Consider the following 57154-nt stretch of genomic DNA (forward strand, 5'->3'; position numbering starts at 1 on the left):
CCTGCATTCCTCAAAGCATCGTTAGATTAATAATGACAGACCGAATGAAGATACGTGCGACGGGGGCGAGGCGAATGACTGAGCGGTATCGATATGCGGGTTCAACGGTATCACATTGACCACATAGATTTTTAACTTGCATTTCTACCCGCCCTTTTCGTAGAGTCGCCGATACGTGCTTAGCGCACCCTCGGCGCGTCCGGCAGGCTTTGCGAAATGGGATCCAGGAGACTTCGGCGCAGCATCATCTTGCGGAATGCTTCTAATGAGCCTCCCATCCTTCAAAAACAGAATCTCATCGCACAGCCTATCGACCGAATCCAAGATGTGGGATGACATGATGATGCACGTACCAGAATCGGCCAGCTTCCTGAGAATCTCGGAATGCAAGTCCACCCTGCTGGGGTCGAGCGCGTTCATGGGCTCATCTAATAGAAGGTACCGCGCACCCGTCGCATACGCAATCGCCAGGGTAAGCTGCTGCTTCATGCCCTGGCTCAGAGTGCGGATCCTCATCTTCGCGAACTCGCCTATCTGCGTTTGTTCCACTATCTCTTCGATATCGCGAGCATGCGGCCACATATCGCAAACCATCTTGAGGTGATCTTCCGCACGCAATCCGGGATACAGCAGCGTCCCCTCACCAGGTGCATAGAAGATCATAGAACGGACCTCTCTCGCACCCGTACCCTGCACCTCATCCAGAACGATGCTCCCGTCCACGCGAGGACCCGGCAAACCTGCCATCGCACGCAGCAACGTCGTCTTTCCATGCCCGTTCGGAGCGACGAGACCGTAGACCGTACCCGGGGCAAACTCAGCGTCCACCGAATCTACGAGCACCTTCTTTCCATAAGAGATCGTCAGCGTTTGAAGGCCAATCATCGAGATCATCCCCTTTCGATCTTTGGAACACTCAGGCGCACCATCAACGGAGATACGGCGCCCAAAACCACCAGCAGAGCGCCCGATGCGCCGACGACCTCTCCAAAAGGCATCGCGTTCGTCCCTCGCCCAAGGAACCCAATCGTCCCCACCTGGGAAGCGGGATCAAACGAGGCGAATGGAGCCAGCAGCGCGACGCCCATGCCCGCGCTTTCAACATGAGCGCTCAACGAACCCAACACCAGGAGAACCGCGCAAACCACTCCGGCGACAACGGGGTTGCGGCTAATCGCTGCTGTCAACGCAGCGACGACGGAAATCACGCCGTATGCCATGACCAGCAACGGAATACTGCACAACACCGCCTCCCCCACCATGGACGTTGTCGAAGCTCCCGCCCGAATGAGAGCGACGGGATACTCCGAACCACCCGCACCGTTCTTAATCAAGGACACAACCGCAGCGGGAACCATCGACACCAAAAGCAGCGCCAAGCCAAGCAGGAGAGACAGCGCAACAGCCGTCAGAAAACGCACATGCGCTGTTGCGGGGACTTGGAAAACCAGAAGGGAACGGCACCGCAGGTGGGTGCACGCAAGCGATGTGACAACCACGGGCAACAGCCAAAACAAGGAAGGAAGCGCTGCCTGGAGATAGGAAAGGAGGATTAATGGGGGCATCTTCGTACTTAACTCGTAAACCTTGGGGTCCGGCAAGCTCGCGATCGACTCGAGCAGAAGGGCGCGCGCCTCCACACGAGAAGGAGTCTCCGGCTCGATTCCGATCGATTGCAGGAGGGTCGCATCTGCCGCGCCCAGCTCGCCTCGAGCGCGCTCGTACGTCGCAAGGCTTCGAAACCCCTCCGCAGGCGTGGGCGCGTACACGAAACCCGAAAGAGCATCTCGCATGCCTTCCAGGGCCGCTTTGCCCTCGACGTCCATATTCGCAGCGTCCTGCTCTAGATACCGATCTATTGAACGGAGCTCCCCATCCCTATACCGAACAGCGGAAACGTCACCAGCGTCAGGAAACACCTCGACCAGAGCCGGGGCCAGCATCGCCGTCGACATTGCAATCGCGCATACGGCGAGGGCAGGAGAATGCAGGAGCAGCTTCCCCATCGTTCTTACGTATGCAACGGCGGAGGCACAAGCGCTCGAACGGGCTGTCGTTCTCGATGCGGTGAAGGAACCTCTCTCAAGACAAATCGGGGACATCGGGCGCGCGCAGCCGCTCTTTCCAGCAACGCAAAGCAGGCTAATTGCCAGCACCTCGATCCCGATTGCGCATACGAGGGTAATCGCGCCACGCTCGAAGCAAAGTCCAGGCAGATTCACTATCTGCGTTGTCGGGTACGGGCTATAGGCGCCGACGGTCAGCTCGGTGTTCGCATACGAAAGGGGATTCAACAGGGCGAACTCACGTAAAGCGATGGATCTTCCGTAATACCCGGGAACCATCGTCACCCCCATCAGGGCACATACGAACACGATTCCAAGCGTAGGGTTATTGGCAATCTTCACGGCAAGGTGAACGACGAGCGAGATGAACGCCGCCACTAAGAATTGCAAGATGGCCGTCTGTGCGAACACCAGCCAAGCCGGTTTGATAACCGGAGTCGCATATTGAACGTAGCCTATCGGATAGAACAGCGAGCCCGGGCCATTCTTCACAAGTGCGGCGATTATCCCTGGAAGATTGACGGCGAAGACGGCAAGCATCGCAAAAACACTCGCCCATACGCTCGATGCAACAAGCCTGCCCAGCTCACCCATCGGTGCCTGGATGATGAGTTTTTCACGTTTGTTAAGACGCGCGGCAAGGAACGAAACGGCAACGGCCGTTGCGGCCCATAGCAAGTACTCCTTCGATCCGTCATAAAAGGAGTACGCTCCATCCGATACCTGCAGAAACGGAAGCAGAGGAGAGAGCGGCGCCAAGACAAGACGCCCCGCGGCAAGAGGGTACAGAAGCGCGGGCATGCTTGATGAAGAGGTATAGACGCCCTCCTCCCCCGCATTCACAAGCGCATCCGCATAGGATGCTGACAATTCCTGCTCAACACGGGTTATTCCCGACTCGAGGTATTCAACCCGTCCGTCGATGCCAGCCGCGCTCCTGAAGACGGGCAAAGCACAAAGAACCATCAACGCAACAACGGCAACACAGAGCGACCTGGAGGAGAGGAGCGACCTAAAGATTGCCTTCGAGATTTTGAGCATATTCATCGCCAACCTTGACCTCATCCAGTCGGAACAGAGGGGCCGAACAAAATGCTCGGCCCTCCTCGCATCTAGTAGGTGCTATAGACAAATTGCCATTTATCAGTTGTGCCAAGAACACCACAGGAACACATTGCAGCGAGGCGGGATTCCCTATGATGCGCGGATCGGCGATAGCCATTTCGGTAGGAGATCGTCTTGTAAGAGATGTTGAACATCGAGATGCTGTGCCCGCTTACGCCGCGAGGACAGCTGTAGCTCCAGTAGGTATCGACGACGTCGTCCGTATACCCGAGGGGCTCAACGAGGGCACACTGGCTGCTCTCCTGGGAAGGAGGCATCGGGGTATCCGCAAAAGCGGGGGCTCCCGGCAGCAACAGACAAAGAGCGAGGCCGAGGAAAACCAAGAGCTTACACGACTTAACAGTACTGAACATAATCCTCTCCAATCTAGAGGGGTTTCGGTTGCAGCATGCTGTGATTACTTGCCGGCAAAGTCAATTTAACATAAACTGTTAAAAAGTAACCTGAGTTTTTTAAATTCTTCGGAGGTTATTATGAGTTCCGACAATCGCACTCCCCGGTTTCATTCCTTCCGCATCGCATGTGCGATAGCCTCTGCGGCCCTTTGCGTCACCGCCATCGCACAAGTGGCGTTCTCCTTAAAGCCAGCAATCGAAGTGCTCGACAACCCTGTAATTGCAGACTCCCCCGCGTATCCAGCCCTTGCGATCTCGACATTGGCCCCTGCCGTCATCGGTATCGCTACGACCATCCTCAGCGCCGTTCTCGTGTGGACGATCAAGAGCGGAGACCCCTTCAAGAAAGGGTCTGCGACATGCTTGAAGGTGCTCGGCATTCTCTTCGTTGTTCAAGCTGCCACCAGCCTCTACGCCGGCTCACTCGAAACCTCCGTTTCGATGTTTGGCGGCGAGGGGGCCGTCGGCGCCCAAGAGATCGCTTCATCATTCGACTGGACCTCTCTGGTTCTCGGCATCGTCCTGTTCATGCTTTCCCAGCTCTTCTTATACGCCCGAGAGCTGTACCTCGACTCCGACGAGATTGCGTAAGGAAACGCCATGCCCATAATTGTTCGCCTCGACAAGATCATGGCCGAGCGAAAGATTTCCTCGAACGAACTTGCCGAAAGGATTGGAACCACGCCCGTGAACCTGTCCCGTATAAAAAAAGGGCATATTCGCGGCATTCGCTTCAACACACTCGAGCAGCTATGCCTCGCCCTTCGTTGCCAACCCGGAGACCTTCTCGAAGTCATGAGCGAAGAGGATGCCCGAAAGGAGTTCGGACTCGATTGGTCCGCCGAGGATTAGAGGGCGGTCGTACTCGCCCTGCACACGGGGATGCGAATCGGCGAGGCCTGCGGCCTTCGGTGGTGCGATGTGGATTTCGAGACGGGCCTGATCTCGATCAGGCACTCGGTGGCGTACGCGAAGGGGATGGGTTCGTTCATCAAGGACACCAAGACCCATGACGCCAGGGGCATCCCCATCGACCCGGTCGGCCTGCTCCCCTTCCTGAAGGAGATCCACGAGATCGACTGCAGAAAGCTGCGCTCGCGCGGCCTTACCGGGGCGGTCGAGATCGGGGACTGCTACATCCTGTCGGAACCGGGCGCAACCTTCGCGACGACCAGCTATATCCGCAGGGCGTTCAAGACGTTCTCTGAGACCAACGGCCTCATGGGCACCAACGACGAGCTGATCACGTTCCACGGCCTGCGCCACACGTTCGCCACGCAGTGGATCCGCCAGGGCGGCGATATCAAGGCGCTCCAATCGATCCTCGGGCACAAGGACGCCATGGCGACGCTCAACGTCTACGCCGACATCGAGCCAATCTCCAAAATCCATAACATGCTGCGCGTCTCGCCGTGCCTCTGGCGCGGGTACCTCGGGCCGAGGGTCGATCCGGGACCCATGTTCCAGCAGAGAATCCAGGAGTCCATCGAGACGCTCCAGGCGTTCGGCTACGGCGTCACCGAGCCGGACGACCGAAATATCGTCATACGCGACGTGAAGACGATCAGTCGGCTCTACCCCACCGAGTACGCCGCGGTGCTGGGCCCATCCCAACTGAGGTCACGGTGGTCCGATAGGGGCGCCGCCCGCGGCATGCGCCGCGGAGCGGTATCCCCTACCGAATAGTGGGGGATGCCCCCCGTTTTCAGTTTGGAATCAGCGGTCGGAGGCGTTCGGCTGACTGCGGGAACGGCCTATCCGCTCGATGTGTTCGGCTGAGTTCGGAAATCAACCCAACACGAGCTGGACGCGCGCCAGACGGCTCTTCCCCATGCGGCCTGCCCCCTCACGCTCATGTTGCAGACGTGTAACGCCGCAGCAAAGGTGCCCTTTTTTGCGCAGGACAGGTACAATGATGAACACTGTACCGTAGCGGAGCGCGCCGCGCGCGCCGCAACCACGCGAAAGGGTTTCCCATGGCCGAGATCTCGTCCTCCCGTATCGTCATCACCGTCCTTGGCAAGAACCGCCCCGGCATCGTCGCCGGCGTCACCCGTGTCCTAGGCGAGGCCAACGTCGACATCCGCGACATCACGCAGTCCATTATCGAGGACATCTTCACCATGACCATGCTGGCCGATACCGCCGAGTCCAAGCTCGACTTCGCCGAGCTGCAGAAGGCGCTGGCCGAGGCCGGCGAGCTTTCGGGCGTCAACGTGTCCATCCAGCGCGAGGACGTCTTTAACTTTATGTACCGCCTGTAGCGAACAAGCCGCCGGGGATTGCCTGACACGCGCATGCCCATGCAAGCCACCCCGATGCGGCCCGGAGAGGAGCGCGCATGGCCTACGACGCCAAGAAAATCTATTACCGCTTCGATGACCACTTGAGCCGACTGGTTCTGGATTACGAAGCAAGCCGCCAGATTTCGTCTGAAAGCGAAAGCCTCTACCACGGCCTGCCGACCGCCCCGTACGACGAGGACCTGTTTGTCGAGCACAATGTCAAGCGCGGCCTGCGCAATGCCGACGGCTCGGGCGTGGTCGCGGGCCTCACTCGTATCTCGGATGTGCACGGCTACAACAAGGTCGACGGAAAGGTCGTGCCCGATCAGGGCAAGCTCACGCTTCGCGGCTACAGCATCGAGGATCTGGTCAACAATGCCCAGGCCGAGAATCGCTACGGCTACGAGGAAGTCGCCTATCTGCTTATCACGGGTTCGCTGCCCAACAAGGAAGAGCTCGACGGCTTTTGCGAGCGCCTGGGCGCCTTTAGGCACCTGAGCGACGAGTACGTCCGCGAGTTCCCCATGACCACGGTGTCGTCGAGCATCATGAACGTGCTTCAGCGCGCCGTGCTGTTGCTCTACGCCTTCGACGCCGAGCCCGACGCCATTACACCCGAGCACGAAATCGACGTCGCCATCTCCATGCTCGCCCGTCTCCCCCGCATCGCCGCCTTCGCGCATATGGCGTCGGTCGCCAAGCGCCGCGGCTCCGAGGTTCATGTACCGCACCCCACACCCGGCCTCTCCACCGCCGAGACCATCCTGCAGGTGTTGCGCGGCGGCATGGCATTCACCCACGACGAAGCCATGCTGCTCGACGTGATGCTCATGCTGCATGCCGAGCACGGCGGCGGCAACAACTCCACGTTTGCCTGCCGCGTGCTGTCCTCCTCGGCCACCGACCCGTATTCCGCCTACGCCGCGGCCATCGGCTCGCTCAAGGGCCCGCGCCACGGCGGCGCCAACGCCAAGGTCGTGTCCATGCACGAGGACATCCGTGCGCATGTCTCCAATTGGGAGGACGAGGACGAGGTCGCAGCCTACCTGGGCAAGATCCTCGACAAGCAGGCCTTCGACGGCACGGGTCTCATCTACGGCATGGGCCACGCCGTCTACACGCTGAGCGACCCGCGCGCCGAGGTCTGCCGCCACTACGCACGCACGCTTGCCGCCAAGAAGGACCTGGGCGATGAGTTCGCGCTCATCGAGCGCATCGAGCGCCTGGCACCGCAGGTGATGCGCGATCACGGCATGACCAAGCCCATCTGCGCCAACATTGACCTGTACACGGGCTTTATCTACAAGATGCTCGGCGTGCCCGAGACGCTCTTTACGCCGCTGTTCGCCGTCGCCCGCATGGCCGGCTGGTCGGCGCACCGCATGGAAGAGCTCTTCTGCGCGCACCGTATTATTCGCCCGGCCTATCGTCCAGTGATCGAGCCGCTGGAGTACAAGCCGCTCGCCGGCCGCTAGGACGCGGACCGTTATAGAACTCGAGCGTGGCCAGGGCATCGCCGCCCTCGGCCACGCTTTTTATGCCAGCAGAAAGGGCTGCATCATATGATTGTGTTTTCGGATATGGATGGAACGCTGTTGACGAGCGATAAGCAGATGAGCGATGCCACCTGGGCGATGCTCGACGAACTCGCTCGACGCGGAATTGAATTTGTGCCCTGCACGGGGCGCCCGCTGTCGGGCATCTTTGAGCCCATCCTCGCCCATCCCGCCGTACACTACGCGGTCTGCGCCAACGGTGCCAGCGTCTGGCAGCTCGACGACGGTACGTCCACCGATACTTCACGTGCTACGCGCATTTTGAGCCGACCGCTCGACCGCGCCATCGCCCACCGCGTCCATAGCATTGCCGCCGGCCATGACGTCACCTTCGATATCTTCGCGGACGGGCAGTGCTTCCTCACCCGCTCGCTCTACACGCGCCTAGACGAATTCTGCGGCGGCGACCCCCACATCGCGGCTTCGCTCAAGCGCACACGAACACCGATCGACATGGATATCGACAGCAAGATCGACGAGGTCGAGACGCTCGAACGCATCGCCATGTACTGGCACGACCCGGCCGATCGCGACACCATCGCGGCGGAGCTCGACACGCTCGAAGGCATTGAGGTCACGCGTTCGTACGCCATGAATATCGAGGTCATGGGCGAGGGCGCCACCAAGGGAACAGCCCTCACGTGGCTATGCGAGCACCTGGGCGAGTCTCTCGCCGACGCCTGGGCGTTCGGCGACAACATCAACGACATCCCCATGCTGCAGGCAGCGGGCCATGGCATGGCCATGATCAACGCCGAGCCCGAAGATCGCGAGGCCGCCGACGCCATCACCGAATACGACAACGACCACGACGGCATCGCCCGCACCATAATGGCTGCCCTCGCCTAGCAGCATCAACCCGGCAGGGTAGCTAATTTGGGACGGGCTATTTTAGCTACCTAACAAGCGGGTAGCTAAAATAGCCCCGTCCCAAATTAGCTACCCCCGGAAAACCGCAAGGACTGTCCCCCGTTGCCGGCAGAAAAGGAACGTCCCCATCTGCCGGATTAAGCGAGACTCTCCAGCACGCGACGGAGCTCCTGCTGAACGGCGTGGTCGCGGTTGCAGCCTACGACGCGATCGGCAACCGCCTTGAGCGCGGGGCGCGCGTTTTCCATCGCGCAGCCCGTGCCGACAAAGCGAATGATCTCGTAGTCGTTCATCGAGTCGCCAAACGCCATGACCTCGTCGCGTCCAATGCCGTAATGTTCCGCGAGCTGCGCGATGCCCGAGGCCTTCGACACACCGGGCTGCATGGCATCAATCCACGCGTTGCCCGAAGGCGCAAAGGTAAAGAGCTGACCAAGTTCGCGCTGTAGCACGTACGCACTGTCCATAACGGCACCGTCATCGCAAAAGATACTCGCCTTGATGATATTTACACTGGGATCGGGCAGCTCCCAAATGCGCTCGGCATTGGGAAGGTCCTTATCGACCTCACGCACGAACTTGCACTCGTCATCGAGCAGGAAGGACTTGGTTCGGTCAAAGAGCGCAAGATGCAGATTGGGAAACGTCGCGACGGCCTGGGCGAGCTTTCGAATCGCCAGGTGCGAATACACCTCGCGGTCTACCATCTTGCCGTCGGCGTAGACCTGGGCGCCGTTAGCGGCGACAAAGTCCATCTTGTCGCGAACGGGCGCAAAGAACTCGCACAGGCGATCGTAGCGACGACCTGACGATGCGGCGAAATGCACGCCATGCTCGTGTAGCGCCAGAATCAGTTCGTAGGTCTCAGGAGGCACCTGGCCGTTTTCGTCAAGCAGTGTGCCGTCCATATCGGATGCAATCAGTTTAAACATAGAAAAGCTCCCTTCGGGCTTGTTGGAATCGAACGTGTATCCAATTCCAACGTACCCAAAGGGAGCTCAAATAAGACTCTGCGGGCGTAAACGTTACAAGGACCTAGCAAATAGCTCACACATGCCAGAGGTCTCACGGTCGCGGCGTCAGGCGACACGCCACCCCGACGACTAGTCGTTTAAGAACGTCCCCGATGACTAGTCGGCGTAGGTGAAGGTCGTGACGTCGAACATGCCCTCGGGGCGGATGCGGAGCGTCGGGATCACCGGCAGGGGCAGGAAAATGATGCCCATGATGGGGTCGAGCGGCGGCTCGATGCCCATGGCACGCGCCTTGACCATAAAGTCGTCGTGCTGCGCGGCGACATCCTCGGCCGTGCCCTCGCTCATCAGGCCACCGAGCGCCAGCGGAATGCGCGCCACGACCTCGCCGTTGCGCACCAGCACGTGACCGCCCTGGCCCACGGCATCAACGGCGGCCATCATATCGGCGGCGTTGTCGCCCACGACGCACACGTTGTGCGAGTCGTGTCCGATCGTCGAGGCGATGGCACCACCCGTGATGGTAAAGCCGCGCACCCAGCCGCGGCCGATATGCTTGCCAACGAGTCCCAGGCCAGCGGGGCCGTCACCGTCGGCGCCCTCGGCCTGCAGCGACACGCCGCGGCCGTGGCGCTCGATCAGCATAATACGGCGCAGGCCCTCGGCGCTCTCGGGACGAACCATGCCCGTGATGGCCTTGCCCGGCACCACGTCAATCACGGCCTCGCCCGGCTTAAAGGCATAGTCGAATACGTCGAGCGAAAGCTTCGGCAGCTTAACGGAGGCGCGCAGCTCATCGGCAAGGGCCGCAACCTCGGCCATCTCGGGTGCGATCTCGCCCACAAAGGTGCCGTCCTGCGCCACCAGGGCACCGGCGGCATATACACGATGCGGAGCCGTGGCAAACGTCAGGTCATTGAGCACCAGCAGGTCGGCACGCTTGCCCGGGGCAATCGCACCGCGGAGCTCGTGCGGGTCGCGGCAGCCGTGATCCAGGCCAAACGCCTCAGCCGTGGAGAGGGACGCCATAGAGATGGCGACCACCGGGTCGATGCCGGCCTCGACAGCCACGCGGCAGGCGTTGTCGATCATACCGGTCGAAAGCGCATCGGAGGGAGCGCGGTCGTCGGTCGCAAAGCAGCAGCGGCGGGCACGGGCGGGGTTTTCCAGCAACATCGGAGACAGGTTGGCCAGGTCATGGCTGCACGTACCTTCGCGCAGCATCACGTACATGCCGCGGGACAGCTTGTCGAGTGCCTCCTCGCGAATCGTCGACTCATGGTCAGCGATAATACCTGCTGCGGCATAGGCGTTGAGGTCCTTGCCGGCAACGAGCGGCGCGTGACCGTCAACCTGCTTGGACGGCGTCTGGTTGGCAGCGTCGATGCGAGCGCAGGTCTCGGGATCGGCCATAAAGACACCCGGCAGGTTCATCATCTCGCCGAGGCCAAATACGTCGCCCGGATGCTCGGCAAAAAACGCCTGCATATCAGCAGCGGTGATGACGGCACCGGCCTGCTCGTCGGGCAGCGCGGGCACGCACGAAGGCATCATGTACTTGATGGAAATAGGAGCGCGACGACCGTCCTCGATCATAAAGCGCAGGCCGTCCAAGCCAGAAACATTAGCGATCTCGTGGCTGTCGGCAATGGCGGTGGTGGTACCGCGCGTCGCCGCCATGCGCGCATACTCGGCAGGGCGGATGTTCGAGGACTCAATGTGCAGATGTCCGTCGATAAAGCCGGGGGCGATATAGCGACCCTGGCAGTCGATAACCTCGGCAGCCTCGTAGGTACCGGCGGCATCGTCGCGACCGTCGTAGAGCACGCCGACGATTACGCCGTCCTTGACGGCAACGCTACCGGGCGCCACGCGCTGACCGTACACGTCGACAATCTGCGCATTGGTAAACAGCGTGTCGACAGGCACGCGACCCTCGGCGGCCTCGATCACAGACCTCATGACCTCAACGGACATACATACTCCTTTAACCGTAGAAAAAAGCTGCGGAGCGGACAAGCCTTCACCGCAGCATGCTCATAGCCATTGTATGCCCAAACGATGGGCCAACAATACGCCCCTCCGCTTAACGGTACACGCCACTTGGTGCAATGGGGACTGCCGCTGAGCACCAATGACTACTCGACGACTACTAACTGCCGTCCCGACAACAAAAACGCCGATGTTTTGGCAACGACAGCGAGCGGGCCGCATTTGAGACAAGGTGACGTGAAACGAAAGGGCGCTGACCTTCTGGTCGCGCCCTTGAAGTTGAACGTCAGATTGTCCAAATGCGGCCCGCGCAGCGTCGGCCGGTCCGCCGTTCGTTAGAACGGCGGAACTAAATCAACTTAAAGCCCTTGCGCTTGCCTACGGAGAGGGTGTCGCCCAGCTTGAGGGCGCTGGGATCGATGTTATAGCTCTTGGGAGCCACCGCCTTGCCGTTGATCTTGACGCCGCCACCGTCAATGTCGCGACGGGCCTGGCCGGCGCTCGCCGAAAGGCCCAGGTCCTTAAGCAGGCCTGCGAGGTAGATCTGGCCCTCGTCGTTGACGGTCAGCTCAACGTGCTTCTCGGGGAAGTCGGCAAGCTGGCCCTCCTTGAACACGCGGTCGAACTCGGCCTGAGCCTCGTCGCCGGCACCGACGCCGTGGTAGGTGTCGCACAGGTCGCGGCCCAGGGCGCGCTTGAGCTCATAGGGATCGGCAGAGCCGTCGGCCAGAGCAGCGTCGATCTTGTCGACCTCGGCCGGGGTGAGGGAGCTCGCCAGACGATAGTACTTGCCGATCATCTCGTCAGGGATGGACATGGTCTTGCCGAACATATCCTTGGGAGCATCGGTCAGGCCGATGTAGTTACCGTAGGACTTGGACATCTTACGGACGCCATCGGTGCCCTCGAGCAGCGGCATGGTGAGGGCGATCTGGGGCTCCATGCCCATCTTCTCCATGAGCTCACGGCCGGCGAGCAGGTTGAAGAGCTGATCGGTGCCGCCCATCTCTACATCGGCCTTGATCTGCACGGAGTCGAAAGCCTGCATCACGGGATACAGGAACTCATGCAGGGCGATCGGCGTCTGAGACTGGTAGCGCTTGGTAAAGTCGTCGCGCTCGAGGATGCGGGCGACGGTGAACTTGGAGCACACCTGCAGCAGACCGGCCAGATCCATCGAAAGGATCCAGTCACCGTTGTGCACGATGGTGGTCTTCTCGGGATCCAGGATCTTCATGGCCTGGCTCACGTAGGTCTCGGCATTGGCCTCGATCTGCTCCTGCGAAAGCTGCGGACGGGTGGAATTCTTGCCCGAAGGGTCGCCAATCAACGCGGTACCGTTGCCGATGATGAGGGTGACGTTGTGGCCCAGGTCCTGGAACTGACGCATCTTGCGCAGCGGCACGGCGTGGCCCAGGTGCAGGTCGGGGCTGGTGGGGTCGACGCCGAGCTTGATGTTGAGGGGCTCGCCCTTCTCAAGCTTCTTGCGAAGGTCGGCCTCGGGAACGATCTGCGCGGCGCCCGAGGTGATGATACGCATTTGCTCGTCAACAGACAGCATTGGGTATCCTCCTTTTGCTATAGCACCCTCGCCGAAAACGGCGGTGCTGGAAGTCCATAAACTCTCTTATGATAACAAACTGACGCGACGCGGCACCTACGACAGGAAAATCCTCGTCCTGCCGCATGCGTCAATGGCAACTGGCAGACGTGTACCGTCACGCTCGACCAGATAGCGTACCTGCCGACGACGCAAGCAGTCGCGGCAACGAACCTGTCCCGTCGCATCGGTGGCGCAGACGCCCTCGGCGGTCAGCAGGCAGTGCTCGCACACCATAAGCTCGGGACGGTCGGCGTCGACCGGACCCAAGACGCCGGGTTCAGCGGCCAGTTCGGCAATACGCTCCGCATCATTGCCGAGCAACTCCGCCGGCAAGCACACCCGCCCCGCACCGAGTCCGCGCAGCCAGGTAAGCGTGGCCCGATTCGCGCAGAACACCGGCGCCGCCACGTCAAACGTCACGCCCAGCTCGCGAGCGATCACCACCTGTCCCAGGTTGCGGCAGACGACGCGCCCGGCACGCTGTATCAGTGAGCGGGTCCAGTCAGCGTCACCCGTGCGGCACACCTCGTCAAGCACCACAACGGCGTCGGACAAATCAAGTTCTCCGCGCGGGTCGGCATCCATCAGCTGCCAAGCAAAAACCATGCGAGTGGGAACCGCGCACTCCACCAACTCCGTGGACGCACCGCCATCCATCGCAACGACCTCAAAGGGCAGCACCTCAACGGCACGCGCAACGGGCGCAATCGCATCCGCCTCGGCCCGCATGCGCTCCAACACTGCCGCCGTCTGATCCAACACGCCGGCGCTGCGAATCAGGTACACCTCGCAGCCCACGTCCACTTTACGCTTACAATGCACGACGACGCGCTTCCCCGCTGCGGCATCCACCGGGCAGGGCACCTGCGGCCAGCGCTTGGGCACATCGGGACGCGCGTCGACACCCGGATAGAACCGAATCTCGAGCGTGTCACCCGCCGCCACGGCGGCGTCGAGCTCAACGGTCACCTCTTCGTGGCCCACAGCGACCAAACGCCCCACGCGCACGCCCTGGTTAATTGCGCGCTCAAAGCTCATCAGCTCGGCACCCGAACGCCCTCGCAGGTACGTATCGGTAAACCCACGGTTAAACGACCTCCCCAGCTCGCGTTCAAGCTCTTCCACGGCATCGGGGTCCCACGCGCCGTCGCGCAGCATATCGAGTGCCCGGCGCCACACCCGCACCACGTTGAATACGTAATCGGGGTTCTTCATGCGCCCCTCGATCTTGAGCGACGCCACGCCGGCATCTACAAGCTCGGGCAGATGCGCAATACCCAGATAGTCGCGCGGGCACAACAGGCGATCCCCTTCGACGGCGACAACGCTCTGCCCCGCCTCGTCCACCAGGTCGTACGCCAGACGGCACGGCTGTGTGCAGTCGCCGCGCATCGCCGAGCGCCCACGCCGCAGGGCCGAGAACTCGCACGCCCCCGAATAGCCGATGCAAATCGCACCGTGGCAGAATACCTCGATGGGCACGCCCGTGGCACATAGCGCCGCAATCTCGTCGACCGTCAGCTCGCGTGCCGTCGTCACGCGCTCGACCCCCAGCTCATCGGCGGCAAGTCGCACGGCGCCTTCGCTATGAACGCCCGCCTGCGTGGACAGGTGAATCTCGACCCCGGGAATCGCCGCGCGCAGCGCGCAGGCCAGCCCGGCATCGGCGACAATCAGAGCATCGGCGCCCAGCTCCAGTGCATGAGCTCCCAACGCCACCGCGTCGGACAACTCATCGTCAAACACGAACACGTTGAGCGTCACGTACACACGCACGCCATGGGCATGCGCCACGGCGCAGCCGCGCGCAAACTCGTCGTCGGTAAAACCGTGCGCACTCACACGGGCGTTAAAGCCGCCCAACCCCGCATAGATGGCATCGGCGCCCGCGGCGATGGCCGCAAACATCTGGTCGAGCCCGCCCGCCGGCGCCAGCAGCTCGGGCAGCGCCGCACCGGCAGCATCCAATCCAGTCTTGTGTTGTCCGCTCGGCCCCATCGCCCGAATCGCCATCGGCAAACTCCTTACCAAGGTATGCATTCACTCTGGAAAATGCCGTCTTCCAGCATACACGAGGCCTCGCGCGCCCCGTTTGGTTTATCGTGTAATAACTTATGTCCATCCTGCCCCGACGGCACATCCGCCGTCCGGCACGACATACCTGGAGGTCAATATATGGGTCCTCGCCAACGACAGGGACGCAGCCGTTCAAAGACGCATGCCCTGCCCATAATCCTGCTCTCGTTTTTGGGCTTTTTGCTGATTGCGGGCGTGGCATTTGGCATCGGCATGGTCGGCAACGTCAACCGCTGGCTGTCCGATCTGCCCGACTACACCGACGCCAACGCGTATCTGGTGAGCGAGCCCACCGAGATCGTCGACTGCAACGGCAACAAGATCGCGAGCTTCTACACGCAAAACCGCAAGTCCATCACCAAGGACAAGGTCTCCCCCTACGTGCTACAGGGCACCGTTGACGTCGAGGACGAGCGCTTCTACGAGCACGGCGGTATCGACCTGTGGGGTATCGCGCGTGCTGCGGTGGCAACCCTCGGCGGCGGGCACGAAGGCGCCTCGACTATCACCCAGCAGCTGGTGCGCAACACCATCCTGCAGGAGGAGCAGTTCGACTCGACCATCGAGCGTAAGGTGCGCGAGGCCTACATCGCCGTAAAGATGGAGGACATGTACTCCAAAGACGAGATCCTCATGATGTACCTCAACACCATCTATTACGGTCACGGCGCCTACGGTATTGAGGCCGCCGCCGAGACCTACCTGTCCAAGAGCGCCGCAGACCTCACCCTGAGCGAGGCCGCGCTGTTGATCGGCCTTCCCAACTCGCCCTCGCAGTACGACCCCACGGTCAACCCCGACCTGGCGCTGTCCCGTCGCAACAAGGTCCTCGACAACATGCTGCGCCTGGGCCACATTACGCAGGAGGAGCACGATGCCGCACAGGCCGAGCCCATCACCCTCAACGTGACCGAAATCTCGGGCAGCGGCGTTGACGTATACTCGCAGCCCTACTTTGTCGCCTATGTTAAGCAGCTGCTGGAGCAGGAGTTCTCGACCGACGTGCTCTTTAAGGGCGGCCTGACCGTCAAGACCACCATCGACCCCACGATGCAGCAGGTGGCAGAGAATGCCGTTCGCGAGCAGCTCGACACGCTCTCGCTCGACGGCCTGGACATGGGCATGGTCGTCGTCGACCCCAAGACCGGCTACATCAAGTGCATGGTGGGCGGCTACGATTACAACGCCGACGAGAACCACGTAAACCATGCCACGGCCAAGCGTCCCGTCGGCTCCACCTTTAAGGCCTTTACGCTGGCAACTGCCATCCAAAACGGCATGAACCCCAACGTCACCCTCAACTGCAACTCGCCGCTCAAGGCCAAGGGCACCACGACCGAGGTCCAAAACTACGCCAACCATAGCTATGGCAACATCACGCTTAAGCAGGCGACGGCATACTCCTCCAACACCGGCTACATCCAGGTGGCGGAAGCCGTCGGCAACAGCAAGATCATCTCGCTCGTCAAAAAGCTCGGCATCGATCCCGCCAAGGACAACATCGAGGACGTTCCCGTCATGACCCTCGGCACCGGCTCGATCTCGCCGCTCGAGATGGCCGCCGCCTACGCGACGTTTGCCAACGGCGGCTACTATCGCCAGCCGATCGCCATCACCGAGATTGACTCTCGTACCGGTTCGGTGCTGTACCAGCACACCGACAATCCCTCACAGGTACTTACCGAGGGCGAGGCCGCCGCGGTCACCGATGTTCTGTCCGGCGTCATGAAGGGCGGCGGTACGGGTGCTGCCGGCGCCCTGAGCGTCAACCAGCCCTATGCCGGCAAGACGGGCACCACCGACAACACCACCAACCTGTGGTTCTGCGGCTATACCCCGCAGCTGGCGTGCGCCCTGTGGACCGGCTATTCCGCGGGCGAGATTCCCATCCAAAAATACGGCACAGACCTGCTGGGCGACAGCACCAACCTGCCTGTCTTTAAGCGGTTTATGAACACCGTTCTGACCGGTACCGAGCGCGAGGAGTTTGCGACCGGAACGGCGCCCACATACAAGAACAACAGCGTCTGGAAGTTCTACGGCACCAACAACACCAAGAAGACGGAGAACGACGACAAGGACGAGAACGAAGACGAAGAGGAAACCACCACGACGACGACCACGACGACCACGACGACCGAGACCACGGGCGGCGACACCACCGGCGGCACCGGTACGACCGGTGGCTCGACGGGCGGCTCCACTGGTGGTTCGACCGGCGGCGATGGCGGCACGCCTACGCCTACGCCCACTCCCGACCCCTCGCCCACGCCTGACGATACGGTCGGCTAGAAATCATCCGGCCATAAGCAACAAGGCCCCCGAGCAGCTTATTGAACTGCTCGGGGGCCTTTTTAGTTTAAAGCGACCTGATGGGCGGTCTTTATACCGGCAGACAAAAAAGGGGGGCACCGACCAACGTCGATACCCCTTACAAGCCACTATGTCAGCGCGCACGGTGCCGAGCGCACGACCCGCACGCCTACTTGCGAGAATTGCTCAGCTTATTGATCAGCGCCTCAAGACGCTCGCCGTCCTCGGCCGTCTGGGCAATAACCAAAATCGTATCGTTGCCGGCAAGCGAGCCAAGCACATCGGGCAGCTCTGCCGCATCAACGGCGGCGGCGATGCCGGAAGCCGTGCCAGGCTGAGCCTTAATCATAACCAGATTATCGGTGCGCAGAACGCCCGTTACGAGCTCGGAAACCATACGCTGCAGGTGCAGGTCCTCTGCCAGAACATAGATGCCCTCAGGGAGCTTACGCAGCCCCATATCGGCAATATCGCGAGAGACAGTCGCCTGCGTGCAATCAAAGCCCATAGCGCGGAGCTCATCAACCAGCACGCGCTGCGTGCGGACGTCCTTATTGCGCACAATATCTCTAATGGCATCCTGGCGCCCATTGCGTTTTTTAGCCATACAAACCCTCTCTCCAAAAGATGGCGGAGACAATCAATCAGTGATTGAATAGTTTAACGCTATTTGAAGGCTTTTGTGTATAAGAACGCATTTCGAAACAATTCTATGCAAATTTGTTTCGAAATGAGCCGTTTAGGCGGTTTTTGCACCCGTCCGGTTAAGAAAAGCTGCCAGATGCGTACACATCACGCAGCGCGTGGGCTTGGCGCTGGCGATCGGCCCAAACAACAGACCGAGTCCCCGATGGTTGTCCTTGAGCGCGGCGACCATCTGACGGGTTCGAGGCGCCTCGAGCATATCACGCATGCGGGCGGAACGCTCAATTGACGACACCCCATGCGGGCTCAGACACAAATTCTCGATGCAGGCGACCAGTCCGGCAAAGTAGAACTTTTGGCTTGCCAGCTTGAGCCGACCACCGCTATCTGCTTCCGAGAGTGAGTCCGCAAGCTCGTCGAGCGCTCGAGTGTCATCGGATATCCTGGCATACATGGTGGGATCAAAGGCATCTGTAAGCTTAGGTGCCACCGCGTGGAAACAAGCGTCGCCGCAGCCGGACACGAATCGTGCCTGCGAGAGCGCATAAGCCATAAACTCAACCGTACGGTACGCCTTGCCGCGCGACAGGCATGCCTCAAACAGCGGACGGCTATACATCACGCCAGAGGTCTGAGCGACTAGGCCGCCCAAAATCAACTGCGGCAGCCCAGTCACCATAGAAGACTCGTCTTCTATGGCAATAGAGGCAGCATCCAAGACGCGCGAATGGCGTTCTCGATGTGCATCATAGCGGTCGAGCGACACCGTGGGGAACACTATGTCTGCCGCAGTATCGCACGCGATATCGACCATCTTGGAAAGGGACTGCGGAGCAAACCACTCATCGGCGTTCATAGCGATGATTTGAGAGCCGCGCGAGACAGCAAAACCGGCACGAAGGCAAGCGCCGCGCTTCGCGTCCTCGACGTCAATCAAATCAATATGGATGTCCCTGTCGGCAGCAACTTGAAGCGAATGGCGCACACCGGGCGCAGCATCGCGGCAAACAACGACAATCTGCAAATCGTAGAGGTCTTGGTTCTGGATACTCTCGAGCGCACGCATCGCATAGCTGGGCGAACCTTCTACCACAAGGATCACCGAAAGTCGCGGATGCGAGCCACGTCGAACCAAGTTATCCGTCCTCTCGACAGCAATGAATCAAACCGTGGTTCATGGTACACCCCGGCAATAAAAGCAATGAGACACCGGTTGTATTGCACGCCAAGAACAGATGTTGCACACGCGCAGCCCACAGATAATGGGTGTCGACGCACGACGCGTCGAGCCCTCCCCTAGTCGAGCACGACGAGCTCGGCGGGATCGTAATCCACGCCCATAAACGTAAGGCCGCAGGCAGGAGCCGTGGGGCCCGCAGCGGTACGGTCGCAAGCATCGATGACCTCGCGCATCCACTCGGGTTCACGGCGATGCATGCCAATCGCGACAAGCGTGCCAACGATCGTACGGACCATCGAATGCAGAAACGCATTGCCCTCGATGGTAAACGTCAGGATGTCCTCGCCAAACGCAACCTCATGGCCAAACTCGGCGCGCATTACGCAGCGGTGCGTAGGTTTGCCCACGGCAGAAGCAACCTTGCAAAAGCTTTTAAAGTCCTGCTCGCCCAGCAGCGCGGGGCAGGCAGCAGACATAGCCTCAACATCCAAGGGATAGCGATGCCACCACACCGCACCGCGGGACAGCACGGGGCGCGCATCTCGATCGGCAATACGGTACGTATACGTACGGGAACGCGCGTCAAAACGTGCAGAAAAGCCTTTACGGGCCTTGTAGACCTCGTTGATGGCGATATCTTTGGGCAGCAGGGCATCCATAGCCCGCAGCCACCTACGGCGCGTTAGGGCGAGCTCAGCGTCCGTTACGGGCACGCTGATGTACTGAGCCACGGCATGCACGCCGGCATCGGTGCGACCCGCGCACGTCAGATCGATCGGACGGCGAAGCAGCGTCTCGATGGCTCGACGCAGCTCACCCGCAACCGTCGTCTGTCCCGGCTGCTCGGCAAAGCCGCTATAGGACGAGCCATCGTATGCCACGCGGAAAACGAGCGTGGCATCGAGCTCTGGAATCGAATTGAAATCAGACGGCGCGGTCATGAACGCTCCCAACAAACAGGCAATGGCATTTCGACAAAAAAAGAGGGGTACGCGAACGTACCCCTCGAATATAGCCTATGCAGACGGATTGTCTACTCAGCGGTCTCCTCAGCAGGAGCCTCCTCGGCAGCCTCGACCTTCTTGGGAGCAGCGGCCTTCTTGGGGGCCGGAGCAGCCTTCTTAGCCTTAGGCGTGCAAGGCTCGGTGACGAGCTCCATGATAACGATGGGAGCGTTGTCGCCCTTGCGGTTACCGAGCTTCATGATGCGGGTGTAACCGCCGTTGCGGTCCTGCCACATGCCCTGAGCAGCCTTGTCGAAGATCTCGGCAACGAGCTGCTTATCGCCGAGCTTGGCGATAGCCAGACGACGAGAGTGCAGGTCGCCCTTCTTGGCCCAGGTGATGATCGGATCGACGACCGAACGCAGCGCCTTAGCGCGGGTCTCGGTGGTCTTGATGCGGTCGTTCTCGAAGAGGGCCTTAGCAAGGCTCTTCTTCATGGCCTTGGTGTGGCTCGCATCGGTGCCGAGCTTCAGGCCCTTCTTAACGTTATGACGCATGGTCTAGTTTCTCCTCAAATATGCGAAGCATTAAGCCTTCAGGCTCAGGCCCATGGACTCAAGCTTGTCCTTCACTTCCTCGATCGACTTAACACCGAAGTTACGGATGTTGAGCAGATCGTTCTCCGAGAACTCAACGAGCTGACGGACCGAGTGAATGCTGGCGCGCTTAAGGCAGTTGTAAGAACGGACGGAAAGGTCCAGATCCTCGATCTGCTTGTCCAGCTCAGCGTTGTCGTTGGTGACCTCGGGAGCGAAGATCGAAGCCTCCTCCTCGACCTCGGGGGTCTCGGCAAGGTTCATAAAGGCAGCCATATGCTGGTTAATGATATTGGCAGCCTGGACCACGGCGTCGCGCGGGGCGATGGAGCCGTTGGTCTCGATCTCGAGGACAAGGCGGTCGTAGTCGGTGTGCTGACCGACACGGCAAGCCTCAACGAGCTTGGCGCAACGGGAAACCGGCGAGTACAGCGAGTCGACGTGGATCACACCGATGGGATCGTTGTCGCGTTTGTTGGCCTCGCCAGAAACATAGCCGCGGCCATAGCCGATGCGCATGCTCATGGTGAGATGGCCACCCTCGGTGAGCGTAGCGATGTGCTGCTCGGGGTTGACCAGCTCAAACTCGGACGGAATAAAGAAGTCCGCACCGGTGACCTCGCAGGGGCCGTCAACCGAAATGGTGGCGGTCGCCTCGTCGGTCGTGCCGAGAGCCCTGAAGACAAGACCCTTGACATTCAGGACGATGTCGGTGACATCCTCGACCATGTTAGGGATGGTCATGAACTCGTGCTGCGCGCCATCGATCTGAATAGCCTCGACGGCGGCACCCTCGAGCGAGGACAGAAGAACGCGACGAAGGGAGTTACCCAGCGTATCGCCGTAGCCACGCTCGAGCGGCTCAACGGAGACACGAGCAGACGTCTCGTTAATCTCTTCGACCTGAACCTGAGGCCTAATGAATTCTGACATGTATTACCTCCAGCCTCAGCAGCCCGGATGGACTACTTAGAGTAGAGCTCGACGATGAGCTGCTCGTTGATATCACCGCTGATCTGCTCACGCGTCGGCAGAGCGAGCACGTTACCAGACAGCTTCTCGATATCGACCTCGAGCCAGCCAGGGACCTCAAAGCGCTCGGAGGAAATCAGGGCCTCCTTGATGGGGAGGAGGTCACGGAACTTCTCGCCGACAGCGACGACGTCGCCGGCCTTGACGCGGTAGGACGGGATGTCCACGCGCTTGCCGTTCACGGTGAAGTGACCGTGACGGACGGACTGACGAGCCTCTTTGCGGGTGCGGGCGAAGCCAAGACGGAAGACGACGTTGTCGAGGCGAGACTCAAGGATGATCATGAGGTTCTCACCGGTGACGCCGTTCATCTTGCGGGCCTTGTTGAAGTAGCCGTGGAACTGCTTCTCCAGAACGCCATAGATGAACTTGACCTTCTGCTTCTCGCGCAGCTGCATGCCGTACTCAGATTCCTTGCGACGGCGCTTGGGCTGACGGATAGATTCCTTCTTGCTGCTGTAACCGAGCTCAGCGGGATCGATCCCGAGCTGACGGCAGCGCTTAAGAACAGGAGTCCTGTCGATTGCCATATTGATACGATCCTTTCAGTTACACGCGGCGACGCTTCTTGGGGCGGCAGCCGTTGTGCGGAATGGGGGTCTTGTCCTGGATGCTCGAGACCTCGAGGCCAGCAGCCTGGAGGGAGCGGATGGCGGTCTCACGACCGGAGCCGGGGCCCTTGACGAAGACGGAAACCTTCTTCATACCGTGCTCCATGGCCTGCTTGGCAGCAGCCTCGGCAGCCATCTGGGCAGCGAACGGCGTGGACTTACGGGAGCCCTTGAAGCCCACCTGGCCAGCCGACTTCCAGGAAATGACGTTGCCCTGGGGATCGGTGATCGAAACGATCGTGTTGTTGAACGTAGAACGAATGTGAGCCTGGCCCACGGAAATGTTCTTACGGTCCGCGCGCTTCAGACGGGCAGCGCGAACGTTCTTCTTAGCAGTAGCCATCTATCTAGCGCTCCTTATTTCTTCTTCTTAGCACCGATCTGACGCTTCGGGCCCTTGCGGGTACGAGCGTTAGTGTGGGTGCGCTGGCCGCGGACCGGGAGGCCCTTGCGGTGACGAAGGCCGCGGTTGCAGCCGATGTCCATAAGGCGCTTGACGTTCTGGTTGCGCTCACGGCGGAGGTCGCCCTCAACCATGATCTGGTTCTTATCGATATAATCGCGGATGGCGTTAACCTCATCCTCGGTGAGGTCCTTAACGCGCGTATCCACGTTAACGTTGCACTCGACGCAAATCTTCGTCGCAGTGGTGCGGCCGATGCCGTAAATGTAGGTCAGACCGATCTCAACGCGCTTCTCACGCGGGAGGTCGACACCATTAATACGGGCCAACGTAGTCTCCTCTCTTAACCCTGACGCTGCTTATGACGGGGGTTCTCGCAAATGACGAGGACCTTGCCATGGCGCCTAATGATTTTGCACTTATCGCACATCTTCTTGACCGAAGGACGTACCTTCATCGTTCTTCCTTTCGGTAGCGCTCAAACTACTTCCCTACTATCTACTCGCCCAGCCGCAGGCGTTTAAAACTATGGCTGGTCTTCACACACAATCCGACCGTAGGTTGAGCTAAGCCTGCAGTCGGAAATGGAGTGCGTGTATGCGTGCCGCTATTTGTAGCGATAGGTGATGCGGCCGCGGGTCAGGTCGTACGGGGAAAGCTCCACGACAACCCTGTCACCGGGGAGAATACGGATGTAATTCATTCGGATCTTGCCAGAAATGTTGCACAGAACCGAATGACCGTTCTCGAGCTCAACCTTAAACATGGCGTTGGGCAGCGGCTCCTTTACCGTACCCTCGAGCTCAATTGCGTCTTCCTTCTTCACAAGCAATCATCTTTCTCTAGAAAACGACAGCGATTGAGTATTCTACAACACGTATGCACGCATCGTAATAACTTCGTAATGGCTCCACAACTAAGTGGAACTTGTTACATTTCTCCGCCTTGGAGCGAACACCAAGCACCTTGCGCATCCTTGGTGAGAATCACCGGACCGTCATTGGTAATGGCGACGGTGTTCTCGTAGTGCGCGGCGGGCAGGCGGTCGTTGGTCGTGACGATCCAACCGTCGGAGCCTGTGCTCACATGGTTGGAACCCATCGTAACCATCGGCTCGATGGCAATGACCATGCCGGCCTGGAGGCGAACGCCCCTCCCCTTCTTTCCATAGTTAGGAACGTTGGGGTCCTCGTGCATCACGCGGCCGATGCCATGTCCCACATAATCACGAAGCACGCCGTAACCGTGAGACTCGGCGAGGGACTGAACGGCATAACCAACGTCCCCGATATGGTTACCGGGAACAGCCTGCTCGATGGCAGCCTTAAGACAATCGCGCGTGACCTCGCACAAAGCCTTGGCTTCGGGCGTGGGGGTGCCGACGAAAAACGTCCAAGCGTTATCGCCGACCCAACCGTCGACAACGGCTCCCGTATCGATGGAGATGATATCGCCATCGCGCAGGATCATGTCGGGGTTGGGAATACCGTGGACCACGGCATCGTTGATCGATGCGCAAATGGTCCCCGGGAACCCGCCGTAACCCTTAAAGGCCGGGGTGCCGCCATGCATGCGGATAATCTGCTCCGCGAGCTGATCGAGCTCAAAAGTCGAAACGCCGGGACGCACCATGGCTCCAACGTGGCGGAGCGCCATCTTAGATAGCGCTCCTGCCTTCTTCATCTGCTCGATTTGCGTTGCAGACTTAATCTTGATCATAGACCGAGAGCCTCTTTGACATCCCCGTACACGGTCTCGCGAGCCTGGTCACCGTTGACCGACTTGAGCAGACCCTGGCCACGATAGTAGTCGACGAGCGGGCTCGTGGACTTCTCGTAGACGTCGAGACGGTTCTTGATGGTCTCGGGCTTGTCGTCGTCGCGCTGATACATCTCGCCGCCACACTTGGGGCAGGTAGCATCGGCAGCGGTGCCGGTGTAACCGCAGGCGCGGCAGGTGCGACGCGAAGACAGACGATCGATAATGACCTCGGGGGCCACATCGACCAGAAGGGCACAGTCGATCTCGCGACCCATGGCGGAGAGCTCGGAATCGAGCGTCACGGCCTGGGCGGTGTTGCGCGGGAAGCCGTCGAGGATGAAGCCCTGCTGGGCGTCATCGGCGGCAAGGCGCTCCTTGACAAGGTCGATCACGAGCTGATCGGGAACGAGCTCGCCAGCGTCCATGTACTTCTTAGCCTGAATACCAAGCTCGGTGCCACCCTTGACGGCAGCACGCAGCAGGTCGCCCGTGGAAATATGGGCGACGCCAAACTCGGCGACGAGCTCCTGTGCGACGGTGCCCTTACCGGCACCCGGAGCTCCGAGCAATACGAGGTTCATGAGCAATCCTCCTCTAGCCTATTTAAAGAATCCATCGTAATCATACATCTTGATCTGGCCTTCGAGCTTATCGACCGTGTCGAGCACGACGCCGACCATGATGAGGATGGACGTGCCGCCAAATGCCTGGATCAGCTGGTTACCCGTGAAGGAGAAGATGATCGAAGGCACGATGGCGATGAGCGCCAAAAAGACAGCGCTGGGAAGCGTGATCTTGTTGAGCGCGTTCTTGATGTAGGCCGCGGTAGCCCTACCCGGACGCACGCCCGGAATAAAGCCGCCCTGCTTCTTAAGGTTGTCGGCCGTGTCATCGGGGTTGAACACCATGGAGGTGTAGAAGTACGCGAAGAACACGATGAGGACAACGTTAAGCACCCAGTTGAGCCAGCCGCGCGAAAGCGCAGAGGCAACTGCCTGGATCCAGCCGATGCCGGGGAAGAACACGGCAATCTGAGCCGGGAAGTACAGCAGCGCCGAAGCGAAGATGATCGGCACGACACCCGCGGTGTTGACCTTGATGGGCAGGTAGGTGGTCTGGCCACCCATCATGCGACGGCCCACGACGCGCTTAGCGTAGGAGACCGGAATGCGGCGCTGGCCGCGCTCAAGGAAAACAATCAACGGGATAACCAGCAGGATGATGGCGCAGATGATCACCATGGTGATGATGCCACCGGCATTGCCCTCGGTGCTGGAGAAGATAGCCTGCGGCAGACCGGCCATGATGTTCGCAAAGATAATCAGCGACATGCCATTGCCGATACCGCGCTGGGTGATGAGCTCACCAATCCACATGATCAGCATGGCGCCCGCGGTGAGCGTGCCGACAATCATGAGGTCGAAGATGATCTCGGGAGCGCCGGCACCATTAAAGCTGATGCCGAAGCTCTTAAAGAGGAAGAGGTAACCCACGGAGTTGAGGATTGCCAGAGCCAGGGTGAGGTAACGCGAATACTGCGTAATCTTGGTCTGACCGACCTCGCCCTCGCGGGCAAGCTCATGCAGGGAAGGCACAACGGCCTGGAGCATCTGGAGGATGATCGAGCTGGTGATGTAAGGCATGATGCCCAGCGAAAACACCGACACATAGCTCAACGCGCCGCCAGAGAAAAGATTCAGGAGGGCCATAGCACCTGCGGCGACCGAATTGTTATCGGTCGAGAAAAGGCCCAGCATCCCCTGGAAGGGAATGCCGGGCACAGGAACGTGCGCACCAATGCGGTACACGACGAGCATAGCTATGGTAAAAAGAATCTTTTCGCGCAATTCTTTGATGCGGAAAGCATTCTTAAGACCATTTAGCACGGCAGCTCGACCTTTCCGCCGGCGGCCTCGATCTTGGCCTGCGCAGAAGCGCTGACCTTGTCGACCTTGACCGTGAACTTCTTGGTGAGCTCACCATTGCCGAGCACCTTGACGGGCTCGAACTCGCTCTTGGTGATGCGAGCGGCCTTAAGAGCGGCACCGTCGATCACAGCGCCGTCCTCGAACTTACGCTCGAGACGCTCAACGTTAACGGCGGTGTACTCGATACGACGGGGGTTGCGGAAGCCCGGAAGCTTGGGCAGGCGCATAGCCAGCGGAGTCTGGCCACCCTCGAAGCCGGCACCCTTGGTGCCGCCAGAGCGGGAACCCTGGCCCTTCTGGCCGCGGCCAGAAGTGGTGCCGTGACCCGAAGAATTGCCACGGCCGACGCGCTTGCGGTTCTTGGTGGAACCGGGCGCGGGAGTAAGATCGTGAAGCTGCATTTGCTACTCCTCTACAATCTCGACAAGGTGCTTGACCTTGAAGATCATGCCGCGGACGGACTCGTTGTCAGCAATCTCGCGAACCTCGCGGATCCTGTGGAGACCGAGGGCACGGACAGTACGGACCTGGTCCTGCTTGCAACCGTTGGTGCTGCGGACCTGCTTGATCTTGATGGTGTCAGCCATGCTTAGTTCTCCTTACCGACGAACATCTCGGAGACCGTCAGGCCACGGCGAGCCGCGACGTCCTCAGGGCTGGAGAGCTCCTTGAGGCCCTCGACGGCAGCCTTGATGATGTTGAGGCCGTTGTCGGTACCGAGGGACTTGGACAGGACGTTCTTGATGCCAGCAAGCTCGAAGAGGGGACGCACAGCGCCGCCGGCGATAACGCCGGTACCCTCGACAGCGGGCTTGATGATGATGCGGCCGGCACCAAAGTGACCGAGAACCTCGTGCGGAATGGTGCCCTGATCGGTCACCGGCACGTGGAACATGTTCTTCTTGGCATCGAGAGACGCCTTGGAGATGGCCATGGGCACCTCAGCGGACTTGCCCATGCCAACGCCGACGTTGCCCTTGCCGTCACCAACGACGACGAGAGCGACGAGGCTCATGCGACGACCACCCTTGACGGTCTTCGACACGCGGTTGATGTAAACGACGCGCTCCTCGAACTCGGAGGCCTCGCGCTGCTGCTTCTGATTACGAGCCATGTGCTACATACCTCCTAGAACTCGAGACCGGCGGCACGAGCACCGTCGGCGAGGGCCTTGACGCGGCCATGGTAGATACGGCCACCGCGATCGAAGGCGACCTTGGTGATGCCGGCCTCGATGGCGCGCTTGCCAACGAGCTGACCGACCTTCTCCGCAGCCTCCTTGTTCGAGGTGTGGGTGCCCTTGAACTCGGCCTCGAGGGTCGAGGCAGAGACGAGCGTCAGGCTGGAGCCCTTGCTGTCGTCGATGATCTGGGCATAGATGTTGGCGTTAGTACGGGTCACGCGAAGACGCGGACGCTCGGAGGTACCCGAGACCTTGCCGCGAACACGACGCTGACGACGCTTGAGGCCTTCCAGCTTCGCCTTATGCTTGTTCATACGTAAACTCCTAAAAAGGTTGATCTTGCCAGCACCTGACGGGGTGCTGGTCTTATGCGAGTGAGTCGGTTACGACTACTTGGCGGCCTTACCCAGCTTGCGGCGGATGTGCTCGCCAACGTAGTGGATACCCTTGCCCTTGTAAGGCTCGGGAGGACGATGGCCGCGGATCTCAGCGGCGATCTGACCGACCTGCTGCTTGTTGATACCCTTGACGTTCACGTGGGTGTTGTCGGGAACCTCGAAGGTGATGCCCTCGGGAGCCTCGACGATCACGGGGTGCGAGAAGCCCAGGGAGAACTCGAGGTTCTTGCCCTTCTGCTGCACGCGGTAACCGACGCCGGCGAGCTCGAGCTTCTTCTCGAAGCCCTCGGAAACGCCAACAACCATGTTGTGGATGAGGGCGCGGGTGAGGCCGTGGCGGGCACGGGTCTCACGCTCGTCGTCGGGACGGGAAACGGTGAGGACGTTGTCCTCGACGTTGATAGCGAGCTTCTCAAAGACATCGAGCTCGAGCTGGCCCTTGGGGCCCTTGACGACAACGTTGTTGCCGTTGACTGCCACTTCGACTCCGGCGGGAATCTGGACAGGCTTATTACCGATACGAGACACGGTGATCTCCTTTCCTTCTACCTACCGAGCGAATTACCAGACGTAAGCGATGATCTCGCCGCCGACGTTGTGCTTGCGAGCATCGCGGTCGGTCATGACGCCATGGCTGGTGGAAATAATGGCGGTACCAAGGCCACCGCGGACGCGGGGCATGTCGGCAACGCCGGTGTACTTACGCAGGCCCGGCTTGGAAATGCGGCGGATGCCGTTGATGACCTTAGCCTTCTTGGGACCATACTTAAGCGTGATGTGCAGAGTCTTCTGGGGAACGGTGTCCTCGACATCGTAGCCCTCGATGTAGCCCTCCTCGTGCAGAACACGAGCGATCTCGACGAGCTTCTTGCTGCTCGGCATGGAGACCGTGGCCTTGTTCACAGAGTTAGCGTTACGGATGCGCGTAAGCATATCTGCGATCGGGTCTGTAAGGTTCATACAGATTCTCCTTCGTTCTTGATGAACACGTGCTCTTGGTTCTTCACCGCCCTTAACGGCAAAGCCTTTTTAGCGCGTTTTCCCTGTTCCAAACGGATGCTTGAAACGCTGGTAGTGACTTACCAGCTGGCCTTCTTAACGCCGGGAAGCTCGCCCTTGAGTGCAAGCTCACGGAAGCAGACACGGCACAGGCCGAACTTGCGGTACACAGAGTGCGGACGGCCGCAGCGCTGGCAGCGCGTGTACTCACGAGTAGAGAACTTCTGCTTGCGATTGCACTTGACGATCATCGATGTCTTAGCCACTTATATCCTCCTCACATAGAGTATTGTTCGCCCCAAGCGCCGCTCCCTTGTGGGAACGGCGCTTATAGGGCAGGTGAACCTATTTCTTGAACGGGAAACCGAAGGCGTCCAGAAGGGCCTTGGCCTCCTCATCGGTGTTGGCGGTGGTCACGAAAGTGATGTCCATACCACGCTGGTGATCGACGGAGTCGAAGTCGATCTCGGGGAAGATGAGCTGCTCGGTGACGCCCATGGAGAAGTTACCACGGCCGTCGAAGCTCTTGGCGGAGATGCCGCGGAAGTCGCGGATACGGGGGATCGCGACGGAGGTCAGACGATCGAAGAACTCCCACATACGGTCGCCACGCAGGGTAACCTTGCAGCCGATCGGCATACCAGCGCGCAGGCGGAAGGTAGCGATGGACTTGCGGGCACGGGTGATCATCGGCTGCTGGCCGGTGATGGCGCGCAGGTCGCGCACGGCACCGTCGATGGCCTTGGAATCGGTAGCGGCCTCGCCGACACCCATGTTCACGACGATCTTCTCAAACTTGGGGATCATCATGACGTTCTCGTACTGGAACTTGTCCTGAAGCTGCTGCTTGACCTCGTTGTTGTACTTGGTCTTCAGACGCGGCACATACTTCTCTTCTGCCATTGTTCACTCCTTCTTGGGGTTTTAAGCACGGGGCGTGGCCACGATGGGTTGTCCTCGTGCCTCCTGGCTGCATCCGCGCCGCTCATGGCATTTCGCGGTTTGGACTCGACGCAGCAGGAGCCGACAAAACAATCGGTACTATACGCGCATCGGGAGCGTATTTCCAGAAAAACCTCTTCTGCCTGCACAACTCCACAACTCCCCCGCACAAATGGGTCCCAAAAAGCAGTTACGGTGAAATAGGGACTGTTTGGCGGCCTAACAGGCTTAAACAGTCCGTATTTCACCGCAACTTATTGGTGGGGATGCGATTAGCGCTTGCGGGGGACGAGTTTGGTGCGGCGCAGGTGGATCATCTCGGCGGCGATGGAGATGGCGATCTCCTCGGGGTCCTCGGCCTCGATGGCAACGCCGATCGGAAGGTGCAGCTCGTCGATCTGGTCCTGCGTAAAACCTTCCTGCTCCAGGCGGGCACGCACAAAGGCCGTCTTGCGGCGCGAACCCAGACAGCCCAGGTAGGCAGGCTTGGCACGCATGGCCTGAATCACCACGTCGATATCGGACTTGTGACCCGCCGTGGCGACGACCACCAAGTCGCGCGGACCGATGGGACACAGCTCGCTCAGGTTCTTGTAATCGACCAGGCGACGATCGTAGACACCGGGCACCCATTCGGGCGTCAACGTGCCGGGGCGGTCATCGCAGGCCACGACGGCAAAGCCCGCCGCCGTGAGCACGCGCGCCGTCGCGGCGCCCACGTGTCCGCAGCCAAAGATGTAGGTCAGGCCCTCGGGGCAGAGCGTCTCGATGTGCGCCGCGGGAATCTCAGAGGCAGCGTTGGTGTAGGTGACGTTACTCCCCTCCTCCACCAGTGAAAGCCCGGGGCAGCCCGCAATGGTATGGCGCGATGCCTCGCCATGGTACTCGGCCACATCGCCCTCGAGCGCGCTCGCGATAAACGGCTCAAAGTCGATGACGAAGTCGCCGATGCGCCGATAGACCAAGACGTCGGCAATTTCCTGGAACAACGGTGCCTGGGTCGCATCCAGATGCAGATAGCACAGGCAAATGGCTCCGCCGCAGATCATGCCGGTATCGGAGTTCTCGCCGCCCATGGTGTAGCGGACCAGACGCGACTGTCCCGCGCTCAGGAGTTCGCGCGCCTCATCCAGCGCAAAGAGCTCAATCTTGCCGCCGCCGATAGTGCCCGCCTGGCTGCCGTCGGCAAAGACGGCCATCCATGCGCCCACACCGCGCGGTGACGACCCCGCCGTGCCGGCCACGACCACGAGCTCGCACGTCTCGCCAGCACGCAGGGCGGCAAGCGCCGCATTCACAACATCGAGCTTTTCCATTGCCGCCTTCTATCCTCTAAAGATATCGGTGAGCATAGCGAGTGCCTCGAGCACGCCGCCGCCGACCGACGTCGCCTTGTCCGAAATGTAGTTGATATAGCTGGCATCGCCGCGCGGATCGACATCGGCGCATTTAAAGCCCTCAGTCACCTGCACGCCGTTCGCCAAAAGCCCGCGCAGGCAGCCATCGATCTGTGTGCACATGGGCGTAGCGTCCGCGTAGCCAATCACGTCTCCGGCGCTCACGATGTCGCCGATTGCGCGGTCGGACCGAAACACGCCGGCGGCGGGGCTGTGGATAACGCGCTCCTTGCCATAGCCGGCGATCACGCCCGGCACGCCCGTGTTGGGCTGGGGCGAGCCCTGGGTAATGACACGGCCCAAAAAATGCCCGCGCATGGTCTCGACCACGGCGTCGCAATCGACCGGCGCGGTAAAGCCCGGCCCCACGGCGATGACGGTAGGCGCCATGTCGCGCGTGGTGCCCAGGTTGCGCTTGGCCAGAATCGCGTCGACCACAGCCGCGGGTTTAAGCTCATCGAGCATCTTGGCCTGAGGGTCCACCACGACGGCAACATCCCCCGCTTGGGTAATCTCGAGCGCCTCTGCCGGCGTCTGCGCCAAGCGAGCGCGAATGCCCTCGACCTCGACCTCGCCCAGGCGAATAGCCTCGCAAAAACTGATTGTGCGGCGGATGCACGTGGGAACCGCGATATCGGCCATGACGACCGACACGCCGGCGCGCACCAAGCGAGCGGCGACACCCGTGGCGATATCGCCGGCGCCGCGAACATAAACGAGCATTCCCGGGGCACCTCCCTGTGCTACGGTTTGAGCAGAGCAAAAGCGGTTCGACCGCTACTCTGATGATTATTTATTATCACAGTATTATACGGCGGTGAACAGATGGAAACGGTTAGCGGCAATCTTGCCTCGGCGCTCAGGATCGAGCCGGGCATTACCGCGATTATCGGCAGCGGCGGCAAGTCGACGTTGCTCAAAACGCTGGGTCTTGAGCTCATGCGCGCTGGCGGCCGCGTGCTCCTCTGCACCACCACGCATATGCTTCCCGTTGCCGGCGTGCCATGGGACGGGTCGAATCGTCGCCTGGACGCCGCGCCTTGGAAGCCGGGCGCCTCGCATGTCCCCGGTTGCACCTGCGAGGCATGCGCGGGCATGAGCCGCGGAAGTATCTGCCAGGTGGGTGTTTTGGACCCGGAGACAGGCAAGCTCTCCGCCCCCGCCGAGCCACTCGGCGGGCTGGCACAGCGCTTTGACTATGTGTTGGCCGAGGCAGACGGTAGCAAGCGACTCCCGCTCAAGGCGCATGCCCCGTGGGAGCCGGTCGTTCCCGCCGGCACGGCAAACGTTGTCTGGGTCGTCGGCGCCTCGGGACTCAGCAAGCCCATCAACGAAGCCGTCCACCGCCCCGAGCTCTTTTGCGAGCGTTGCGGCTGCGAGCTCACCGACATCGCCACGCCCGAGCGCGTCGCCCAGGTGCTCAATGCCGAGATGCAGGCACTGAAACTCAGCACCGCACGCGTCATGCTCAACCAAGTCGACACGCTCAGCGACCCCACGATGGCCGACCGCTTCGAGGCAGCTCTCGACCGCCCCGTCGTCGCCAGCAGCCTCAAGTAGCCGGCCCCATCTCCTCAGTTGCGGTGAAATACGGACTGTTTGGCCGCCCGACGGCCGCAAACAGTCCGTATTTCACCGCAACTGAGGAGGGGACACGGCATCTTTGCTGCTAGCGGGGCACGTAGCGACCGGGCTGGGCTCCGGTGGGCTCGCCATCGCGCGCCACCAGCACGCCGTTCACAAACACGACCTTGGCGCGGCCATGTGCCTCAAAGCCTTCGAGCGGCGTGTAGTCCACAGCCTGATGCTGTGTCGCGGCGCGAATGGTCCAGCGCGCCTGGGGATCCCACACGCACACGTCGGCATCGGCACCCTCGGCAAGACAGCCCTTGCGTGGATACATGCCAAAAACGCGCGCCGGGTTCTCGCTCATCAAGCGGCAGAGGTCCTCGGGGCCCAGCTGGCCCTCAAAGCTCGTGGCAATCGCGACGGGACGATGCTCCACGCCGGGCCCGCCGTTGGGAATCGCGCGGAAATCGTCGCGCCCGCGGTCCTTTTGCCCGTGCAGGTTAAAGCTGCAGTGGTCGGTGGCGATAGTATCGATCTCGCCGGCCACAAGCGCCTCGCGCAGCGCGGCACGGTCACCGGCATGGCGCAGCGGCGGGCTCATCACATACTTGGCGCCCGCAAAGCCGTCCTCGCCCTGCTCCAGATAACAGGTGTCGTCGAGCATCAGATACTGGGGGCAGGTCTCGACATAGATATTCTTCTGCCCGCGCGCTTTGGCAGCACGGATGGCCTCGAGCCCCAGCTTGGTCGAAAGGTGCACCACGTTGACCGGTGCGTCGCCGGCCAGGTGCGCCAGATATAGCAGACGGCTCACTGCCTCGGCCTCGCACACGTCCGGACGGCTGAGCGCGTGGCCCTCGGGCCCGTGGATACCCTGCTCGTACACGCGCTTCTGCAGTTCATTCACCAACGTGCCGTTCTCGCAATGCACGCACAGGATACCGCCCAGGCGCTTGAGCTCCTCCAACACCTCGAGCGTCTCGGCATCGTCCAAGCGCAGGTGGTCATAGGCAAAGTAGGTCTTAAACGACGACACGCCCGCCTCGCGCATGGCCGAAAGATCGGCGCGGTTGCGCTCATTCCACTCGGCGAGTGCCATATGAAAGGCGTAGTTGGCCGTGCAGGTGCCGTCAGCGCGGCGATGCCACTCGGCCAAGGCATCGGGCATGGTCACGCCGCGATCGGCCGTCGCGTAGTCGACGATGGTCGTGGTACCGCCGCAGGCAGCCGCGCGCGTGCCGGTCTCAAAGCTATCGGCCGTCCAATCCATGCCAGTCCAGCACTGCATGTGCGTGTGGCCGTCGATAAAGCCGGGAAACACCCAGCAGCCCGCGGCATCCTCGACGGTATCGTCGGCGCCCGGCTCGATTGCCGCGGCAATCCGCACAATCTTGTCGCCCTCCATGGCAAGATCGGCGCGGCGAAGCCCCTGGGGCGTCACGAGCGCGCCGTTTTTGATGATGATCATGTTGCTCCTTATTGATTAATACAGTTGGCCACGCGATCAAAATACGAGCAGGCCGCGATATGCTCCGTTATGCGTCGCTGTCCCTCTGCGGTATCGACATCCCACAGCTCGTAGGCACGCGCCTCGACCAGCACCACGTCGGTACGGTCCTTGAGAATCGAGCCCCCGCCGTCCTTGCCCTCAAGACGCATGAGTGCATCGAATAGTTCCGCCGGAAAGAGCACCGGGCTCGAAGGCTCACCGTTGCACGCCAAGCGCACCGGATGTTTGCGGCCACGCTCGTCAAACGCGCGAACCATGGCCTCAAAAGAGTCCGTGCTCACAAGCGGCTGGTCGCCCGGCAAAAAGAGGCAACCTTTCCAGTTGCGTTCGACTCCCCACGAAAGGCCCGCACGGACGCTTTCGCTGCGCAGCTCGCCATCGTGCAGAACGCACGGGCAATGCTTGTCCTCGCAAATCTGAGCGACCTCGGGCCAACGCGTCGAAACCACGACGTCAAAGCCCCGGGGAACCGAATCGATGGCCCGGGCAATCAGCGGCTCGCCATAGATATCGGCAAGCATCTTGTTAGAGCCAAACCGCTTGCCCTCGCCCGAAGCCATAATGACGCATCCAAGTCTCATGGTGATACCTCCCCCGAAACCATCGTACCCATAACTCGCGCCGCGGGCATCCACATCGAAAGCGCTTATCCCGCACGCCCGCGATGCAAAAAAGGGCACCCCGCCGGTTGGCAGAGCGCCCCCTTTACATGGCTTACCTCAACCCGGCTTTAGGCCTGGAGCCAACGGGCGGTGTTGCGCTCGTCGAGGGCCTTGAGGGTAGCGGCGGGATCGGCAACCTTCTGCAGGAACATCATGGCTGCGATGGCGTACGGCTTGTAGCTGGCCTCCTTGTACATGCCCACGCGGTGCATGTCGAAGACGTCGGCGTTGACCTCGCCGTGCTCGCAGGAGACACCGGAGATGTCGGCGGGCAGCGGGTGCATAAAGATGGTGTCCTGGCCGTTGGCAGTCTTCTCCATGAGCTCAGTCGTGGAGCACCAGTCCTGATGGGTGGCGTTCTGGGCGAGCAGCTCCTTCTCGAGCGCAGCGATGCCGGCGTCGTCGCCCTCGGCGTACAGGTTGGTGCGCTTCTCCATGGCGGCAAACGGAGCCCAACTCTTGGGGATCACGATGTCGGCGCCCTCGAAGGCCTCGGCCATGGTGTTGACCTGCTTAAAGGTGGTGCCGGACTCGGCGGCATAGCCCTTGGCGCGCTCGACGACCTCGGGCATGAGGTCGTAGCCCTCGGGGTGAGCCAGGGTGACGTCCATGCCAAAGCGGGGCAGCAGGCTGATCAGCGACTGCGGGCAGGACAGCGGCTTGCCGTAAGAGGGCGAATAGGCCCAGGTGACGGCAACCTTCTTGCCCTTGAGGTTCTCGAGGCCGCCAAACTCGTTGATAAGGTAGAGCATGTCGGCAGAGGACTGCGTGGGATGATCGGAGTCGGACTGCAGGGAGATGAGCGTGGGACGGTGATCCAGAACGCCATCCTCGTAAGCCTGCTGGACAGACTCGGAGACCTCAGCCATGTAGGCGTCGCCCTTGCCGATGTACATGTCATCGCGGATGCCGATGACGTCGGCCATGAAGGAGATCATGGTAGCGGTCTCGCGGACGGTCTCGCCGTGAGCGATCTGGGACTTCTTCTCGTCCAGGTCCTGCAGCTCAAGGCCGAGCAGGTTGGCGGCCTTAGAGAAGGAGAAGCGCGTACGGGTGGAGTTGTCGCGGAACAGCGAGACGGCCAGGCCCGAATCGAAGATCTTGGACGAAACGTTGTTCTCGCGCAGCTCGCGCAGAGCGTCGGCGACGATGTAGAGCGCCTTGAGCTCATCGGTGGTCTTATCCCAGGTGTGCAGGAAGTCGCTGCCGTACATACCCTTAAAGTCGAGGCCGTTCAGCTGCTCGACGAGCTCGGTAAACTTGGCGTCCATGGAAATGTCCTTTCTAAAGATGAAACGATCGCAATGAGTAGATGTGCTCCGGCATGCGCGTGTGGCTAGAACATGCAGAGCACCATGACGAGGACCCGCTACCGTTGAGGAAGCATGGGAGATAACGACCGCGGGCCCCAAGTCAACAGGGGGTGCCGGGGGCATAAACTGTCCCTGGCTCAACAAGATCGAGGAATGGGACTAGTCGATCTTGTTGTTGGTCAGACCGGCGCGGAACACGGTGGCATCGCCATCGGCCTGGCTCGGATCGTAGAGGTTCAGGGCAGCCACATACATGGCGGCAGCGGTGACCAGGTCGTCCTTGTAGGTGACCTCGTTGGGAGCGTGAGCCTGAGACTCGGCACCCGGGCCAAAGCCGACGCAGGGGATGCCGTAGCGGCCCTGGATGGAAACGCAGTTCGTGGAGAAGGTCCACTTGTCGCACAGCGGACGACCGGTGCGCTTGTCCATGCTGGGCTCGCAGCCGATGCGCTCGTCACCGAACATAGCCTTATGGGCGTCGACGAGGGCCTTGACGTGCGGAGCGGTCTCCTTGTTGATCCACGTGGGGAAGTAAGCCTCGGTCTCGTAGACCTCACCGGTCCAGGACGGACGGTCGTACATGTACATGGAGACCTTCACGTCGTCGCCGTACTTCTTGGCTGCCGGCAGGTTACGGATCTCGTCCAGGCAGGACTCCCAGGTCTCACCGGCGGTCATGCGACGGTCGATGGAGATGGCGCAGGAGTCAGCGACAGCGCAACGGCTGGGGCTGGTGTAGAAGATCTGGCTGACGGTGCAGGTGCCGCGGCCCAGGAAGCGGGCGTCCTCGAAGTGCTCGGGGTTGTACTTGGGATCGAGCATCTTGACGAGGCCCTTGATGTCGGTCGACTCGTCGCAGCCGTTGTTGTTGAGAGCGCGAACGTCGGCGATGATGTCGGCCATCTTGTAGATGGCATTGTCGCCGCGGTCGGGAGCAGAGCCGTGGCAGGAGGTGCCGTGAACGTCGACGCGGATCTCCATGCGGCCGCGGTGACCGCGATAGATGCCGCCGTCGGTGGGCTCGGTGGAAATGACGAATTCGGGCTTAATGCCGTCCTTGTTGTAGATGTACTGCCAGCACATGCCGTCGCAGTCCTCTTCCTGGACGGTGCCGACGACCATGATCTTGTAGCCCTCGGGGATGAGGCCCATGTCCTTCATCATCTTGGCAGCGTAGGTAGCAGAAGCCATGCCACCCTCCTGGTCGGAGCCGCCGCGGCCATAGATGATCTCGTCGGTCTCGTAGCCCTCATAAGGATCGGCATCCCAGTTATCGATGTTGCCGATGCCGACGGTGTCGATGTGAGAGTCGATGGCGATGATCTTGTCGCCCTCGCCCATAAAGCCCATGACGTTACCCAGGCCGTCGACCTTGACCTCGTCATAGCCAAGGCTCTCCATCTCGGCCTTAATGCAAGCGACGACCTCACCCTCCTCGCAGGACTCAGAGGGGTGAGAGATCATGGCGCGCAGGAAGCGAGTCATATCAGCACGATGGGACTCAGCAGCAGCCTTGATAGCGTCGAAATCGAGTTCTTTAGCCATTGTTCATAACCTTTCAAACTAAGGAATCTACCTGTGAGGTGGCGGAGCGATACCTATTTACTCCGCCCCAACGATTAGCAAGTGGGGTATTCGCCTTCCCAGACGATGCGACGGTACTGATCCGGATCGGTGTCACCTTCCGTGGAGAAGCAGAGCACGGAGCTCGTCTTATCCAGGCCGATGAGCTCTTTGAGCTCGGCGTACTCAGGATCGAGCATGAGGGTCTCGACCAGGCCAGTGGTCACCGCGCCGGACTCGCCGGAGATGACGCGCGGGTCGCCCTTCTCGGGGGCGCCCAGGGTGCGCATGCCGCGAGCGGTGACCCAGTCGGGGCAGGACACGAAGGCGGTGGCATGGTTGCGCAGGATATCCCAGCCCAGGATGTTGGGCTCGCCGCAGCACAGACCGGCCATGATGGAGGGCATGTCACCGTCCACGATACGCGGATCGCCGTCGCCGGCGGCAGCGCCCTTGTACAGGCAGGCGGCCGGAGCGCACTCGACCACGACGAAGGTGGGCGGGTTATCGGGATACAGGTTGGTGAAGTAGCCCACCACGGCGCCGGCGAGCGAACCCACGCCAGCCTGGACAAACACGTGCGTCGGGCGGTTGATGGCCATCTCGCGCAGCTGCTCGGCAGCCTCGGAAGCCATGGTGCCGTAGCCCTCCATGATCCAAGACGGGATCTTCTCGTAGCCCTCCCAGGCGGTGTCCTGAACGATGACGCCGCGCTCGCAGGCGTCGGCCTCGGCGGCGGCCATGCGCACGCACTCGTCGTAGTTGACCTCTTCGATGGTCACCGTTGCGCCCTCGGCGGCGATGTTATCAAAGCGGGGCTTGGTGGAACCCTTGGGCATGTGCACGACGGCCTTCTGGCCCAGCTTGTTGGCAGCCCATGCCACACCGCGGCCATGGTTGCCGTCGGTGGCGGTAAAGAAGGTAGCCTGGCCAAAGTCCTTGACCAGCTGATCGGAAGTCAGGTAATCGAAGGTGCACTCGGCAACGTCCTTGCCGGTCTCGTCGGCAATGTAGTTGGCCATGGCAAACGAACCGCCCAGAACCTTAAAGGCGTTGAGGCCAAAGCGATAGCTCTCGTCCTTAACGCACAGGTTGGACAGACCCAGGCGCGCAGCCTGGCCGTCCAGGCGGGCAAGCGGAGTGACGGTGTACTGGGGGAACGACTGGTGGAAGGCGCGGGCCTTCTTCACGTGGTCGAGACTCATGATTCCCAAGTGCTTGTCATCGCTCTTGGGCATCGTGTTGCCCGCCCACTGGATCTTATCGGCCATACGGTGAACTCCTTAAGTCCTCTCTTGCCGGCTCCCGCATACGCGTTTCAGCCCATTCCCATTCATGCGACTGAACTTTTATGTGGATGCCAAACAAAAAGTTTGTTAGCACTGTTCTATCACACTTTTTGATTGGCAAACCTAACAAATTGTTTGTTGCCGTAATCGGTACTTTTTCGCCGCCGAACGGTCATGAATTGCCTTGTTGATGGATTTGTTTGCGAACAGATGTGGTTTATGGCAAAGTGTGCCCAAACTAATTTTTAGGAAGGCACCCATGACCCCCGCACAGATTGAGTTTTACAAGCGCCTCGCACACGGCCTGGCGCTCCAATTTGGCCCCAACTGCGAAGTCGTCGTCCACGATCTGGAGACCGAGGACGTGGACCACTCCATCGTAGTGATCGAAAACGGCCACGTCAGCGGGCGCAAACTGGGTGACGGCCCCAGCCATATTGTGTTTGAGTCCATGCACGAGGGCAGCACCGACGTACACGACCGCGAGCCGTACCTCACTAAAACCACCGATGGCAAGCTGCTCAAGTCCTCGACCATCTTTATCCGCAACGACGAAGGCAAGCCCGTCGGCATTTTGGGCATCAACTTTGACATTACGCTTATGAAGGCTTTTGAGCGTTCGCTCGACGCCTTTACCGGCACCGGCGGCACGGGCTATACCGAGCCCGAGCCCATTACCAAGAACATCGGCGACCTGCTCGAGGACCTGCTGCACGAGTGCGAGCAGTTTGTGGGCAAGCCCGCGGCACTCATGACCAAAGACGAGCGCATTCGTGCCATTGGCTACCTCGACCGTCGCGGCGCCTTCCTCATTTCCAAGTCGAGCGAGCGCGCCTGCGAGTTCTTTGGCATCTCCAAGTACAGCTTCTATAGCTACCTCAATGAGGCCAAGGCGGCGGCCGGCGACAAGTAGGCACTCGCCTGGATTGCCCCTCCCCTTTTGGGTGCGAGTTCTGGAAAGCACGAATCCAAGACCGGGCCGCTTGGGAAGTTCCATATAATCGATGTCATTAGTATTTCGAAAGGATGGAACAGAATGGCGTTGAGCAAGGCATCATGCACCGGTCGCGGATTGATTCCGGCAATTGGTGGACATGTGCACCGCATGTTCGATGAGGGTGAAGACGACCTGTTTTCGCTAAGCCTTGACGACGTGATGGATGATCGCCCGTGGACCGCCGACGAACTCATGGGCGGCGGGGCTCGCCCGTCAAACCCCAATCCCGCACTTGCGCCTAAGCCCGCATCTGCGCCGACTCCTGCGCAGTCGCCCGTTTCGACGCCCGCGCCTACGCCCGCACCCACTTCGGCGCCCACGCCCGCTCCCCGCCCCGCAAGCGACCCGTCCGAGACGGCGGCATTTCTCGCTGCAGCGACGCAGGGCAAATCGGCCGACAGCACCGTTATGTACAACGCCCAGCAGTTACCTGTTCCTGCGGCACGCAAGCTTCCGGTCACAAGGCTCGATGAGCCCGTTGCCCATCAGGTTGCCCACGATTCCTGGGCTGCAGCCGATCTGGATGAGACCTCTACCGGCATGCCGGCGCTCGATGTTCCAGTTAACCCGCTTTTTGCCGCCAACACGGGCGCCGCGGACTATGAGGGCGGTGCGGCATATTCCGATTATTCCGATGACTATGCTGGCAACGGTCGCATCGAGACAGAGGATTATGGCACCGCATCGAGCGATTATCTCAACGATCCGTACGCTGCCACGCCTGCACCGGAATATGACCCGGAGGCCGCGTCCGCACCGGCGTATACCAAAAGCACGGGCGAAGAGCGCTTCGCCGATTATTACGCCAAGGAAAAGGCGCTGCGTTTCTCGGAATTTCCGCAGGCAGTCAAGGTTGCCTTTATCGCCATTGTCATTGCCCTGCTCGGCGTCATTGCGTTTGAGGGATTCCAGCTGTTCCGCGGCCCCACCCAAGCGGAGTCGGAGACCCAGCAAAAAGAGGACGATAACCAGTACCTGGACATCAACACCCTCAAGGGCGACCCCAACGACGAGGACGACGAGTAGCGAGGGTTAAGGGAGGGCCGGAAGAGCCGGCGGCACATTACGGCTCCAAAAGCCCTGTCATAAAGATGGGTAGATACAGCACGTCACCATCGCGGTGAAGATTACATTCCGCAAGTACCAGGGCGCGATCGATTCCGTAGCCCTTCGTTGCCAGTGCGTTATCGAGCGCCGCGTGGGACTTAAAGCTCTTGCCCGATTTGACCTCGATAGCAAGCACTTCCCCATCGAGCGTCTCCTCAACAAAATCGAGCTCGCCGACCTTTTTAGACGTAAAGTAGCGCAATCTGAATCCGTGGGCCTTGAGCTCTTGCGCGACAAAGCCCTCGAATGCCGCCCCCATATTCATGCCAAAGGGGCCTTCTGCCTCTCCATCAAAAACTCCTTGGGCAACCTTCTTGGAATATGAGGACATGAGCATTCCGGTGTCCAAGTAAAACAGCTTAAACAGATTTCGCTGCTCCCCCATTAAAAGAGGCGCTACCGGAGCTGTCACGTTATACACGGGAAGCGCAACACCCGCCTCCGAAAGCCAAAGAAAATGGTCTGTCACCTGCGAAAAACGCTTAACACCGCTAATCGACGACAGCTTGAATCGCTTGTTTTTTGAACCGGCCTCGCTGGGAATCAAATCATAGATATCGCGAATAACCAAGCGTAGCTCGGGCGGAGCGTACTTTGCGATGTCATCGCGATACAGGGCGTGAAGATCGCGGTGGATGTTTCGAACCTCGTCGACGTTGCGCGTCGCCAAGAAGGAATTGACCGCGTCGGGCATGCCTCCCACCACCACATACTGATGGAACAGATCGAGCAAGCGGTCATACAGGTAGCCGGGGAGCTCCTCCTCATCCTTTAGACAGCCCCTGAGCATGTCAAACACGCTGGCACCAACGCCATTTGCCCAGCAAAACTCTTCAAAGTCGAGCGGGTACATCTGGACCTGCTCGACATACCCCACCGGCAGGGAATCGATGCCCTCGAGCTCAACGCCAAGGAGCGATCCGGTAAGGATGTATCGAAAGTCGCCGCGCTGGACCAGGTATTTGATAAACGTCACCACGTTGGGGCATCGCTGCACCTCGTCGATAACCACGACGGTCTTGTTCGCAACCATCGGCTGCGTCGCAGCGATAGACATGCGCATAAGCAGGTCATCCGCACTTTTCGCCGCCAAAAACGAATCACGCACGGACGCGTCGGCGATAAGGTCGAACGTCACGACATTTTCGAACGATTCGTTTGCAAAGACGTTGACCAGATATGACTTTCCTACCTGTCGGGCGCCCTTGACCAAAAGAGCCTTGTTAGGCGACGAGGCAAGCCAAGATTCAAACTGTGCTTTCGCTTTTCTCTGCAGCATAAGTGCATCCCTTATTACGTGCTGTTTTAGCACTAGGATACACTTTTCCGCGGTTGTTAGGTGCTCATTTCGACACTTTTTCGAAGTTCTAAAGTGTGCATTACGACACTTTTCCGTACTTTTACACGGGATATTTCGACACTTCTTCGAATTTAAGCCTAACAGCAGCCGGCGAAATCAAGCGCCGCTTGCACGTCATTTCGCAGGCGGCGCTTGATTTCTGTCCGTACACGTTGATAGACTTTCTCTTGCCCGCAAGGAGCGGGCGCGTTTTATCCAGAGTCGGGGTAGAGAGTTGGCTCCACGATCCCGACGCCAACCGGCCAAGAGGCACGGTGGCCCTGCCAACATCGATGAAAGGAGTCCGTATGGACAATTTCTCCGTGCGCAGTGAGCGCAACTTCCACAACCTGGCAACCAAGCCAAAACGAATGCATCTTCTGGACGAGCCGAGCGGCTATGCCTCGGCCATGGTCAAGAGCAGTCTCTCCCACCAGATGCGCTTTACGGTGCAGGTGCTCGAGGAAGAGCTCTGTGCTGCTGGCGGCCCGCACGTACTACAGATTAAGCTGCCCAGAAACGACTCGCGTGAGCCGTCCAGCTGGAAACTCTTCGCCGACGGCGTGTGCGCTGCGGACGGATCCGGCACCTTTGTTATGGATGCTATCGACCAGGGCATGATACAAGCCTGTAAGACATGGGGAGATCACGACGTATTTGCCGACATCGCAGAGGCAATCGTTCTAAGCAAAGCTGCATTTGATATCAAGGAGCGCGCTTGTCAGACGCTTTCATAAATCGCATGGACAGTTGGTCGGTTCCACGCCCAGCACCTGATCGAGGGCATGGTCGCCGCCGGGGTAGACCCGATGCTGGAAGATCTTCTCAGCGCTCCCGCGTAGATTAATCGAGCGCTCTATCGACAAAGATGCATCTACCATAACGGCATGGGGCGTGCTCGCCTTGTACCGACCCCAACCAATCCCGTCGGCGCGACTGCAGTCTCAAACAACCACCGGCACCATCCATCCGCACACGAGAGGCGATGGGCACAGGCGAACCCCTCAACCTCGCTATTCGTAAACTTCATCAGTGTTTCCACATCCCCATCAAAAGAATCCGAAAGACATCCCCCGCTAAGAAAACGCTTCTGAACATCTCGCTTTGCAGGCAAAGCCGCACCGGAGTGATGCAGAGGCCTGCGCAGGGTTTCACGGGTCCCCTTGACGCTGCCTAGCGGAAGTGCCACCCGGCATCCCTTCCATAACGCACGGGTAAACAAAGGGAAATAGCGCCACCCACCGCGCAAGGAAGGACGCCACCATGGATCTCACGAAAACGGCTAGAGAAATTACCCGCCTCATGCTCCCCTACCTGACCACGCAGCAGAACCGCCAGCTCAAAAAGGTTTTATCGCACTGCCTTTTCGATGAAAACCAGTTAGCTGAGAACAGCGGCGACAGTGACAACAAATCATTCCTCGATCTTTTTCTGTCCGCGAAACGCCTCGAAGGTTGCTCGGATAGGACTGTCGCCTACTACGAAGCAACCATTAATAAACTGCTTGAATCGTTCGACACGCCAGCCTGCGACCTGGGAACCGAAGAGATTAGGTCCTATCTTTCCGACTATCAGCAAAAAGCCGGCGTCAGTCGCGTCACCGTCGACAATGTCCGAAGAATCATCTCAAGCTTCTACTCATGGCTCGAAGATGAAGACCATATCATCAAGAGTCCGGTTAGACGCATTAAAAGGGTCAAGGCCCCACAACCCATTAAGGAAACGTATAGCGATGAAGTCGTTGAGATTCTTTGTGATAACTGCGGGTCGCCCCGAAACCTTGCCCTGATCGACCTGTTGCGCTCCACGGGCATGCGTGTGGGCGAACTTGTCTCGTTGGACAGGAGCTCTGTCGACACCATCAATCGTGAGTGCATCGTACACGGCAAGGGAAATAAGGACCGCATCGTCTATTTTGACGCAAAGACTAAAGTCCATATCGAGAATTACCTGTCAACCCGAATGGACAGCTCGGAAGCACTCTTCGTGTCGAGCAAGGCGCCACACGAGAGGCTACAAATTGGCGGCGTCGAGGCGCTGCTTAGAAAACTGGGGCGCGAGCTTGATTTAGGAAGGGTCCACCCTCATAAGTTCAGAAGAACGCTTGCCACAAAGGCAATCGACAAAGGAATGCCCATCGAACAAGTCCAGGTGCTCCTTGGCCATAAAAAAATAGACACCACATTAAGGTACGCAATGGTCGACCAGCGCAATGTCAAAGCATCCCACCGCAGGTACCTAACTTAAATTTCGATTTGTCGACCTGGGCGACGAAGTCGGCGAACTCCTGTTGGAGCTCGAGCGGAGGAACCGGAACCGGCAGCCTTGCCAGCTGAGTTTTAGGGATGTTGACCATGGATTTTGCCGATCCGTGGGCCATGCCTTGAATTAAATCGAGGCCACGGTCACTTCTCATGTACGCAAGTAAATACAGCGCGTTGACATCCTTCGGTTTCATACGAAAGACGAGATCGGGAAACATAAGGCCCCTCACTTCGTTTGGAACATAAACGGTTGTGCCAACTAGCTCAGGCGTATTTTTGCGTGCAAACAAGAGGTCACCCTTTTCGACCTCTTTTATAGACATGAAGTTGTCTTTAGAAATCACTTTGTTTTCGGAGGCGACAAAAGTACCTGAAGATAGCGCGCTCAGCTTAAGGACCCCAAAACCACCAACTCCTCGTGGGCCTTCTCCGCAATTCATACTTTTACCGGTATCAATGGAATCAACGCACTCCGATAGGGGCTTGAAACCCCATTTCTCATCCCCAAACATTTCGACAAATTGTGATTTACAGACGCAGGATGTCTGAATGGGCGGCGATGCTCAGCTCATTTATCTCGGCAAATATGACGGTATAATCACAAGGGCTGTAATTTGTATTTTTGAGCTCATAGGTACCTGAATGACTGAAGAACCGATAAGTAAATCCGAGCTGGGAAACCACTTACTCGGAGCCTGCGATATCCTGCGTGGCCCCATCAACCAGGACGAGTACAAGAGCTACATCACACCGTTGCTCTTCTTCAAGCGCATCTCCGACGTCTACGACGAGGAGACCACCGAAGCTCTAGAGATGTCGGACGGAGACGAAGACTACGCCGCCCTGCCCGAAAACCACAGCTTCGCGGTGCCGGACGGCTGCCATTGGCAGGACGTGCGCAACACCGGCGCAAACGTCGGCAAGGCAATCGTAGACGCCATGGTAGGAATCGAACGAGCCAACCCCGATACCCTCAGCGGCCTCTTCAGTAGCTTCGACGATGCGAGCTGGACAGACAAAGGCAAGCTCTCCGACGAGCGCCTGAAGGACCTCGTCGAGCACTTCTCAGCAAAGAAGTTCGGCAACAGAAACTACAGCGCCGACATGATGGGCGACGCCTACGAATACCTGATCAAGAAGTTCGCCGACATGCAGAAGAAGAACGCCGGCGAGTTCTACACCCCGCGCGAAATCGTCAAGATGATGGTCTCCCTGCTTGAGCCGAAACCTGGCGAGACCGTCTATGACCCCGCCTGCGGCACGGGCGGTATGCTCATCGAAGCCGTGCGGCAGATGGACAACTCCAAGCTAGCTTACGGAAAGCTCTATGGCCAAGAGAAGAACCTCAGCACGTCCGCCATAGCGCGAATGAACCTGTATCTCCACGGCGCGAAGGACTTCCGCATCGCCCAGGGCGACACCCTGCGCGAGCCCGCCTTCCTTGCCGGGAACACCCTCAGGTCGTTCGACTGCGTCCTCGCCAATCCACCCTTCTCCCTTAAGAACTGGGGATCCGCAGAGTTCTCCTCGGACCCATGGGGCCGCAACATCTGGGGTGTCCCCACCGACAAGTCGGCGGACTTCGCATGGGTGCAGCATATGGTCTGCTCCATGGACGAGAAGAGCGGTCGCTGCGCCGTAGTGCTGCCCCAGGGCGCACTGTTCCACGGCGGCAAGGAGGGTGCCATCCGCAAGGAGTTGCTCAAGTCAGACAAGGTCGAGGCAGTGATCTCGCTCGCGAGCGGCGTCTTCTACAGCACCGGCGTCTCCGCCTGCGTGCTGTTCCTCCGGAATGACAAGCCTCCGGCGCATCGGGGCCGCGTCTGCATCATCGACGGTACCGAGATCTTCACCGCCCAGCGCGCGCAGAACATGATCACGGAGGAGAACGCTCAGGAGATGCTCTCCCTCTATCAATCCTACGAACCCGTCGTAGAGAAGTGCGCCATCGCGACGCTCGATGATATAGAGCGCGAGGGTTACGTGCTCTCGGCGAACAATTACGTCGAAAGAAGGCGCGAGGAGATCGAGCCGCCGGCGGAAACCAGGAAACGTTTCTACGACCTCCTTCGCCAGACGAGGAAGTCCGAGGAGAAGCTCCTTGAGCTGCTCTCAAAGGGAGGCTATGTCGATGGAGAGTAGAATCCCCCAGGAAGAGCTGAACAACCATCTATGGAACGCGGCGGTTCTGCTGCGCACCTACATCGATGCCGGCTCGTACAAGCAGTACATATTCCCGCTGCTATTCTTCAAGCGCCTCTCAGATGTTTACGACGAGGAGACCGCCGAGGCATTGGAAGCCTCTGACGGAGATGCGGAGTTCGCCGCCCTTCCCGAGAATCACAGCTTCGCAATCCCGGACGGCGCCCACTGGTGCGATGTCCGCGAGGCCACGGAAAACATCGGTAAGGCCATCGTGGGCGCCTTCCGCGCCATCGAGACGGCCAACGGTTCCAAGCTGCGTGGTATCTTCGGCGACGCCGCCTGGACTAACAAGAAACGACTTCCCGACCGCCTGCTCAAGGACCTCATCGAGCACTTCAGCGCTATAACGCTCTCCATCGCCAATTGCCCCGAGGACGAGCTCGGCCAGGGCTACGAGTACCTCATCAAGAAGTTTGCGGACGATTCTGGACACACCGCTCAAGAGTTCTACACCAATCGCACGGTCGTCCACCTAATGACCGAAATCCTCCAGCCCAGGCCCGGCGAGTCCATCTACGACCCCACCTGCGGCAGCGCCGGCATGCTCATCTCCTCCATTGCCCACCTCAAACAGCACGGAGAGGAATGGCGCAATGTTCACGCCTACGGACAGGAGATCAACCAGCTATCCTCCGCCATCGGACGCATGAACCTATTCCTGCACGGCGTCGAGGACTTCGAAATCGCAAACGACGACACGCTACGGCACCCAGCCTTCCTCGAGGCGGGAAAGCTGCGCACCTTCGATATGGTACTCGCTAACCCTCCCTACTCGATCAAACAATGGGACCGCGAGGCGTTCGCGTCGGACCCCTACGGCCGCAACTTCCTCGGCACCCCGCCGCAGGGACGAGCAGACTACGCCTTCATACAGCACATCCTCAAGAGTATGGACCCACACACAGGCAGGTGCTCCATTCTCCTCCCCCATGGCGTACTCTTCCGCAACGAGGAATCGGAGATGCGCGAAAGGCTCGTGAGAAGCGATCTCGTTGAGGCGGTCATCGGACTCGGCGCAAACCTCTTCTTCAACTCGCCCATGGAGGCCTGCATCCTCATCTGCCGCAGCGAGAAAGCGCCGAATCGAAGCAAGAAAATACTGTTCGTAGATGCCTCTGCCGAGGTAACCCGCAAGAACGCGCAAAGCTACCTTGAGCCTCAACACATCAAGAGAATCGTCGATGCCTACCGATCTGACGAGGACATCGAAGGGTTCTCATCCCACGCATCGTTTAGTGAGCTCGAGGGCAACGCCTTCTCGCTCTCCATCCCTCTGTACGTGAAGCCCTCCAATGATGAAAATGCTGACGACAGAAGCATCGAGGAGACGGTAGAAAGCTGGAGAGCCGCCTCCACAGAGGCCGCGTCCCTGCTCGATATTATTGCTGCGAAATTGCATGAAAACGATGGTGAGTAACATGACCCACGTTTGCCTGGGCGATGTGGCCCGCGAAATCAAACAGAAGGTCCCTGTAGACCAAGAACTGCCGACGGTCGGCCTTGAGCATCTGGACCCCGGCGAAGTCGAACTCGCCCATTGGGACGAAGGTGTCGAGACCACCTTCACTAAGGCTTTCTCAAAGGGGCAGGTGCTGTTCGGGCGTCGCAGGGCCTACCTGCGCAAAGCGGCCGTCGCCCCATTCGACGGAATCTGCTCTGGAGACATCACCGTCATCGCCCCCAAGGACAACCTCTCTCCGAGGCTGCTCCCGTTCATCATCCAGAACGACGCCCTATTCGAGCACGCCGTCACCAATTCGGCAGGCTCCCTCTCGCCAAGAGTCAAGTGGCAGAGCCTTTCGCAATTTGAATTCGAGCTTCCCAGCATCGCTAAGCAAGAAGATCTTGCCGACATACTCTGGACCGCACAAGAAACGAGGTCTCACTACAGGCAGCTGCTTACAGCCTGCGATGACGTCGTCAAATCACAATTTAGCGGCCGGAGGTGCGCAGCGTGACAAGGTATAGGTTCGACCAAATAGCAGAGAACAGCACCGCGAAGAAGAAACCCGAGGACAGCGACCGCGAGCGATATGTCGGCCTCGAGCACCTAGACCCCGGCACGCTCGAAGTGACCCGCTGGGGTGCCGAGGTGACGCCGAAGGGCGACAAGCTCCTCATGGAGAGGGGCGACGTGTTGTTCGGTCGTCGCAGGGCCTACCAGAAGAAGGTCGGCATCGCCCCGTTCGACGGCATCTTCTCGGCGCATGGCATGGTGCTGCGCCCGAGAACCGACGTTGTCGATCCGGACTTCTTCCCGTTCTTCATTAGCTCGGACGTGTTTCTCGATGAGGCCATCCGCGTCTCCGTGGGCTCGCTCTCGCCGACGGCGAACTGGAAGGACCTCAGGGTCCTGGAGTTCAGCCTGCCGACGTTGGATAAGCAACGCGAGCTTGCCGGCATCCTCTCTGAGGCCGAGCAGCTCAAGGGGTGTTACCGCGGCTTGCTTGCCACCTGCGACGACATCGTCAAATCACAATTTGTCGAGATGTTCGATAAGCCTGGCATTCCGATAAAACATCTTGAAGACATAGCTGATATTCAGGGCGGGATTACAAAGAACAAAAAACGAGAAGCCATGAAGTTGCAGCTTCCATACCTTCGTGTCGCCAATATTCTCCCCAATGAACTTGACCTAACGGAAGTGAAGACCATTGGACTGACGGAACAGGAGTATGAAGCTGTTAGGCTAATATCCGGCGACTTGTTAATTGTTGAGGGTAATGGCAGCGATACACAAATAGGAAGATCGGCAATTTGGAATGGTCAAATTGATCCTTGCGTCCATCAGAATCACCTAATCCGAGTTCGCCTAAGAGACGAGGCCCTCCCGCTTTATGTTCAAACTTTCTTGTCGTCCTCCGAAGGAAGGAGACAAATCATGGCTAAAGCGGTCAATACCTCAGGTTTACACACCTTAAGTACCAGGAAAATTCGATCAATTGAGATTCCTGTGCCTCCGTTTTCCCTCCAGAGAGAATTCGCTGACTTCGCCACTTCGATCGACAAATCGAAATTTGCCGTACAAAAGGCCCTCGATGAGCTAAACGCCACGACGAAGAAAATCTTGAACCAGGAGTTAGGGCTCGGAAATGTTTAACGAGGACAACACCATCGAGCAAATGAGCGTCGAGGCGCTTGCCAGCCTTGGCTGGAGATACGTGGCTGCCGAAGACCTCCCGCGCCGCCATGCCGACGTCATGGTCGAGCCCATGGTCAAGGACGCCCTCATCAGGCTTAACCCGGAGATTGCAGAAGACCCCGATCGCGCCGACGAGATCATCTACCGACTCAGGGCCCTCATTCAGTCCACAAGTCCGCAGAACCTGGTCTCCACCAACGAGCGGTTCAAAAAGCTCGTCATCGAGGAGAACTCATTCCCCTACGGCAAAGACGGCCGCATGGTCCCCATCCGCTTCTTTGGCACGGCGGCGGACGGCGATCTTGACAAAAACGAGTACATCGTCACCAACCAGTGGGTCTACCCCCAGGAACAGGGCGGCAAGCGCCTCGACCTCGTCCTTCTTGTCAATGGATTTCCGCTCGTCATCGGCGAGCTCAAGACGCCGGTGCGCGATTCGATAACCTGGCTCGACGGCGCTGGCGACATCGCTAAATATGAGAAGAGCATCCCGCAGATGTTCGTCTGTAGCGCCATCAACTTCGCCAGCGAAGGAAAATGCTATCGCTACGGGTCGGTGAACATGCCTCCCGAGATGTGGGGACCCTGGCATGAGGGCGACAAGAAGAGCGAGGGCACACTTGCCGACGTCAAGAGAAGCATGGCATCCATGCTCACCCCCTCGAACGTCATGGACATCTTCCAGTTCTTCACGCTCTTCGCCACCGACAAGAAGCATCGACGCATCAAGCTGATCTGTCGCTACCAACAGTTCGAGGGCGCGAACCTCATCGTGGACCGCGTCCGCGCAGGATACCCGAAGTGTGGCCTCATTTGGCATTTCCAGGGCTCAGGAAAGTCACTGCTCATGGTATTCGCCGCCCAGAAGCTGCGCATGGTCCCCGAACTCAAGAACCCGACCGTCGTCATCGTGGATGACCGAATCGACCTCGAGACCCAGATCACAGGGACCTTCAACGCATCCGATATCCCCAACCTCGCAAGCGCCGGCAGCAAGGAGGAGCTTGAGTCCTTCTTCAAGCAGGACATGAGAAAGGTCCTCATCACCACCATCTTCAAATTCGGCGAGGTTGCGGGGACGCTCAACGAGCGCGAGAACATCATCCTCATGGTCGACGAGGCGCACCGCACCCAAGAGGGCGACCTCGGCGAGAAGATGCGACTCGCCTTGCCAAACGCCTTCTTCTTCGGCTTGACCGGCACGCCCATCAACCGAACCGACAAGAACACGTTCCACACCTTCGGTGCCAAAGAGGACAAGTCCGGCTACATGAGCCGCTATTCCTTCGCCGACTCCATCCGCGACCACGCCACATTGCCGCTCCATTTTGAAACCGTTCCCGTCGAGCTCCACGTCAACCAAGAGGTCGTGAACGCCGCCTTTGACGAAATGACCCGAGACCTCAGCAAAGAGGACAAGGCGGAACTCACCAGGCGCGTCAAGATCGAAGCCGTCATGAAGGCCCCCGACCGCATTCACAAGGTGTGTGAACACATTGCCAAACACTTCAAATCGAAGGTTGAGCCCGACGGCTTCAAGGCGCAGGTAGTCTGCTACGACCGAGAGTGCTGCCTGCTGTATAAGGAGGAGCTCGACAAGCTCTTGGGCGCTGATGCAGTCACCATCGTCATGGACACGAACAACGACAAGGAGGACCGGTACAAGGCATATCGTCGCGATCGCGATGCCGAAGAAAAGCTCCTTGACCGTTTCCGCGACCCGGACGATCCACTCAAGATTCTCATCGTCACTGCAAAGCTGCTCACGGGGTTCGATGCGCCCATCCTGCAAGCTCAGTACCTTGACAAGCCCTTGCGCGACCACACGCTGTTGCAGGCAATCTGTCGAACCAACCGCGTCTACAACGACAAGAAGACATTCGGTCTCATTGTCGACTATATCGGCCTCTTCGACAACGTCGCCAAGTCTCTGCACTTCGACGAGGCCGAGGTGCAGAAGGTTATAACCAACATCGACGAGGTAAAGGCCGAGCTACCCGGGCTTATGCATTGCTGTCTTGAGTACTTCTCAACGGTCAGAGACCGCCGCAGCGCGGATTGGGAGTCCCTTCTCGAAGCTCAACAATGCCTGCCAACGACAAAGGTGAAAGACCAGTTTGGGGCCGACTTCTCGGTCTTGAACAGAGCGTGGGAAGCCCTTTCGCCCGACGCATGTCTCAATCCCTACAAGCCCGATTTCATCTGGCTCTCGCAGGTCTACGATTCCGTGAGACCGGTAGACAATCGCGGGAAGCTCATCTGGGCAGCGCTCGGGCCCAAGACAATCGAGCTCGTGCACGAGAACATCACCGTCGAGAGAGTCCGAGACGATGACGACATCCTTGAGCTCGACGAGGACATGATCGAGCACTTCATCAACGACAAGAGCAATACCGAGAAGATCACGCGTAAGCTGGAGATAGATCTCGTCGCCCGAATCCGCAGGCACGATAAGAATGGCAAGTTCCAGAAGCTCGGCGAGCGCCTGGAGGACCTGAGGGAACGTCACGAGCAAGGTCTCATCAACAGCGTCGAGTTCCTCAAGATGCTCATCGACCTCGCCAAAGAAGCACGAGCCGCCGAAAAGGAAGTCGTGCCCGAGGAAGAGGAGGACAAGGGAAAGGCTGCTCTCACTGAGCTCTTTAACGGCATCAAGAACGGCGACACGCCTATCATCGTCGAGAACATCGTCAATGACATTGACGAGATCGTTAAGATAACTCGCTTCGACGGCTGGCAAGCTACCACGGCTGGCGTGAAAGAGGTTAAAAAACAGCTCCGTGCCATTCTGTGGATGCGCTATAAGCTCAAAGACCAGGCTCTTTTTGATAAGGCGTATTCGTATATCGAACTCTACTATTAGGTAACAGAAGACAGAGTTCTAGGGACGCTCCGCATTAACCATTTCATAGGATGTGGAGCGTCCCAATTTGAACGAGTAACGTCTTGCGATGGGCGAATGCTGCGGTCCCAATGGCTCGATAACCTTTTCTTAGTCTGGTGTTTAAGTCTTCACTAGAAGCCATCCACACTTTGTAGTTAATTGGTTCCTTCTTCACAGGCGAAACGACAATATTGTCTGCCCCGCCTACCTCCCCTCCGCCTTCAGCCTCAGCAGCAGGTCTCTCAGCTCGGGGCACTTGCTGGAAAGGCGCGTCTGGGGTCGCTCGCCCATCCCCCAACGCTGGCGGACTTCCTGGGCGTGCGGACTCACGCGGTAGTCCCCATCCATCATCTGCTTGAGCAGCTTGGCGGTCACGCGCGCATCGGCTAGGGCGCTGTGGGCGTGGCCCGTCGACTCGTCGAACTCGATACCAAACCACGTCGCCGCGTCACTCAAAGAGACGCACCCGTGGCTGCCCACGTCCATGATCGAGGTGTAAAACGCCTGCAGGTCGGCCCAGTCCGTAGGAAATGCGGCAAGGTCGATGTGTTTTGCCTGGCACTCGGTCAAAAGCTGTCGACGATCCGCCCCGCTCCAACGACCACCTGGGCGGAGTAGCGACCGATCCAATCGCTGAGCCTTTTGATCACCGCATAGAGCGGGTCGGCCATCGCGGTGTCCACGGCCGATATCCCCGTGAGCTCGCGGACGGGAAACGCAACGCCTTCGGTAAATTCTGTCTGCACAAACTGCGAGAACTCGCCTATAACGTTGCCGCGGTTATCGAGCTTGACGGCGCCGACCTCGATAATCTCATTGCGCAGTCCACGGCGCTGGCGCTGCTTTGGCACCGGCGCAAACTCAAAGTCCAGCACAATCTGGCGCGCAAAGTTCGTCGTATCGATAGCCGAGATACGCGGCGTCTTTTCAGCTGACACGGTTATGGCCTTTCTCCGTCAAATGCCGCTTACTACATAGGCGGCTACATTGCCGTAAGGATAGGTGGCCGCGCGGACATGAAAGCTGGGCGCAATACCATGCGCCAGGCACACGTCATGCAGACGGCCCCAAGAGAGTTGCCCGCTCTATTCAAATGCATGAAAAAGATTTAGGCCCGGTGACTTGAATCAGCGGTCATCCCGGGCCCATCAGAGCTCGTAGAGCTCTTGGTTGCTTTGGTCTCGCTCTTCACGGCGCTTATCGAACTTTCCGAGGCACTCAAGCAGCATTCGAAGCATAACAAGTCGCTGCCATTAAGGCACTGACCTCTTGACCAAGCAACGGCGCTGCCCAGCTATCACCCTTGGGCTGCCGTCAACTTTATTCTATCCGCGAGCATCTGGTTTACCAAATGGATTTTCGGTAAAGGAAGCACGGCACGCCCGCAAAACCACTACGCCCCAAGTGCCGCCATGGGAATCACCGCCACGCCGTCGTCGCGTGTATAGGCAATGCTCCCCTTTCCAACCACGACCGCCAAAAACGCCGGCGCGGCATTCTGGGCGGCAGGATTGGAGAGCACTTTCCTCTCCAGCGCCTTGAGATTTCTCGCTCCATCGTCTGCTTTCGCATCACTCAGCTTGACCTCGATGGCTCCCCAGCGCCCGTCGTGCTCAACGATCAGATCGACCTCAAGGCCCTTCTCATCTCGGAAATAATGGACACTGTTGTCGACACCGCCGTAGGTGGAAAGGAACACGCGCACGTCGCGCAGGACGAGATTCTCAAAGAGCATCCCCAGCGTTTGCATATCGCCAAGCAGCCGCTCAGGGGTAGCCCCCAGCAACGCCGCCGCAAGTGACGGGTCACAGAAGTAGCGCTTGGGGCGCACGCGAACGCGGGCCTTCGAGCGCATGGGCGGCTCCCATCCGCACAGGTCCTCGGTCAGCTTGAGCCTGTTGAAGAGGTCCAAGTACGCAGCGATGGTCCTCTCGTCGGGGCCCGCCTCACCGTACGAGGCGTCCTTTACGAGCGTCTTGTACGTGACAGCCTGGCTCTCGTTCATGGCAAGAGCTCGCAAAAGGCCGTGTGCAAGCTCGGGCGACATGCCCTCGTCCAGCACGTTGACGTCGAGCACCGAGTGCACGTACTGGCTTGCCGTCTCTCGCGCAAGATCTTCCGAAAGCCCAAGATTTGCAGGCCAACCGCCCCTGCAGCACCAGCGGGCGACGTCATCCACCGTGCTCTCGCGACGCTGAGGGGCAAAATCCTCGCCCTTAAAGAGGCTTGCCAGTGACACGAGCGGCTCGCCGTCGCCCGACTCACACAGGGCCATGGGGCGCATTGACAGACGGGCGATCCTACCCGTGCCGGAATGACGAACATGGCTGCGCTCCTCGCTTTTGAGCGCGGTCGAGCCCGTGAGCAAAAGTGTCCCCCGTTCGTTGCCGCTCGCGTCCACGAAACGCCGGGCGGCATCCCAAACCTCGGGCACCTCCTGCCATTCATCGACCAGGTGTGGCGCATCGCCGATGAGCGCCAGGCTTGGGTCGACCTCTGCCGCCGCACGCTGCGCAGGCTCATCGAGCCTGGAGACGCTCGCCGAGCGAGAGAGCGCCGTCCAGGTCTTGCCGCACCATTTGGGGCCGTTGATCTCCACACAGCCAAACGCCCGCATAAGGGTGTCGAGGCGCTCCTCTATGAGCCGGGGCCTATATCCCTTTTGGGTCAATCTCTTTGGTGCATCCATAGACGACCGTCCCTCTCTATCACGCGATATGCGAAATTACGCCATTCTCAATGCTGATTTTACGCTACTTTCAATGTAGTTTTTACGCCATGACAGATGTAGTTTTTACGCCATGACAGATGTAGTTTTTACGCCATTTTCATTGAAGGTTTTACGCTTGGCATCCTTAGCGCGACCCATTCCGAGCATCACATCAGAGCGTGCTTGGTTATCTCCGCTCGCACATCTCGGCAAACGAAATCAGCTTGGCATCTCCCCTGCTCGCCGCAGCTTCCTGACATCCTTGCGTAAAGCCTCGCTTCGAGAAGATCGCATAGCTTTTGTGCTGCCGCCTAAAGAGCTCGCTTCGATGCACGAGCTTTTGCAGCACGTCTTCGCCCACCGGTTCATTGCGCCATTTGCATTCCGCAAACAGCGCAGTGCCCTCGCCATCGTCAACAATCAAGTCGATTTCTTCCTGCGTATGCGTGCGATTATCCGTCCCCCACCAGCGCCCAACGCTTGCCGGAACCACATCAAGCTGGCCCGCCCGCGCGAGTTCGTACACGTATTGTCTGCATATAAGCTCAAAGACCGTACCCATGTAATCCGATACGTGCGGCTCAATGCGCTCATACGCCATCTCGGCCATATCGTTTTGAATCAGCCCGATGTTCTGCGGAACAAACTTGTACCAGAACCTAAACATCTGATCGCTCAGCAGATACACGGCTCGCTTATTGCTCGTCTCGTTTAGGGGCAGCTCGCGCTCGACAATCCCAAGCGACGCCAGCTTATCCACATAGCTCTTTACGTTGCTCGCAGGGATTCCCGTAGAGCTCGCAATCTCCGAGATCTTCGAGCGCCCCTGGGCAATTGCTTGCACGATCGCATCATATTGCTCGGGATTGCGGCACTCCTGCAATAGCAGGTTACTCGGCTCCTCAAAGAGATAGCCCGTAGGAGTAAGAAAAAGACGTTTGATGTTGTCCTTGAGCGGTGCGGCAGGATCGACTTTCTCGATATATGCAGGAATGCCACCCGTCATGCCATAGCAAACTGCAGCGTCTTCGCGACCCATGCTCTGCCACAGGCCGAGGGTCGTCATAAAATCGAGCGGCATGATCTTAAACTGGGCCGTACGCCTACCGTATAGTGGGCTCTCGTAGCCCAACACCTGTTCCTCCATAAACGAAAGAGACGAGCCGCATAGGATCAGCATTAGCCTGGTCTCTTTGTATAAGTGGTCGATCTTGTCTTGCAGCAACGAGCTGATCTCGGGATTCGATTGGGCGAGATAGGGATACTCGTCAATCACGACAATCAAACGCTCCGTTCGAGCCATGGTGACCAATGCATCGAACGCCT

Annotated in this window: 57 protein-coding genes and 1 riboswitch (1 of these 58 cut by a window edge); of the genes, 17 read left to right on the forward strand and 40 right to left on the reverse strand. The window is 59.3% G+C overall.

Annotated elements, in window-relative coordinates; all coding sequences use genetic code 11:
- Positions 1-144: 144 nt before the first annotated feature.
- Together I1969_RS01245 and I1969_RS01250 are read right to left on the reverse strand one after the other, a co-directional pair.
- Entirely contained in the window at positions 145-885 is a 741-nt protein-coding gene (locus I1969_RS01245) for an ABC transporter ATP-binding protein (protein ID WP_158554606.1), read from the reverse strand.
- Between the two features lie 5 nt (positions 886-890).
- Positions 891-3113, reverse strand: a complete 2223-nt coding sequence (locus I1969_RS01250) for a hypothetical protein (RefSeq protein WP_195232200.1) — start codon at positions 3111-3113, stop codon at positions 891-893.
- Positions 3114-3664: 551 nt separating this feature from the next.
- Between I1969_RS01250 and I1969_RS01255 the strand changes: the two genes are divergently transcribed.
- The 6 genes from I1969_RS01255 to I1969_RS01280 all read left to right on the forward strand — a co-directional run bounded on the left by I1969_RS01255 (position 3665) and on the right by I1969_RS01280 (position 8276).
- A complete protein-coding gene (locus I1969_RS01255; protein WP_195232202.1) occupies positions 3665-4177 on the forward strand; it encodes a hypothetical protein in 513 nt (170 codons plus the stop codon).
- A 9-nt stretch (positions 4178-4186) separates the two neighbouring features.
- Positions 4187-4438, forward strand: a complete 252-nt coding sequence (locus I1969_RS01260; RefSeq protein WP_195232204.1) for a helix-turn-helix domain-containing protein — start codon at positions 4187-4189, stop codon at positions 4436-4438.
- 18 nt (positions 4439-4456) lie between these two features.
- Complete coding sequence (locus I1969_RS01265) at positions 4457-5272, forward strand: site-specific integrase (protein ID WP_267471209.1); 816 nt, start codon at positions 4457-4459, stop codon at positions 5270-5272.
- A 290-nt stretch (positions 5273-5562) separates the two neighbouring features.
- Entirely contained in the window at positions 5563-5850 is a 288-nt protein-coding gene (locus I1969_RS01270) for an ACT domain-containing protein (protein WP_006235289.1), read from the forward strand.
- Positions 5851-5927: 77 nt separating this feature from the next.
- Positions 5928-7346 carry a citrate synthase gene (locus I1969_RS01275; protein WP_195232208.1) on the forward strand — a complete coding sequence of 473 codons (1419 nt, stop codon included), beginning with the start codon at positions 5928-5930 and terminating at the stop codon, positions 7344-7346.
- A gap of 87 nt (positions 7347-7433) precedes the next feature.
- Positions 7434-8276, forward strand: a complete 843-nt coding sequence (locus tag I1969_RS01280) for a Cof-type HAD-IIB family hydrolase (RefSeq protein ID WP_195232210.1) — start codon at positions 7434-7436, stop codon at positions 8274-8276.
- Between the two features lie 158 nt (positions 8277-8434).
- Here the strand turns inward: I1969_RS01280 and I1969_RS01285 are convergent, their stop codons facing one another.
- From I1969_RS01285 to I1969_RS01300, 4 genes are all read right to left on the reverse strand, one after another.
- Entirely contained in the window at positions 8435-9229 is a 795-nt protein-coding gene (locus I1969_RS01285; protein ID WP_138339652.1) for a Cof-type HAD-IIB family hydrolase, read from the reverse strand.
- A gap of 198 nt (positions 9230-9427) precedes the next feature.
- Complete coding sequence (locus I1969_RS01290; protein ID WP_195232212.1) at positions 9428-11248, reverse strand: adenine deaminase; 1821 nt, start codon at positions 11246-11248, stop codon at positions 9428-9430.
- 364 nt (positions 11249-11612) lie between these two features.
- Positions 11613-12824 carry a tyrosine--tRNA ligase gene (tyrS, locus tag I1969_RS01295; RefSeq protein WP_195232213.1) on the reverse strand — a complete coding sequence of 404 codons (1212 nt, stop codon included), beginning with the start codon at positions 12822-12824 and terminating at the stop codon, positions 11613-11615.
- 96 nt (positions 12825-12920) lie between these two features.
- Positions 12921-14879, reverse strand: a complete 1959-nt coding sequence (locus tag I1969_RS01300) for a U32 family peptidase (RefSeq protein WP_195232215.1) — start codon at positions 14877-14879, stop codon at positions 12921-12923.
- Between the two features lie 162 nt (positions 14880-15041).
- Here I1969_RS01300 and I1969_RS01305 point away from each other — a divergent pair, with 162 nt between their 5' ends.
- A complete protein-coding gene (locus I1969_RS01305; protein ID WP_195232217.1) occupies positions 15042-17234 on the forward strand; it encodes a transglycosylase domain-containing protein in 2193 nt (730 codons plus the stop codon).
- Between the two features lie 190 nt (positions 17235-17424).
- Here I1969_RS01305 and I1969_RS01310 read toward each other — a convergent pair whose 3' ends face one another.
- From I1969_RS01310 to yqeB, 23 genes are all read right to left on the reverse strand, one after another.
- Positions 17425-17862, reverse strand: a complete 438-nt coding sequence (locus I1969_RS01310) for an arginine repressor (RefSeq protein WP_006235280.1) — start codon at positions 17860-17862, stop codon at positions 17425-17427.
- A 132-nt stretch (positions 17863-17994) separates the two neighbouring features.
- Entirely contained in the window at positions 17995-18993 is a 999-nt protein-coding gene (locus I1969_RS01315; protein WP_195232219.1) for a glycosyltransferase family 2 protein, read from the reverse strand.
- 203 nt (positions 18994-19196) lie between these two features.
- On the reverse strand, positions 19197-20021 hold the full coding sequence (gene truA / locus I1969_RS01320; RefSeq protein WP_055287449.1) for a tRNA pseudouridine(38-40) synthase TruA: 825 nt from the start codon (positions 20019-20021) through the stop codon (positions 19197-19199).
- 92 nt (positions 20022-20113) lie between these two features.
- On the reverse strand, positions 20114-20581 hold the full coding sequence (gene rplQ / locus I1969_RS01325) for a 50S ribosomal protein L17 (RefSeq protein ID WP_055287451.1): 468 nt from the start codon (positions 20579-20581) through the stop codon (positions 20114-20116).
- Positions 20582-20611: 30 nt separating this feature from the next.
- Positions 20612-21553 (reverse strand): DNA-directed RNA polymerase subunit alpha, encoded by a 942-nt coding sequence (locus I1969_RS01330; RefSeq protein WP_006235276.1) that lies wholly within the window; start codon positions 21551-21553, stop codon positions 20612-20614.
- Between the two features lie 32 nt (positions 21554-21585).
- A complete protein-coding gene (gene rpsD, locus I1969_RS01335; protein WP_006235275.1) occupies positions 21586-22182 on the reverse strand; it encodes a 30S ribosomal protein S4 in 597 nt (198 codons plus the stop codon).
- 19 nt (positions 22183-22201) lie between these two features.
- On the reverse strand, positions 22202-22606 hold the full coding sequence (rpsK, locus tag I1969_RS01340) for a 30S ribosomal protein S11 (protein WP_006235274.1): 405 nt from the start codon (positions 22604-22606) through the stop codon (positions 22202-22204).
- A gap of 14 nt (positions 22607-22620) precedes the next feature.
- The gene (gene rpsM, locus I1969_RS01345; protein WP_022094275.1) at positions 22621-22995 is read right to left on the reverse strand and encodes a 30S ribosomal protein S13; all 375 of its coding nucleotides are present in this window, start codon (positions 22993-22995) and stop codon (positions 22621-22623) included.
- 14 nt (positions 22996-23009) lie between these two features.
- The gene (rpmJ, locus tag I1969_RS01350; RefSeq protein WP_006363204.1) at positions 23010-23123 is read right to left on the reverse strand and encodes a 50S ribosomal protein L36; all 114 of its coding nucleotides are present in this window, start codon (positions 23121-23123) and stop codon (positions 23010-23012) included.
- A 150-nt stretch (positions 23124-23273) separates the two neighbouring features.
- Positions 23274-23492 (reverse strand): translation initiation factor IF-1, encoded by a 219-nt coding sequence (gene infA / locus I1969_RS01355; RefSeq protein ID WP_035137443.1) that lies wholly within the window; start codon positions 23490-23492, stop codon positions 23274-23276.
- A 104-nt stretch (positions 23493-23596) separates the two neighbouring features.
- Positions 23597-24385 carry a type I methionyl aminopeptidase gene (gene map, locus I1969_RS01360; RefSeq protein ID WP_195232221.1) on the reverse strand — a complete coding sequence of 263 codons (789 nt, stop codon included), beginning with the start codon at positions 24383-24385 and terminating at the stop codon, positions 23597-23599.
- Complete coding sequence (locus I1969_RS01365; protein WP_006235269.1) at positions 24382-25008, reverse strand: adenylate kinase; 627 nt, start codon at positions 25006-25008, stop codon at positions 24382-24384. The genes map and I1969_RS01365 overlap by 4 nt, the downstream gene beginning before the upstream one ends.
- Positions 25009-25026: 18 nt before the next feature.
- Positions 25027-26313, reverse strand: coding sequence for a preprotein translocase subunit SecY (gene secY, locus I1969_RS01370; protein ID WP_022094278.1), 1287 nt, complete (start codon positions 26311-26313; stop codon positions 25027-25029).
- Positions 26307-26756 carry a 50S ribosomal protein L15 gene (rplO, locus tag I1969_RS01375; RefSeq protein ID WP_006235267.1) on the reverse strand — a complete coding sequence of 150 codons (450 nt, stop codon included), beginning with the start codon at positions 26754-26756 and terminating at the stop codon, positions 26307-26309. Before rplO ends, secY begins: the two co-directional genes overlap by 7 nt.
- Positions 26757-26759: 3 nt before the next feature.
- On the reverse strand, positions 26760-26942 hold the full coding sequence (gene rpmD / locus I1969_RS01380) for a 50S ribosomal protein L30 (RefSeq protein ID WP_006235266.1): 183 nt from the start codon (positions 26940-26942) through the stop codon (positions 26760-26762).
- A 2-nt stretch (positions 26943-26944) separates the two neighbouring features.
- Positions 26945-27469: a 30S ribosomal protein S5 gene (gene rpsE / locus I1969_RS01385; RefSeq protein WP_022094279.1), complete on the reverse strand. Its 525-nt coding sequence runs from the start codon at positions 27467-27469 to the stop codon at positions 26945-26947.
- 14 nt (positions 27470-27483) lie between these two features.
- On the reverse strand, positions 27484-27852 hold the full coding sequence (rplR, locus tag I1969_RS01390) for a 50S ribosomal protein L18 (RefSeq protein ID WP_006235264.1): 369 nt from the start codon (positions 27850-27852) through the stop codon (positions 27484-27486).
- Between the two features lie 75 nt (positions 27853-27927).
- Positions 27928-28464: a 50S ribosomal protein L6 gene (rplF, locus tag I1969_RS01395; RefSeq protein ID WP_006235263.1), complete on the reverse strand. Its 537-nt coding sequence runs from the start codon at positions 28462-28464 to the stop codon at positions 27928-27930.
- A 33-nt stretch (positions 28465-28497) separates the two neighbouring features.
- Positions 28498-28896 (reverse strand): 30S ribosomal protein S8, encoded by a 399-nt coding sequence (gene rpsH, locus I1969_RS01400; RefSeq protein WP_006235262.1) that lies wholly within the window; start codon positions 28894-28896, stop codon positions 28498-28500.
- Between the two features lie 119 nt (positions 28897-29015).
- Positions 29016-29201 (reverse strand): type Z 30S ribosomal protein S14, encoded by a 186-nt coding sequence (locus I1969_RS01405; protein WP_022094280.1) that lies wholly within the window; start codon positions 29199-29201, stop codon positions 29016-29018.
- Between the two features lie 79 nt (positions 29202-29280).
- Complete coding sequence (gene rplE, locus I1969_RS01410) at positions 29281-29838, reverse strand: 50S ribosomal protein L5 (protein ID WP_006235260.1); 558 nt, start codon at positions 29836-29838, stop codon at positions 29281-29283.
- Positions 29839-30149: 311 nt separating this feature from the next.
- On the reverse strand, positions 30150-31193 hold the full coding sequence (locus tag I1969_RS01415) for an XdhC family protein (RefSeq protein WP_195232223.1): 1044 nt from the start codon (positions 31191-31193) through the stop codon (positions 30150-30152).
- A 9-nt stretch (positions 31194-31202) separates the two neighbouring features.
- On the reverse strand, positions 31203-31997 hold the full coding sequence (gene yqeB, locus I1969_RS01420; protein ID WP_195232225.1) for a selenium-dependent molybdenum cofactor biosynthesis protein YqeB: 795 nt from the start codon (positions 31995-31997) through the stop codon (positions 31203-31205).
- Between the two features lie 102 nt (positions 31998-32099).
- On the opposite strand from yqeB, the gene yqeC reads away from it, so the two are divergent.
- The gene (gene yqeC, locus I1969_RS01425; RefSeq protein WP_195232227.1) at positions 32100-32834 is read left to right on the forward strand and encodes a selenium cofactor biosynthesis protein YqeC; all 735 of its coding nucleotides are present in this window, start codon (positions 32100-32102) and stop codon (positions 32832-32834) included.
- Between the two features lie 109 nt (positions 32835-32943).
- Here the strand turns inward: yqeC and hydA are convergent, their stop codons facing one another.
- The 5 genes from hydA to dpaL form a co-directional block, all read right to left on the reverse strand.
- A complete protein-coding gene (hydA, locus tag I1969_RS01430) occupies positions 32944-34311 on the reverse strand; it encodes a dihydropyrimidinase (RefSeq protein ID WP_195232230.1) in 1368 nt (455 codons plus the stop codon).
- Positions 34312-34319: 8 nt separating this feature from the next.
- Entirely contained in the window at positions 34320-34934 is a 615-nt protein-coding gene (locus I1969_RS01435; protein ID WP_195232232.1) for a nucleotidyltransferase family protein, read from the reverse strand.
- Between the two features lie 149 nt (positions 34935-35083).
- Entirely contained in the window at positions 35084-36286 is a 1203-nt protein-coding gene (gene ygeW / locus I1969_RS01440; RefSeq protein ID WP_055287465.1) for a knotted carbamoyltransferase YgeW, read from the reverse strand.
- 201 nt (positions 36287-36487) lie between these two features.
- Positions 36488-37873, reverse strand: a complete 1386-nt coding sequence (locus I1969_RS01445) for a YgeY family selenium metabolism-linked hydrolase (protein WP_195232234.1) — start codon at positions 37871-37873, stop codon at positions 36488-36490.
- A 74-nt stretch (positions 37874-37947) separates the two neighbouring features.
- The gene (dpaL, locus tag I1969_RS01450; RefSeq protein ID WP_195232236.1) at positions 37948-39162 is read right to left on the reverse strand and encodes a diaminopropionate ammonia-lyase; all 1215 of its coding nucleotides are present in this window, start codon (positions 39160-39162) and stop codon (positions 37948-37950) included.
- Between the two features lie 277 nt (positions 39163-39439).
- Here dpaL and I1969_RS01455 point away from each other — a divergent pair, with 277 nt between their 5' ends.
- Both I1969_RS01455 and I1969_RS01460 read left to right on the forward strand, forming a co-directional pair.
- The gene (locus I1969_RS01455) at positions 39440-40093 is read left to right on the forward strand and encodes a helix-turn-helix transcriptional regulator (RefSeq protein ID WP_035137462.1); all 654 of its coding nucleotides are present in this window, start codon (positions 39440-39442) and stop codon (positions 40091-40093) included.
- 123 nt (positions 40094-40216) lie between these two features.
- On the forward strand, positions 40217-41203 hold the full coding sequence (locus tag I1969_RS01460; RefSeq protein ID WP_195232244.1) for a hypothetical protein: 987 nt from the start codon (positions 40217-40219) through the stop codon (positions 41201-41203).
- 37 nt (positions 41204-41240) lie between these two features.
- Here I1969_RS01460 and I1969_RS01465 read toward each other — a convergent pair whose 3' ends face one another.
- Positions 41241-42563: an ATP-binding protein gene (locus I1969_RS01465; protein ID WP_195232246.1), complete on the reverse strand. Its 1323-nt coding sequence runs from the start codon at positions 42561-42563 to the stop codon at positions 41241-41243.
- Positions 42564-42832: 269 nt separating this feature from the next.
- A riboswitch (SAM riboswitch) is annotated at positions 42833-42923 on the forward strand.
- Positions 42924-42931: 8 nt separating this feature from the next.
- On the opposite strand from I1969_RS01465, the gene I1969_RS01470 reads away from it, so the two are divergent.
- Entirely contained in the window at positions 42932-43360 is a 429-nt protein-coding gene (locus I1969_RS01470) for a hypothetical protein (RefSeq protein WP_195232248.1), read from the forward strand.
- Between the two features lie 526 nt (positions 43361-43886).
- Positions 43887-44870: a site-specific tyrosine recombinase/integron integrase gene (gene xerA / locus I1969_RS01475; RefSeq protein ID WP_195232258.1), complete on the forward strand. Its 984-nt coding sequence runs from the start codon at positions 43887-43889 to the stop codon at positions 44868-44870.
- Here xerA and I1969_RS01480 read toward each other — a convergent pair.
- On the reverse strand, positions 44839-45399 hold the full coding sequence (locus I1969_RS01480; RefSeq protein ID WP_195232263.1) for a restriction endonuclease subunit S: 561 nt from the start codon (positions 45397-45399) through the stop codon (positions 44839-44841). The two genes, xerA and I1969_RS01480, sit on opposite strands and share 32 nt — an antisense overlap.
- 130 nt (positions 45400-45529) lie before the next feature.
- Here I1969_RS01480 and I1969_RS01485 point away from each other — a divergent pair, with 130 nt between their 5' ends.
- From I1969_RS01485 to I1969_RS01505, 5 genes are read left to right on the forward strand one after another with little or no spacing between them, the layout of a single operon-like run.
- Positions 45530-47029: a type I restriction-modification system subunit M gene (locus tag I1969_RS01485; protein ID WP_195232264.1), complete on the forward strand. Its 1500-nt coding sequence runs from the start codon at positions 45530-45532 to the stop codon at positions 47027-47029.
- A complete protein-coding gene (locus I1969_RS01490; RefSeq protein WP_195232266.1) occupies positions 47019-48509 on the forward strand; it encodes a type I restriction-modification system subunit M in 1491 nt (496 codons plus the stop codon). Before I1969_RS01485 ends, I1969_RS01490 begins: the two co-directional genes overlap by 11 nt.
- Position 48510: 1 nt before the next feature.
- Positions 48511-49050 carry a restriction endonuclease subunit S gene (locus tag I1969_RS01495; protein ID WP_195232268.1) on the forward strand — a complete coding sequence of 180 codons (540 nt, stop codon included), beginning with the start codon at positions 48511-48513 and terminating at the stop codon, positions 49048-49050.
- On the forward strand, positions 49047-50192 hold the full coding sequence (locus I1969_RS11220) for a restriction endonuclease subunit S (protein ID WP_195232270.1): 1146 nt from the start codon (positions 49047-49049) through the stop codon (positions 50190-50192). The genes I1969_RS01495 and I1969_RS11220 overlap by 4 nt, the downstream gene beginning before the upstream one ends.
- Complete coding sequence (locus I1969_RS01505) at positions 50185-53097, forward strand: type I restriction endonuclease subunit R (protein WP_195232273.1); 2913 nt, start codon at positions 50185-50187, stop codon at positions 53095-53097. Before I1969_RS11220 ends, I1969_RS01505 begins: the two co-directional genes overlap by 8 nt.
- A gap of 225 nt (positions 53098-53322) precedes the next feature.
- Here I1969_RS01505 and I1969_RS01510 read toward each other — a convergent pair whose 3' ends face one another.
- The 4 genes from I1969_RS01510 to I1969_RS01525 all read right to left on the reverse strand — a co-directional run.
- Positions 53323-53688 (reverse strand): 3'-5' exonuclease family protein, encoded by a 366-nt coding sequence (locus tag I1969_RS01510; protein WP_195232275.1) that lies wholly within the window; start codon positions 53686-53688, stop codon positions 53323-53325.
- Positions 53685-54056: an exonuclease domain-containing protein gene (locus tag I1969_RS01515; RefSeq protein WP_195232277.1), complete on the reverse strand. Its 372-nt coding sequence runs from the start codon at positions 54054-54056 to the stop codon at positions 53685-53687. Before I1969_RS01515 ends, I1969_RS01510 begins: the two co-directional genes overlap by 4 nt.
- Before the next feature lie 455 nt (positions 54057-54511).
- Complete coding sequence (locus I1969_RS01520) at positions 54512-55807, reverse strand: ATP-binding protein (RefSeq protein ID WP_006235059.1); 1296 nt, start codon at positions 55805-55807, stop codon at positions 54512-54514.
- Between the two features lie 208 nt (positions 55808-56015).
- Positions 56016-57154, reverse strand: partial view of an ATP-binding protein gene (locus tag I1969_RS01525; RefSeq protein ID WP_195232279.1) — the 3' portion only. Its footprint extends 253 nt past the window's final position; 1139 of the gene's 1392 nt are visible here — the last part of the coding sequence; the start codon falls outside the window, past its right edge; it ends in the stop codon at positions 56016-56018.

The organism is Collinsella aerofaciens (genome assembly GCF_015548375.1).
GTDB lineage: Bacteria > Actinomycetota > Coriobacteriia > Coriobacteriales > Coriobacteriaceae > Collinsella > Collinsella aerofaciens_AB.

What these genes read in the sequence shown, in the direction of transcription:
- I1969_RS01245 (WP_158554606.1), bottom strand. Translation starts at nt 885, where the DNA reads ATGATTGGCCTTCAAACGCTGACGATCTCTTATGGAAAGAAGGTGCTC.
- I1969_RS01250 (WP_195232200.1), bottom strand. Translation starts at nt 3,113, where the DNA reads ATGAATATGCTCAAAATCTCGAAGGCAATCTTTAGGTCGCTCCTCTCC.
- I1969_RS01255 (WP_195232202.1), top strand. Translation starts at nt 3,665, where the DNA reads ATGAGTTCCGACAATCGCACTCCCCGGTTTCATTCCTTCCGCATCGCA.
- I1969_RS01260 (WP_195232204.1), top strand. Translation starts at nt 4,187, where the DNA reads ATGCCCATAATTGTTCGCCTCGACAAGATCATGGCCGAGCGAAAGATT.
- I1969_RS01270 (WP_006235289.1), top strand. Translation starts at nt 5,563, where the DNA reads ATGGCCGAGATCTCGTCCTCCCGTATCGTCATCACCGTCCTTGGCAAG.
- I1969_RS01275 (WP_195232208.1), top strand. Translation starts at nt 5,928, where the DNA reads ATGGCCTACGACGCCAAGAAAATCTATTACCGCTTCGATGACCACTTG.
- I1969_RS01280 (WP_195232210.1), top strand. Translation starts at nt 7,434, where the DNA reads ATGATTGTGTTTTCGGATATGGATGGAACGCTGTTGACGAGCGATAAG.
- I1969_RS01285 (WP_138339652.1), bottom strand. Translation starts at nt 9,229, where the DNA reads ATGTTTAAACTGATTGCATCCGATATGGACGGCACACTGCTTGACGAA.
- I1969_RS01290 (WP_195232212.1), bottom strand. Translation starts at nt 11,248, where the DNA reads ATGTCCGTTGAGGTCATGAGGTCTGTGATCGAGGCCGCCGAGGGTCGC.
- tyrS (WP_195232213.1), bottom strand. Translation starts at nt 12,824, where the DNA reads ATGCTGTCTGTTGACGAGCAAATGCGTATCATCACCTCGGGCGCCGCG.
- I1969_RS01300 (WP_195232215.1), bottom strand. Translation starts at nt 14,879, where the DNA reads ATGGCGATTCGGGCGATGGGGCCGAGCGGACAACACAAGACTGGATTG.
- I1969_RS01305 (WP_195232217.1), top strand. Translation starts at nt 15,042, where the DNA reads ATGGGTCCTCGCCAACGACAGGGACGCAGCCGTTCAAAGACGCATGCC.
- I1969_RS01310 (WP_006235280.1), bottom strand. Translation starts at nt 17,862, where the DNA reads ATGGCTAAAAAACGCAATGGGCGCCAGGATGCCATTAGAGATATTGTG.
- truA (WP_055287449.1), bottom strand. Translation starts at nt 20,021, where the DNA reads ATGACCGCGCCGTCTGATTTCAATTCGATTCCAGAGCTCGATGCCACG.
- rplQ (WP_055287451.1), bottom strand. Translation starts at nt 20,581, where the DNA reads ATGCGTCATAACGTTAAGAAGGGCCTGAAGCTCGGCACCGATGCGAGC.
- I1969_RS01330 (WP_006235276.1), bottom strand. Translation starts at nt 21,553, where the DNA reads ATGTCAGAATTCATTAGGCCTCAGGTTCAGGTCGAAGAGATTAACGAG.
- rpsD (WP_006235275.1), bottom strand. Translation starts at nt 22,182, where the DNA reads ATGGCAATCGACAGGACTCCTGTTCTTAAGCGCTGCCGTCAGCTCGGG.
- rpsK (WP_006235274.1), bottom strand. Translation starts at nt 22,606, where the DNA reads ATGGCTACTGCTAAGAAGAACGTTCGCGCTGCCCGTCTGAAGCGCGCG.
- rpmJ (WP_006363204.1), bottom strand. Translation starts at nt 23,123, where the DNA reads ATGAAGGTACGTCCTTCGGTCAAGAAGATGTGCGATAAGTGCAAAATC.
- map (WP_195232221.1), bottom strand. Translation starts at nt 24,385, where the DNA reads ATGATCAAGATTAAGTCTGCAACGCAAATCGAGCAGATGAAGAAGGCA.
- I1969_RS01365 (WP_006235269.1), bottom strand. Translation starts at nt 25,008, where the DNA reads ATGAACCTCGTATTGCTCGGAGCTCCGGGTGCCGGTAAGGGCACCGTC.
- rplO (WP_006235267.1), bottom strand. Translation starts at nt 26,756, where the DNA reads ATGCAGCTTCACGATCTTACTCCCGCGCCCGGTTCCACCAAGAACCGC.
- rpmD (WP_006235266.1), bottom strand. Translation starts at nt 26,942, where the DNA reads ATGGCTGACACCATCAAGATCAAGCAGGTCCGCAGCACCAACGGTTGC.
- rpsE (WP_022094279.1), bottom strand. Translation starts at nt 27,469, where the DNA reads ATGGCTCGTAATCAGAAGCAGCAGCGCGAGGCCTCCGAGTTCGAGGAG.
- rplR (WP_006235264.1), bottom strand. Translation starts at nt 27,852, where the DNA reads ATGAACAAGCATAAGGCGAAGCTGGAAGGCCTCAAGCGTCGTCAGCGT.
- rpsH (WP_006235262.1), bottom strand. Translation starts at nt 28,896, where the DNA reads ATGAACCTTACAGACCCGATCGCAGATATGCTTACGCGCATCCGTAAC.
- rplE (WP_006235260.1), bottom strand. Translation starts at nt 29,838, where the DNA reads ATGGCAGAAGAGAAGTATGTGCCGCGTCTGAAGACCAAGTACAACAAC.
- I1969_RS01415 (WP_195232223.1), bottom strand. Translation starts at nt 31,193, where the DNA reads ATGGAAAAGCTCGATGTTGTGAATGCGGCGCTTGCCGCCCTGCGTGCT.
- yqeB (WP_195232225.1), bottom strand. Translation starts at nt 31,997, where the DNA reads ATGCTCGTTTATGTTCGCGGCGCCGGCGATATCGCCACGGGTGTCGCC.
- yqeC (WP_195232227.1), top strand. Translation starts at nt 32,100, where the DNA reads ATGGAAACGGTTAGCGGCAATCTTGCCTCGGCGCTCAGGATCGAGCCG.
- hydA (WP_195232230.1), bottom strand. Translation starts at nt 34,311, where the DNA reads ATGATCATCATCAAAAACGGCGCGCTCGTGACGCCCCAGGGGCTTCGC.
- I1969_RS01435 (WP_195232232.1), bottom strand. Translation starts at nt 34,934, where the DNA reads ATGAGACTTGGATGCGTCATTATGGCTTCGGGCGAGGGCAAGCGGTTT.
- ygeW (WP_055287465.1), bottom strand. Translation starts at nt 36,286, where the DNA reads ATGGACGCCAAGTTTACCGAGCTCGTCGAGCAGCTGAACGGCCTCGAC.
- I1969_RS01445 (WP_195232234.1), bottom strand. Translation starts at nt 37,873, where the DNA reads ATGGCTAAAGAACTCGATTTCGACGCTATCAAGGCTGCTGCTGAGTCC.
- dpaL (WP_195232236.1), bottom strand. Translation starts at nt 39,162, where the DNA reads ATGGCCGATAAGATCCAGTGGGCGGGCAACACGATGCCCAAGAGCGAT.
- I1969_RS01455 (WP_035137462.1), top strand. Translation starts at nt 39,440, where the DNA reads ATGACCCCCGCACAGATTGAGTTTTACAAGCGCCTCGCACACGGCCTG.
- I1969_RS01460 (WP_195232244.1), top strand. Translation starts at nt 40,217, where the DNA reads ATGGCGTTGAGCAAGGCATCATGCACCGGTCGCGGATTGATTCCGGCA.
- I1969_RS01465 (WP_195232246.1), bottom strand. Translation starts at nt 42,563, where the DNA reads ATGCTGCAGAGAAAAGCGAAAGCACAGTTTGAATCTTGGCTTGCCTCG.
- I1969_RS01470 (WP_195232248.1), top strand. Translation starts at nt 42,932, where the DNA reads ATGGACAATTTCTCCGTGCGCAGTGAGCGCAACTTCCACAACCTGGCA.
- xerA (WP_195232258.1), top strand. Translation starts at nt 43,887, where the DNA reads ATGGATCTCACGAAAACGGCTAGAGAAATTACCCGCCTCATGCTCCCC.
- I1969_RS01480 (WP_195232263.1), bottom strand. Translation starts at nt 45,399, where the DNA reads ATGTTTGGGGATGAGAAATGGGGTTTCAAGCCCCTATCGGAGTGCGTT.
- I1969_RS01485 (WP_195232264.1), top strand. Translation starts at nt 45,530, where the DNA reads ATGACTGAAGAACCGATAAGTAAATCCGAGCTGGGAAACCACTTACTC.
- I1969_RS01490 (WP_195232266.1), top strand. Translation starts at nt 47,019, where the DNA reads ATGGAGAGTAGAATCCCCCAGGAAGAGCTGAACAACCATCTATGGAAC.
- I1969_RS01495 (WP_195232268.1), top strand. Translation starts at nt 48,511, where the DNA reads ATGACCCACGTTTGCCTGGGCGATGTGGCCCGCGAAATCAAACAGAAG.
- I1969_RS01505 (WP_195232273.1), top strand. Translation starts at nt 50,185, where the DNA reads ATGTTTAACGAGGACAACACCATCGAGCAAATGAGCGTCGAGGCGCTT.
- I1969_RS01520 (WP_006235059.1), bottom strand. Translation starts at nt 55,807, where the DNA reads ATGGATGCACCAAAGAGATTGACCCAAAAGGGATATAGGCCCCGGCTC.